General features: G+C 68.7%; 59 protein-coding genes (1 of these 59 running past the window's edge). 31 read left to right on the forward strand and 28 right to left on the reverse strand.

All coding sequences use genetic code 11. The features are described 5' to 3' along the window. The first annotated feature begins 13 nt into the window (after nt 1–13). On the forward strand, nt 14–1,480 hold the full coding sequence (locus AB0I35_RS14065; protein WP_357396259.1) for an ornithine decarboxylase: 1,467 nt from the start codon (nt 14–16) through the stop codon (nt 1,478–1,480). A gap of 25 nt (nt 1,481–1,505) precedes the next feature. After that, nucleotides 1,506–2,123, forward strand: coding sequence for an NAD(P)H-dependent oxidoreductase (locus tag AB0I35_RS14070; RefSeq protein WP_067489804.1), 618 nt, complete (start codon nt 1,506–1,508; stop codon nt 2,121–2,123). A gap of 23 nt (nt 2,124–2,146) precedes the next feature. Here the strand turns inward: AB0I35_RS14070 and AB0I35_RS14075 are convergent, their stop codons facing one another. Then, entirely contained in the window at nt 2,147–2,986 is an 840-nt protein-coding gene (locus tag AB0I35_RS14075) for an SDR family oxidoreductase (protein ID WP_357396260.1), read from the reverse strand. A 69-nt stretch (nt 2,987–3,055) separates the two neighbouring features. Beyond that, complete coding sequence (locus tag AB0I35_RS14080; protein ID WP_067489798.1) at nt 3,056–3,358, reverse strand: hypothetical protein; 303 nt, start codon at nt 3,356–3,358, stop codon at nt 3,056–3,058. 155 nt (nt 3,359–3,513) lie between these two features. Here AB0I35_RS14080 and AB0I35_RS14085 point away from each other — a divergent pair, with 155 nt between their 5' ends. Beyond that, nucleotides 3,514–5,664, forward strand: coding sequence for a catalase (locus AB0I35_RS14085; RefSeq protein WP_357396261.1), 2,151 nt, complete (start codon nt 3,514–3,516; stop codon nt 5,662–5,664). A gap of 42 nt (nt 5,665–5,706) precedes the next feature. Here the strand turns inward: AB0I35_RS14085 and AB0I35_RS14090 are convergent, their stop codons facing one another. Next, nucleotides 5,707–6,054: a hypothetical protein gene (locus AB0I35_RS14090; RefSeq protein WP_357396262.1), complete on the reverse strand. Its 348-nt coding sequence runs from the start codon at nt 6,052–6,054 to the stop codon at nt 5,707–5,709. 119 nt (nt 6,055–6,173) lie between these two features. On the opposite strand from AB0I35_RS14090, the gene AB0I35_RS14095 reads away from it, so the two are divergent. Continuing rightward, on the forward strand, nt 6,174–6,791 hold the full coding sequence (locus tag AB0I35_RS14095; RefSeq protein ID WP_357396529.1) for a LysE family translocator: 618 nt from the start codon (nt 6,174–6,176) through the stop codon (nt 6,789–6,791). 9 nt (nt 6,792–6,800) lie between these two features. Here AB0I35_RS14095 and AB0I35_RS14100 read toward each other — a convergent pair whose 3' ends face one another. Genes AB0I35_RS14100 through AB0I35_RS14115 form a run of 4 tightly spaced genes read right to left on the reverse strand, consistent with a single transcriptional unit; the run spans nt 6,801 to nt 11,246 of the window. After that, the gene (locus AB0I35_RS14100) at nt 6,801–7,334 is read right to left on the reverse strand and encodes a DUF4334 domain-containing protein (protein WP_357396263.1); all 534 of its coding nucleotides are present in this window, start codon (nt 7,332–7,334) and stop codon (nt 6,801–6,803) included. A gap of 11 nt (nt 7,335–7,345) precedes the next feature. Further along, nucleotides 7,346–9,010: a GMC family oxidoreductase gene (locus AB0I35_RS14105; RefSeq protein ID WP_357396264.1), complete on the reverse strand. Its 1,665-nt coding sequence runs from the start codon at nt 9,008–9,010 to the stop codon at nt 7,346–7,348. Further along, nucleotides 9,007–10,455, reverse strand: coding sequence for an NAD(P)/FAD-dependent oxidoreductase (locus AB0I35_RS14110; protein WP_357396265.1), 1,449 nt, complete (start codon nt 10,453–10,455; stop codon nt 9,007–9,009). The genes AB0I35_RS14105 and AB0I35_RS14110 overlap by 4 nt, the downstream gene beginning before the upstream one ends. Further along, on the reverse strand, nt 10,452–11,246 hold the full coding sequence (locus tag AB0I35_RS14115; RefSeq protein WP_357396267.1) for an alpha/beta fold hydrolase: 795 nt from the start codon (nt 11,244–11,246) through the stop codon (nt 10,452–10,454). Before AB0I35_RS14115 ends, AB0I35_RS14110 begins: the two co-directional genes overlap by 4 nt. 152 nt (nt 11,247–11,398) lie before the next feature. On the opposite strand from AB0I35_RS14115, the gene AB0I35_RS14120 reads away from it, so the two are divergent. After that, nucleotides 11,399–12,064 (forward strand): TetR/AcrR family transcriptional regulator, encoded by a 666-nt coding sequence (locus AB0I35_RS14120; protein WP_067489773.1) that lies wholly within the window; start codon nt 11,399–11,401, stop codon nt 12,062–12,064. On the opposite strand, the gene AB0I35_RS14125 is transcribed toward AB0I35_RS14120, so the two are convergent. Genes AB0I35_RS14125 through AB0I35_RS14135 form a run of 3 tightly spaced genes read right to left on the reverse strand, consistent with a single transcriptional unit; the run spans nt 12,053 to nt 14,293 of the window. Beyond that, on the reverse strand, nt 12,053–12,706 hold the full coding sequence (locus AB0I35_RS14125; RefSeq protein ID WP_357396268.1) for a TetR/AcrR family transcriptional regulator: 654 nt from the start codon (nt 12,704–12,706) through the stop codon (nt 12,053–12,055). The genes AB0I35_RS14120 and AB0I35_RS14125 overlap by 12 nt on opposite strands. A gap of 31 nt (nt 12,707–12,737) precedes the next feature. Continuing rightward, entirely contained in the window at nt 12,738–13,826 is a 1,089-nt protein-coding gene (locus AB0I35_RS14130) for an NAD(P)-dependent alcohol dehydrogenase (protein WP_357396270.1), read from the reverse strand. Further along, on the reverse strand, nt 13,826–14,293 hold the full coding sequence (locus AB0I35_RS14135) for a DUF4334 domain-containing protein (RefSeq protein ID WP_357396271.1): 468 nt from the start codon (nt 14,291–14,293) through the stop codon (nt 13,826–13,828). Before AB0I35_RS14135 ends, AB0I35_RS14130 begins: the two co-directional genes overlap by 1 nt. 93 nt (nt 14,294–14,386) lie before the next feature. On the opposite strand from AB0I35_RS14135, the gene AB0I35_RS14140 reads away from it, so the two are divergent. Continuing rightward, nucleotides 14,387–14,938: a TetR family transcriptional regulator gene (locus AB0I35_RS14140; protein ID WP_357396272.1), complete on the forward strand. Its 552-nt coding sequence runs from the start codon at nt 14,387–14,389 to the stop codon at nt 14,936–14,938. 2 nt (nt 14,939–14,940) lie between these two features. Here the strand turns inward: AB0I35_RS14140 and AB0I35_RS14145 are convergent, their stop codons facing one another. After that, nucleotides 14,941–15,585 (reverse strand): TetR family transcriptional regulator, encoded by a 645-nt coding sequence (locus AB0I35_RS14145; RefSeq protein ID WP_357396273.1) that lies wholly within the window; start codon nt 15,583–15,585, stop codon nt 14,941–14,943. Between the two features lie 118 nt (nt 15,586–15,703). On the opposite strand from AB0I35_RS14145, the gene AB0I35_RS14150 reads away from it, so the two are divergent. After that, the gene (locus tag AB0I35_RS14150; protein WP_357396274.1) at nt 15,704–16,678 is read left to right on the forward strand and encodes an oxygenase MpaB family protein; all 975 of its coding nucleotides are present in this window, start codon (nt 15,704–15,706) and stop codon (nt 16,676–16,678) included. On the opposite strand, the gene car is transcribed toward AB0I35_RS14150, so the two are convergent. Further along, nucleotides 16,645–20,073, reverse strand: coding sequence for a carboxylic acid reductase (car, locus tag AB0I35_RS14155; RefSeq protein ID WP_357396275.1), 3,429 nt, complete (start codon nt 20,071–20,073; stop codon nt 16,645–16,647). The genes AB0I35_RS14150 and car overlap by 34 nt on opposite strands. Then, entirely contained in the window at nt 20,070–21,599 is a 1,530-nt protein-coding gene (locus AB0I35_RS14160; protein ID WP_357396277.1) for a carboxylesterase/lipase family protein, read from the reverse strand. The genes car and AB0I35_RS14160 overlap by 4 nt, the downstream gene beginning before the upstream one ends. An 86-nt stretch (nt 21,600–21,685) precedes the next feature. Between AB0I35_RS14160 and AB0I35_RS14165 the strand changes: the two genes are divergently transcribed. The 5 genes from AB0I35_RS14165 (at nt 21,686) to AB0I35_RS14185 (ending at nt 25,433) form a co-directional block, all read left to right on the forward strand. Further along, nucleotides 21,686–22,435, forward strand: coding sequence for a uracil-DNA glycosylase (locus AB0I35_RS14165; RefSeq protein WP_357396278.1), 750 nt, complete (start codon nt 21,686–21,688; stop codon nt 22,433–22,435). A gap of 117 nt (nt 22,436–22,552) precedes the next feature. Then, nucleotides 22,553–23,593, forward strand: a complete 1,041-nt coding sequence (locus AB0I35_RS14170; protein ID WP_357396280.1) for a Vms1/Ankzf1 family peptidyl-tRNA hydrolase — start codon at nt 22,553–22,555, stop codon at nt 23,591–23,593. A gap of 18 nt (nt 23,594–23,611) precedes the next feature. Next, on the forward strand, nt 23,612–23,773 hold the full coding sequence (locus AB0I35_RS14175) for a hypothetical protein (RefSeq protein ID WP_357396539.1): 162 nt from the start codon (nt 23,612–23,614) through the stop codon (nt 23,771–23,773). After that, nucleotides 23,770–24,264 carry a hypothetical protein gene (locus AB0I35_RS14180; protein WP_357396281.1) on the forward strand — a complete coding sequence of 165 codons (495 nt, stop codon included), beginning with the start codon at nt 23,770–23,772 and terminating at the stop codon, nt 24,262–24,264. Before AB0I35_RS14175 ends, AB0I35_RS14180 begins: the two co-directional genes overlap by 4 nt. After that, complete coding sequence (locus AB0I35_RS14185; protein ID WP_357396283.1) at nt 24,264–25,433, forward strand: zinc-dependent alcohol dehydrogenase; 1,170 nt, start codon at nt 24,264–24,266, stop codon at nt 25,431–25,433. Before AB0I35_RS14180 ends, AB0I35_RS14185 begins: the two co-directional genes overlap by 1 nt. Before the next feature lie 3 nt (nt 25,434–25,436). Here AB0I35_RS14185 and AB0I35_RS14190 read toward each other — a convergent pair whose 3' ends face one another. Continuing rightward, nucleotides 25,437–26,519: an NAD-dependent epimerase/dehydratase family protein gene (locus tag AB0I35_RS14190; RefSeq protein ID WP_357396285.1), complete on the reverse strand. Its 1,083-nt coding sequence runs from the start codon at nt 26,517–26,519 to the stop codon at nt 25,437–25,439. Nucleotides 26,520–26,656: 137 nt separating this feature from the next. On the opposite strand from AB0I35_RS14190, the gene rfaE2 reads away from it, so the two are divergent. After that, nucleotides 26,657–28,153, forward strand: a complete 1,497-nt coding sequence (gene rfaE2 / locus AB0I35_RS14195) for a D-glycero-beta-D-manno-heptose 1-phosphate adenylyltransferase (RefSeq protein ID WP_357396286.1) — start codon at nt 26,657–26,659, stop codon at nt 28,151–28,153. Between the two features lie 51 nt (nt 28,154–28,204). Here the strand turns inward: rfaE2 and AB0I35_RS14200 are convergent, their stop codons facing one another. After that, a complete protein-coding gene (locus tag AB0I35_RS14200; protein ID WP_357396287.1) occupies nt 28,205–29,365 on the reverse strand; it encodes a glycosyltransferase family 9 protein in 1,161 nt (386 codons plus the stop codon). A 205-nt stretch (nt 29,366–29,570) separates the two neighbouring features. Here AB0I35_RS14200 and AB0I35_RS14205 point away from each other — a divergent pair, with 205 nt between their 5' ends. The 13 genes from AB0I35_RS14205 to AB0I35_RS14265 all read left to right on the forward strand — a co-directional run bounded on the left by AB0I35_RS14205 (nt 29,571) and on the right by AB0I35_RS14265 (nt 40,474). Next, nucleotides 29,571–30,779 carry a glycosyltransferase gene (locus AB0I35_RS14205; protein WP_357396289.1) on the forward strand — a complete coding sequence of 403 codons (1,209 nt, stop codon included), beginning with the start codon at nt 29,571–29,573 and terminating at the stop codon, nt 30,777–30,779. A gap of 25 nt (nt 30,780–30,804) precedes the next feature. After that, nucleotides 30,805–31,506, forward strand: a complete 702-nt coding sequence (locus tag AB0I35_RS14210) for an SDR family oxidoreductase (RefSeq protein WP_357396290.1) — start codon at nt 30,805–30,807, stop codon at nt 31,504–31,506. Further along, nucleotides 31,497–32,480, forward strand: a complete 984-nt coding sequence (locus AB0I35_RS14215; RefSeq protein WP_357396292.1) for a glycosyltransferase — start codon at nt 31,497–31,499, stop codon at nt 32,478–32,480. Before AB0I35_RS14210 ends, AB0I35_RS14215 begins: the two co-directional genes overlap by 10 nt. Beyond that, a complete protein-coding gene (locus AB0I35_RS14220; RefSeq protein ID WP_357396293.1) occupies nt 32,477–33,493 on the forward strand; it encodes a glycosyltransferase family 9 protein in 1,017 nt (338 codons plus the stop codon). Before AB0I35_RS14215 ends, AB0I35_RS14220 begins: the two co-directional genes overlap by 4 nt. A gap of 77 nt (nt 33,494–33,570) precedes the next feature. Continuing rightward, nucleotides 33,571–34,104, forward strand: a complete 534-nt coding sequence (locus AB0I35_RS14225) for an HAD family hydrolase (RefSeq protein ID WP_357396294.1) — start codon at nt 33,571–33,573, stop codon at nt 34,102–34,104. Continuing rightward, nucleotides 34,101–34,712, forward strand: a complete 612-nt coding sequence (locus AB0I35_RS14230; protein WP_357396295.1) for an SIS domain-containing protein — start codon at nt 34,101–34,103, stop codon at nt 34,710–34,712. The genes AB0I35_RS14225 and AB0I35_RS14230 overlap by 4 nt, the downstream gene beginning before the upstream one ends. Beyond that, a complete protein-coding gene (locus tag AB0I35_RS14235) occupies nt 34,709–35,674 on the forward strand; it encodes a PfkB family carbohydrate kinase (RefSeq protein WP_357396297.1) in 966 nt (321 codons plus the stop codon). The genes AB0I35_RS14230 and AB0I35_RS14235 overlap by 4 nt, the downstream gene beginning before the upstream one ends. 112 nt (nt 35,675–35,786) lie before the next feature. After that, entirely contained in the window at nt 35,787–36,248 is a 462-nt protein-coding gene (locus AB0I35_RS14240; protein WP_357396298.1) for a DUF4383 domain-containing protein, read from the forward strand. Next, nucleotides 36,245–36,958, forward strand: coding sequence for a phosphodiesterase (locus AB0I35_RS14245; protein WP_357396300.1), 714 nt, complete (start codon nt 36,245–36,247; stop codon nt 36,956–36,958). The genes AB0I35_RS14240 and AB0I35_RS14245 overlap by 4 nt, the downstream gene beginning before the upstream one ends. A gap of 38 nt (nt 36,959–36,996) precedes the next feature. Then, nucleotides 36,997–38,328, forward strand: coding sequence for an aldehyde dehydrogenase family protein (locus AB0I35_RS14250; protein ID WP_357396302.1), 1,332 nt, complete (start codon nt 36,997–36,999; stop codon nt 38,326–38,328). Continuing rightward, nucleotides 38,310–38,864, forward strand: a complete 555-nt coding sequence (locus AB0I35_RS14255; RefSeq protein WP_357396303.1) for a type 1 glutamine amidotransferase domain-containing protein — start codon at nt 38,310–38,312, stop codon at nt 38,862–38,864. The genes AB0I35_RS14250 and AB0I35_RS14255 overlap by 19 nt, the downstream gene beginning before the upstream one ends. A gap of 45 nt (nt 38,865–38,909) precedes the next feature. Beyond that, entirely contained in the window at nt 38,910–39,698 is a 789-nt protein-coding gene (locus AB0I35_RS14260; protein ID WP_357396304.1) for a GAF and ANTAR domain-containing protein, read from the forward strand. After that, nucleotides 39,695–40,474: a GAF and ANTAR domain-containing protein gene (locus AB0I35_RS14265; protein WP_357396305.1), complete on the forward strand. Its 780-nt coding sequence runs from the start codon at nt 39,695–39,697 to the stop codon at nt 40,472–40,474. The genes AB0I35_RS14260 and AB0I35_RS14265 overlap by 4 nt, the downstream gene beginning before the upstream one ends. Nucleotides 40,475–40,487: 13 nt before the next feature. On the opposite strand, the gene AB0I35_RS14270 is transcribed toward AB0I35_RS14265, so the two are convergent. Next, entirely contained in the window at nt 40,488–41,168 is a 681-nt protein-coding gene (locus AB0I35_RS14270) for a PAS and ANTAR domain-containing protein (RefSeq protein ID WP_357396307.1), read from the reverse strand. A gap of 203 nt (nt 41,169–41,371) precedes the next feature. Between AB0I35_RS14270 and AB0I35_RS14275 the strand changes: the two genes are divergently transcribed. Together AB0I35_RS14275 and AB0I35_RS14280 are read left to right on the forward strand one after the other, a co-directional pair. Next, the gene (locus AB0I35_RS14275) at nt 41,372–41,857 is read left to right on the forward strand and encodes an anti-sigma factor antagonist (protein WP_357396308.1); all 486 of its coding nucleotides are present in this window, start codon (nt 41,372–41,374) and stop codon (nt 41,855–41,857) included. Between the two features lie 34 nt (nt 41,858–41,891). Then, nucleotides 41,892–42,074: a hypothetical protein gene (locus AB0I35_RS14280; protein ID WP_357396309.1), complete on the forward strand. Its 183-nt coding sequence runs from the start codon at nt 41,892–41,894 to the stop codon at nt 42,072–42,074. A 50-nt stretch (nt 42,075–42,124) separates the two neighbouring features. Here the strand turns inward: AB0I35_RS14280 and AB0I35_RS14285 are convergent, their stop codons facing one another. Together AB0I35_RS14285 and AB0I35_RS14290 are read right to left on the reverse strand one after the other, a co-directional pair. Further along, nucleotides 42,125–42,475, reverse strand: coding sequence for a hypothetical protein (locus tag AB0I35_RS14285; protein WP_357396311.1), 351 nt, complete (start codon nt 42,473–42,475; stop codon nt 42,125–42,127). Nucleotide 42,476: 1 nt separating this feature from the next. Next, entirely contained in the window at nt 42,477–42,899 is a 423-nt protein-coding gene (locus AB0I35_RS14290) for a ChaB family protein (RefSeq protein ID WP_357396312.1), read from the reverse strand. A gap of 116 nt (nt 42,900–43,015) precedes the next feature. Between AB0I35_RS14290 and AB0I35_RS14295 the strand changes: the two genes are divergently transcribed. Next, nucleotides 43,016–43,216: a hypothetical protein gene (locus AB0I35_RS14295; protein ID WP_133734118.1), complete on the forward strand. Its 201-nt coding sequence runs from the start codon at nt 43,016–43,018 to the stop codon at nt 43,214–43,216. A gap of 9 nt (nt 43,217–43,225) precedes the next feature. Here AB0I35_RS14295 and AB0I35_RS14300 read toward each other — a convergent pair whose 3' ends face one another. The 5 genes from AB0I35_RS14300 to AB0I35_RS14320 form a co-directional block, all read right to left on the reverse strand. Beyond that, complete coding sequence (locus AB0I35_RS14300; protein ID WP_357396314.1) at nt 43,226–44,191, reverse strand: glycine betaine ABC transporter substrate-binding protein; 966 nt, start codon at nt 44,189–44,191, stop codon at nt 43,226–43,228. Then, the gene (locus tag AB0I35_RS14305; RefSeq protein ID WP_357396316.1) at nt 44,188–44,925 is read right to left on the reverse strand and encodes an ABC transporter permease; all 738 of its coding nucleotides are present in this window, start codon (nt 44,923–44,925) and stop codon (nt 44,188–44,190) included. Before AB0I35_RS14305 ends, AB0I35_RS14300 begins: the two co-directional genes overlap by 4 nt. Beyond that, a complete protein-coding gene (locus AB0I35_RS14310; protein WP_357396317.1) occupies nt 44,922–46,181 on the reverse strand; it encodes an ATP-binding cassette domain-containing protein in 1,260 nt (419 codons plus the stop codon). The genes AB0I35_RS14305 and AB0I35_RS14310 overlap by 4 nt, the downstream gene beginning before the upstream one ends. Further along, the gene (locus AB0I35_RS14315) at nt 46,178–46,822 is read right to left on the reverse strand and encodes an ABC transporter permease (protein WP_067489676.1); all 645 of its coding nucleotides are present in this window, start codon (nt 46,820–46,822) and stop codon (nt 46,178–46,180) included. The genes AB0I35_RS14310 and AB0I35_RS14315 overlap by 4 nt, the downstream gene beginning before the upstream one ends. 99 nt (nt 46,823–46,921) lie before the next feature. After that, nucleotides 46,922–47,836, reverse strand: a complete 915-nt coding sequence (locus AB0I35_RS14320) for a TauD/TfdA family dioxygenase (RefSeq protein ID WP_357396318.1) — start codon at nt 47,834–47,836, stop codon at nt 46,922–46,924. A gap of 354 nt (nt 47,837–48,190) precedes the next feature. Here AB0I35_RS14320 and pepN point away from each other — a divergent pair, with 354 nt between their 5' ends. Beyond that, complete coding sequence (gene pepN, locus AB0I35_RS14325; protein ID WP_357396320.1) at nt 48,191–50,665, forward strand: aminopeptidase N; 2,475 nt, start codon at nt 48,191–48,193, stop codon at nt 50,663–50,665. A gap of 55 nt (nt 50,666–50,720) precedes the next feature. Here the strand turns inward: pepN and AB0I35_RS14330 are convergent, their stop codons facing one another. Further along, nucleotides 50,721–51,536, reverse strand: a complete 816-nt coding sequence (locus tag AB0I35_RS14330) for an NAD(P)H-binding protein (RefSeq protein WP_357396321.1) — start codon at nt 51,534–51,536, stop codon at nt 50,721–50,723. Between the two features lie 259 nt (nt 51,537–51,795). On the opposite strand from AB0I35_RS14330, the gene AB0I35_RS14335 reads away from it, so the two are divergent. After that, a complete protein-coding gene (locus tag AB0I35_RS14335) occupies nt 51,796–52,341 on the forward strand; it encodes a hypothetical protein (RefSeq protein WP_357396322.1) in 546 nt (181 codons plus the stop codon). Nucleotides 52,342–52,380: 39 nt separating this feature from the next. Here AB0I35_RS14335 and AB0I35_RS14340 read toward each other — a convergent pair whose 3' ends face one another. The 4 genes in view from AB0I35_RS14340 to AB0I35_RS14355 are tightly spaced (at most 16 nt apart) and all read right to left on the reverse strand, a layout consistent with a single transcriptional unit that may run on beyond the window. Beyond that, nucleotides 52,381–54,162, reverse strand: a complete 1,782-nt coding sequence (locus tag AB0I35_RS14340) for a thiamine pyrophosphate-requiring protein (protein ID WP_357396323.1) — start codon at nt 54,160–54,162, stop codon at nt 52,381–52,383. Between the two features lie 16 nt (nt 54,163–54,178). Beyond that, nucleotides 54,179–54,436: a DUF4235 domain-containing protein gene (locus AB0I35_RS14345; RefSeq protein WP_067489661.1), complete on the reverse strand. Its 258-nt coding sequence runs from the start codon at nt 54,434–54,436 to the stop codon at nt 54,179–54,181. Beyond that, nucleotides 54,433–54,804, reverse strand: a complete 372-nt coding sequence (locus tag AB0I35_RS14350; protein ID WP_225279803.1) for a DUF3618 domain-containing protein — start codon at nt 54,802–54,804, stop codon at nt 54,433–54,435. Before AB0I35_RS14350 ends, AB0I35_RS14345 begins: the two co-directional genes overlap by 4 nt. Beyond that, on the reverse strand, nt 54,801–54,935 hold the end of the coding sequence (locus AB0I35_RS14355) for a phage holin family protein (protein ID WP_357396325.1). 282 nt of this gene lie beyond the right edge of the window; the window shows 135 of its 417 coding nt (coding positions 283–417); its start codon lies off the right edge, out of view — the gene reads right to left on this strand; the stop codon is at nt 54,801–54,803. Before AB0I35_RS14355 ends, AB0I35_RS14350 begins: the two co-directional genes overlap by 4 nt.

The raw sequence follows: 54,935 nt of genomic DNA on the forward strand, positions 1-54,935 counted from the left end.
CTATTACCTGGGCATGGACCACAGCACAGCCCCGCTCGTCGCCGCGGTCGCCGACTACCGCAACAAGCACCGGTACGGGTTCACCCCGCCCGGGCACCGGCAGGGTCGCGGGGTGGACGACCGGGTTCTCGCGGCGCTCGGTGCCGATGCCTTCGCCGCCGATCTGCTGGCCAACGGCGGACTCGACGACCGGCTGGCACGCAACGGCTACCTCACCGAGGCCGAGGACCTGATGGCCGACGCAGTCGGCGCCGAAACGGCGTTCTTCTCCACCTGCGGCAGCTCGTTGTCGGTGAAGGCCGCCATGATGGCGGTGGCAGGCGGAAAGGACGGCGGCCTGCTGGTGGCGCGCGACAGCCACAAGTCGATCGTCGCCGGCCTGATCTTCTCCGGCGTCCAGCCGCATTGGATCAGCCCGCGCTGGGACGCCGAACGCCACTTCTCCCATCCGCCGTCACCGGAGCAGGTGGAACAGGCGTGGCAGGAGCATCCGGACGCGGCGGGCGCGGTGATCGTGTGCCCGAGCCCGTATGGCACCTGTGCGGATCTGCGTGGCATCACCGAGGTGTGCCATGCGCGCGGCAAACCGGTCATCGTCGACGAGGCGTGGGGTGCGCACCTGCCGTTCCATCCCGAATTGCCCACGTGGGCCATGGATGTGGGGGCCGATGTGTGCGTGGTGAGCGTGCACAAGATGGGCATGGGTTTCGAGCAGGGTTCGGTGTTCCACCTGCAGGGCGATCTCGTGGATCCGGGCCGGTTGCGCCGTTGCGCGGATCTGCTGATGACCACGAGCCCGAACGTGTTGATCTACGCCGCGCTCGACGGATGGCGAAGGCAGATGGTCGAATTCGGGCACGACCTGCTGGGGCAAACGCTCGACCTGGCCAAACGTACCCGCGTCGAGATCGACCGGATCGGCGGCCTGACGGTGATGCACGACGAGCTGCTCGGCGTGGAGGCCTCTCATGATCTCGATCTGCTGCAGGTGCTCGTCGATGTCTCCGAGACCGGCGCCACCGGCTACGAGGCGGCGGACTGGTTGCGCGAGCATCACCGTCTCGATGTGGGCCTCAGCGATCACCGCCGGATTCTGGCGACGATGTCGATGGCCGACGACGACACCTCCGCGGAGGCACTCATCGACGCGCTCGCGCTGTGGCGGCGGGCCGGTCTCGACAAGCCCACCCCGCACCACATCACGTTGCCCTCACCGGAGGATCTGCAGCTCGACACGGTGATGCTGCCACGTGACGCCTTCTTCGCCCCCACCGAGATGGTGCCCATCGACAAGGCGCCGGGCCGGATCGCCGCCGAACAGCTCACGCCGTACCCGCCCGGCATTCCCGCGATCGTGCCGGGTGAACGAATCGGTGACACGGTCGTGGAGTACCTGCGTTCCGGTGTCGAGGCGGGGATGAATGTGCCCGATGCAAGCGATCCGCAGTTGCACAACATCCGGGTCGTCCGCCAGTCCTGATCGTCGAGCGAGAGGAAGTGTTGTCGTGGCCGCCGAACAGTTGCGCGCAGTGGCGCTGGTCTGCACGTTGAAGCCGTCGCCCGCCGAATCCAGCAGTCAGCTCATGGCCGATCAGGTGCTGGCCGAGCTGGCCGCCAACGATGTGGCCGGGTCGACGGTGCGTATCGCCGATTTCGAGGTGCGGCCGGGGGTGAGTGCCGACGAGGGGGAGGGCGACGAGTGGCCGCAGATCCGGCGCCGCATCATCGACGCCGATATCGTCCTGCTCGCGACGCCCACCTGGTTGGGTCATCTGTCTTCGGTGGCCCAGCGCGCGCTGGAACGGCTGGATGCCGAACTGTCCGATACCGACGACGCGGGCAGGCCCGTCATGCTGGGCAAGGTCGGGATCGCGGCCGTTGTCGGGAACGAGGACGGCGCGCACAAGATCGTGGCCGACACCTTCCAGGCTCTCGACGACATCGGCTTCACCATTCCGGCCCAGGGCTGCACCTACTGGAACGGGGAAGCGATGGGCGGCACCGACTTCAAGGATCTGCCCGACACTCCGGAGGCGGTGCGCAAGACCACCGCGGCGATGGCGCGTAATGCCGCGCATCTGGCCCGGTTGTTGCGGGCGAACCAGTACCCGGCCTACCAGTGAGCGACCGGTAGGCCGGGCCGGGGTCAAAGGATCGGGCGTCCGCCGGTGACGGCGAGGCGGGCCCCGGAGATGTAGCTGCCGTCGTCGGCGGCGAGCAGCACATAGGCGGGTGCCAGTTCGGCGGGCTGACCGGCCCGCCCGAGTGGGGTGTCGTCACCGAACTTGCTCACCTTCTCCGCCGGGAAGGTCGACGGGATCAGCGGTGTCCAGATCGGGCCGGGAGCCACGCTGTTGACCCGGATTCCTTTCTCCCCCAGCATCTGCGCCAGGCTGGCCGAGAAGTTGGCGATGGCAGCCTTGGTGGCGGCATACGGTGCCAGCGTCGGGGATGGCATGTCGGAGTTCACCGACGAGCTGCCGATGATCGACGAGCCGGGACGCATATGGGGCAGCGCCGCCTTCACCAGGTGGAAGTAGGCACCGACATTGAGGGCGAACGTGTAGGCGAATTCCTCGTCGCTGATCTCGGTGATGTCGTCGTGCGACATCTGGAAGGCGGCATTGCTCACCAGCACGTCGATTCGACCGAACTCCTCGACGGCCTTGTCGATCACGGCACGACAGTGCGCGGCGTCGGAAAGGTCACCGGCCATCAGCACAGCCCGGCGGCCGGCCTGGGTGACCAGGTCGGCTACTTCTTTCGCGTCGTCGTGTTCGTCGAGATAGGAAATGAGGACATCGGCACCTTCACGGGCGTACGCGATGGCGACCGCACGTCCGATTCCGCTGTCGGCACCGGTGACGACAGCGGCTTTGCCCGTCAATTTGCCCGATCCCCGGTAACTGTTCTCGCCACAATCGGGCACGGGGTCCATTTTCGATTGGATGCCGGGAACCTGCTGCTGCTGTTCGGGAAATCCCATGATCGAAGTCCTCCTCGCCGGGAACGGGGTCTCCGATCGGACTACCTCCCATCAGCACCGGCAAACAGGTCAGTGCCCGCACGGGTCACGTAATCGCAACCCTTCACGGGCTTTGATCCGGCGGTGTTCGGCGAGCACGATACCCACGCCGCCGAGCAGACACACCACGCACAGAATTCCGGCGATCACCGCCCAACCTTCGAAGCCGTATCCGGCCGCGGTGAGGGTGAGTGCCAGCAACACGACACCGACGCCGATCAAGATCAGCCCGGGCCAGTTCCAAGCGTCTTCGATGGATTCGCCGACATGCGAGCGGGTAGTGCGTTCGGTGTCGGGAAATTTGTGATGATGAGGGAGAGCGGCATCGTTCATGGCCGGGCCGTCCTTTCGATGGGATCCGCTGGTCTGCGCGTACCCCTGATCCGACAGCCCAATCGTGTGGTTTGCCGACTCCTCGAGGCGGTATCCGCCAGTAGGTGTTCTCCCGATGCGAGCACGTCGATCCAGGACAGAAGGGTTGCGCATAGATGACAGAGCAGCAGCACATTCCCCCGGAGTTCACGCGCCCGCCGGTGCCGCCGGACGAAGACGGCGGGCAGTGCGAGCCGCCCGGTCCGAACCCGGACCAACAGGGCCCAGAGCTGCGCAGTCCCACCGGCGCACCCGTTCCGGGCGAGGCCAATATCCGGGCCCAGCAGGGTGACGCGCTCACCACCCCACAGGGCCTACGCCAAGCCGATACCGATCACCAACTCAAGGCCGGACCCCGTGGGCCGGTGCTGCTGCAGGACTTCCACCTGCGCGAGAAGATCACCCACTTCGACCACGAACGCATTCCGGAGCGGGCCGTGCACGCGCGTGGCGTCGGTGCGCACGGTGTGTTCGTGTCCAACGGTGCCGCCGCCTCGTTGACCCGCGCGAAATTCCTCGCCACCGACGCTCGCACGCCGGTGTTCGTGCGATTCTCCACGGTGCTCGGTTCCCGTGGTTCGGCCGACACCGTGCGCGATACTCGCGGTTTCGCGACGAAGTTCTACACCGAGGAAGGCGTGTACGACCTCGTCGGCAACAACATTCCGGTGTTCTTCATCCAGGAGGCGATCAAGTTTCCCGATGTGGTGCACGCGGCCAAACCGCACCCGGACCGCGAGATCCCGCAGGCGCAGTCCGCGCACGACACATTCTGGGATTTCGTCTCCCTGCATACCGAGGCCACCGCGCACACCTTCTGGAATATGTCCGACCGCGGGTTGCCCCGGTCGCTGCGGATGATGGAGGGATTCGGCGTCCACACCTTCCGGTTGGTCGCCGCCGACGGCGCCACGAGCCTGGTGAAGTTCCATTGGAAACCGCGCCTGGGTGTGCATTCGATGCTGTGGGAGGAAACGCAGCTCACCGCCGGATTCGACCCCGATTTCCATCGCCGCGATCTGGCGGACGCGATCGAGGCGGGCTATTTCCCGGAATGGGATCTGGGTGTTCAGGTCTTCCCCGATACCCCCGAGCAGGTGTTCGAAGACATCGATCTGCTCGATCCGACCAAGATCGTGCCGGAGGAATTGGTGCCGGTGCAGGTGATCGGCACCTTGCGGCTGACAGCGAATCCGGTGAATTTCTTCGCCGAGACCGAACAGGTGGCGTTCTGCCCGAGTCATCTGGTGCCCGGTATCGAGGTCACCGACGACCCGCTGTTGCAGGGCCGGTTGTTCTCCTACCTCGACACCCAGCTCAGCCGGCTCGGCGGACCGAATTTCGCGCAGCTGCCGATCAATACGCCGCACACCGCTGTCAACGACATGTTCCGCGACGGCATGCACCAGACCGCGGTGCACACCGGCATCGCACCTTACAAACCGAACTCGCTCGACGGCGGGTGCCCGTACGCGGCCAGTTTCGCCGGTGAGGCCTATGTCGAATCGCCGACCCCGATTCCGCCGCCGCAGGCGAAGCTGCGCACGTCGGCGAATACCGACAAGGCGCAGGTGTCGTTCGCCGATCACTTCTCGCAGCCGCGCATGTTCTACCACAGTCTCACCCACGGTGAGCAGCACCGCCTGGCCGATGCCTTCTCGTTCGAACTGGGCAAGTGCACGTCGGTGACGATTCGCGAACGTGCGGTGCAGATGCTGGTCAATGTCGACGAACAGCTGGCCGGGTATGTGGCGAATCAGCTCGGTGTCGATGTGCCCGCGCCGACGGCGAACACCGTCGAGCTGGCGCCGAGTCCGGCGTTGTCGCAGAAGCGCGGTGCGTTCCCGGTCGACGGACGGACTGTGGCGGTGCTGGTGGACGAGACCAGTTCCGGCGGGGCGGTGCAGCAGGTGTGCGCCGATCTGGAACAGGCCAAGGTGCGGCCGTTGCTGGTCGCCGCGCACGGTGGCGAGGTGGAGGGCCGCAAGGTCGACCGCACGTTCGCCACGATGCGCTCGATCGAGTTCGACGGGTTGATCGCGTTGGGCGCGCCGATCGATCCGAGGGTGGATGTGCTGGTCAACGAGATGTGGCGGCACGGGAAGGCGATCGCGGCGGTCGGTGCGGCGGCGAGTCTGCTGCAGCGCAACGGTGTCGATGCCGACGCGCCGGGGGTCACCGTGGCCGAGGCGCCGCAGACCGTGACGCAGGTGGTCACCGACCTGGCTGAGCACCGCGCGTGGGATCGGATCGAACCGCGCGGATGAGCGTGGCGCGCCCGGTCCGCACTGCGGCCGGGCGCGCCGGTGTCAGTCTCCGGGCACCTCGGTCCGCCGCTCGGGCGGGACCAGATAGGCGCGCAGGTCGTCGATCTTGGATTCGATGCGTTCGGCGTTCTCGGCATCGACCCGGAATATCCAGTGCTTGGCCCCCAGCAGCAGCACGGCCTGGAAGACCAGCTGGAACCATTCGCTCTGCCAGTTCTCGAAGGTGCTGGCCAGGAACTCCGGCCAATACCCCGACCACTGGAATGGTTGGCCCTGCTGTTGCTGAGTGTTGCGATACTCGATGAGCTGGAACACGAACTGCGCGCCCCACGAGCCGATGAACAGCAACATCAGCAGGTAGACAGCTCCCCAGCGACGAAAATGTGCCATGGACGGCAGATACCCGGCAAACCGGTGGCGACACACCCGGGCCGTCGGCCCCCGGGGCCGTGGCTACCGATGCACGGCGATCCGTGCCGTCGCGGACAGCGCGCTGTTAGGTTCGGATGATGGTGCCGATCCCCCATGTGATCGCCTTCGCCGGTGCGGCGTTGCTCATCATCGTGATCCCCGGCCCGAATGTGCTGTTCGCGATCGGGCGCGCGCTGACGCTGGGGCGCAGGCAGGCACTGCTGTCGGTCCTCGGCTCGGTCGCCGGTTCCGTCATCCCCCTGGCCGTGGTCGCTCTCGGACTCGGCGCTGTGCTGATGACCTCGACGATCCTGTTCACGGCGGTCAAGGTGATCGGCGCGTTTTATCTGATCTATCTGGGCGTCACGGCGATTCGTGACCGCAAGAAGCTGGTGCTCACCGCGAGCGCCGACGGCGGTGGCCGGTCGATGCGGCAAGGTTTCATCGTCGGCGCGACCAACCCGAAGACCGCGGTGTTCTTCGGCGCGGTGCTGCCGCAGTTCACCGCCGCCGACGCCGGACCGCTGCCGGTACAGATGCTGATTCTCGGCGCGATCTTCCTCCTCATCCAAATGACCTGCGACGGTGTGTGGGCCGTCGTCGCGGCGACCGCGCGGGGGTGGTTCGCGCGGTCACCGCGCCGGCTCGAGGCGGTGGGCGGTGTCGGTGGGGCGATGGTCGTCGGTGTCGGGGCCGGTGTGGCGTTCGCGCGCTGACCTGCGCGGTCAGTCGCGGGTGAGGATGAAGAAGTACGGGTCCGGGAGGCGGCGGTAGTCCATGATGCCCAGGACCGTGGTGGGGTCGACGCGGCGGAAGGTGTCGATGATGGGCAGATGGTCGTAGATCATCGCGGTGGTGACGGTGCCCCGATGGTCGATTCCTCGCAGGCGGGCGCGGTGCCGGGCGGTGCGTAGCGTCGGTGCCAGCAGGTCGAGGCGTTTGCGGGTCTGCTCGACGAGGGCGGTGGGGATCTTGTCGACCAGTCCCAGGGGGATGCGTTTCGGGTCGACCGGAAAGATGTCGCCCTTGGGGGTCGCGAACAGCAGCGGGTGAACGTTGTCGGGGCCGTCGAATTGTTTGCCGTACCAACCGGAGGCCGCGAGCAGGCCGTCGAGCCGGTGGCCGGTGGCCAGCTCGCGGCCGTGCCAGCGGCCGGTGAGGTCGGTGGGCGCGACGGGTGGGAGGCTGTCGAACAGGGCGAGCGCGTCGTCGCGGCGGCAGGCGGGTTCGAGGGCGGCCAGACGGTCGGCGGCGGACATGCGGGTTCCTCTCAGACGGGCAGGCGCAGGGCACCGGGAGCGTCCGCGGGGACGACCGGACGGCGTGGCGCGACGGGGGTGATGCGCCGGTAGGCGGCCCCGAGCTCGGGGCGTGGGTCGGGCTCACCTTTGTTGGGCCAGAACGCCATGGCGCGTTCGGCCTGGGCGGTGATGGTCAATGACGGGTTCACGCCGAGGTTGGCGGTGATGGCGCTGCCGTCGGCGATGTGCAGCCCCGGATACCCGTACACGCGCTGGTAGGGGTCGATGACACCGGTGTCGCGGGAATCGCCGATGGTGCAGCCGCCGATGTAGTGGGCGGTGGCGGGGATATTGAAGATGTCGGTGGCGATATTGCCCGTGATGGCGTCGGATTTGCCGGCGTAGCGGCGGGCGATGTCGTGGGCGAGCGGGATCCACTCCGGGTTGGGTTCTCCCGCACCTTGTTTGGTGACCAGCCGTCGCCCCTTCAGGTACGAGGTGAGCGAATTGTCCAGGGACTGCATCACCAGCAGGATCACCGATCGCTCCGACGCACCGCGCGCGTTCTGCGAGCGCAAGAACTGCACCGGGTGCAGCAGCATGGTCAGCAGCAGTCGCAGGAACCGGAATGCCCCACCGTCGACCATCGGCACCGTCTGCACGAACAGCGCGTTCTGCCCCTTGCCGTAGGTGCAGACCTCCACGTGGGTCTGTGGTTCGGGGTGGATCGAGGACGTGATGGCCACGCCCTGGGCGAAGTCGCGCCGGGTCTTGCTGGTGACGCCGATGATCGCCTCGGAATTGCTGCGCGTCAGTTCGCCGACGCGCGAAGACAATTCGGGCAGGGTGCCGTCGCGGCGCAGGGTGTGCAGCAGCTTCTGGGTGCCGAGCGCGGCGGCCGCGAACACCACCTGTTCGGCGGTGAAGGTGCGGCGGTCCTTGCGCAGCAGCCCGTTGGAGCGCACGGTCTCCACCCGGTATCCACCGTTGCCGTCGGGGGCCACCGAGGTGACCGTCGTCAGCGGATGCACTTGCGCGCCCCGGCTTTCGGCCAGGTGCAGGTAGTTCAGGGTGGTGGTGTTCTTGGCGTTGTGTTTGCAGCCGGTGAAGCATTCCGAGCAGTGGATGCAGCCCGCGCGACGCGGTCCGGCGCCACCGAAGTACGGGTCCTCGACCTCCACCCCCTCGGCGCCTTCATTGAAGAACACGCCCACGTGGGTGCGGTGGAAGGTGTCGGCCACGCCTAGATCGGTGGCGACCTGCAGCAGCACGTCGTCCTTGGGCCCCAGTTTCGGGTTCTCGACCACGCCGAGCATCCGTTTGGCCTGGTCGTAGTAGGGGGCGAGTTCGGATTTCCAGTCGGTGATGTGTGACCAGGCGCGGTCGCGGTAGAACTCGGGCAGCGGCTCGTAGAGGGTGTTGCCGTAGATGAGCGAACCACCGCCCACACCGGAACCACTGAAGACCAGGCACTTGCCGAGCGCACTGATGCGCTGCGGCCCGGTCAGCCCGAGACGCGGCGCCCAGATCGCTTTGGGCACATTCCAGTTCGTCTTCGGGTAGTCCTCGGCGTTCCAGCGGCGACCGGATTCGAGCACACCCACCCGGTAGCCCTTCTCGGTCAGGCGCAGGGCGGTCACACTGCCGCCGAATCCGGAGCCGACGACGATCACGTCGTAGTCGTAGCTGGTCATGGAACCATCACCTCGTAGTCGGCGGGATCGAACCGCGCCTGTGTGCGGTATTGGACTCCCAGCAGGGGCCAGTTGGTGGTGATGCGGCCGTCGGCCTGGCGGTACCAGGACGAACACCGGCTCCACACACTGTCTGCCAGGAGTTCCTGAATGCGGGCGTCGTAGGCCTTCTCCACCTCGGGGCGCACGGCGAGGGGGCGACCGGTCGCCGCGAGATGGGCGACGTAGCGGCCCAGGTATTTCGCCTGCGCTTCGAGGAAGTAGATGATCGAGCCGCCACCGGTGTTGGTGTTGGGCCCGTACATGATGAACAGATTCGGGAACCGGGGCACGGTGACGCCGTAGTAGGCGCGCGCTCCCGCCTGCCATTCCTGGTCGAGCGTGCGGCCGCCCGCTCCGGTGATCGTCATGGGCGCCAGGAACTCGGTGGTCTTGAAACCGGTCCCCCAGATGATGACGTCCACCGCGTGCTCACCTCCGTCGACGGTGCGTACACCGGTGGGCGTGATCTCGCTGATCGCCTCGGTGCACAGTTCCACGTTCGGCTGGGTGAGCGCGGGAAGGTAGTTGTCCGAGAACAGGATTCGCTTGCAACCGACGTCGTAGCCGGGCCACACCTTCTCGAACAAGCCCGGCATCGCGCGGGTCTGGCGGCGCATGTGCCACCTCGACCAGGCCCGGACGGCGCGGGCCAGGGGCCGGGCGTAGACCCAGGCCAGGCTGAGTCCCTCGACGACGCCGTACCAGGTGCCGCGTTCGGCCAGCTCGGTGGCGGGCACCTTCTCGAACATCCGGTGGTGCAGGCGCCCGAATTCGCGGTCCGGTCGCGGGATGATGTAGGGCGCGGTCCGCTGGAAGACGGTCAGGCTGCCGACGCGCGGCTGGATCTCGGGGACGAATTGGATCGCACTGGCACCGGTACCGATCACCGCGACGCGTTTGCCGGTGAGGTCGACGTCGTGGTTCCACTGCGCGGAATGGAAGCTGCTGCCCGCGAAGGTCTCACATCCCGGGATGTCGGGCAGGGCCGGGCGCGAGAGCTGCCCGACGGCGGAGACCACGACGTCGACGACCACGGTCTCACCGCCGGCGAGTGACACCGTCCACTTGCCGGTCGCGTCGTCGTAGGCGGCGCCGAGCACCTCGGTGCCCAGGCGCAGGTGGCGGCGCACATCGTAGGTGTCCACGATCCCGCGGATGTAGTCGAGGATCGCGGGTTGCCGCGAGAACCGGTGCGGCCAGCGCGGATTGGGTGCGAAGGAGAACGAGTAGAACGGCGACGGCACGTCACAGGCGGCACCGGGATAGGTGTTGTCGCGCCAGACCCCACCCACCTCGTCGGCCTTCTCGAAGACGACGATGTCGTCGAAACCCCGCTTCTTCAGTTCGATGACGGCGGCCAGGCCGCCGAAACCGCTGCCGATGACCGCGATGGACGGTGTCATGCGTTCCTCTCGAGGATCAGCCGCGCGCAGTCGCGCGGCGCGTCGCTGAACGGCAGGTGCCCGCAGCCTGGCAGGTCGACGTGCCGGGCGAACGGCAGCGCGGCGCGGGCACGGGCGCTCTGGGTGCGGTGCACGAGGACGACATCGCGGGTACCCCAGGCGATCGTCACCGGGATGTCGGTGAGCGCGCCGAAGTCCTGGTCCGGTGTCAGCACGTAGTTGTCGAAGTCGTCGCGGGCGGCGGTGAACGCGCTCGCCCCGGCGATTCCGGCGAGGTCGAGCCGCGCGGCGGCCGGGGTGACCAGGGCCGGACGGCCGAACATGGCCGAGAGCAGCAGCCTCCGTCCCGCCCGGTGATCCACCGATCGAGCCAGGACCGGGCCCGCTGCCCGCGCGGCGCCACGCATGCCGGTGAGTAGCGTCTTGGTCCATCGCAGTCCGGCTCGGTCGTAGAAACCGATCGGGGAGAACGCGGTGACCGCCGAGGCGATACCGGTGCGTCCCAGTTCCAGCGCGATCCCGCCACCCATCGAACTGCCCACCAGGTGCGGACGCTCGATCTCGTTGTCGGACAACCATTGCGCGAGCCAGGTCGCGTACCCGCGTGGTCCCGGTACCACGCCGGGAACGAGCGGGGACTCGCCGAAGCCGGGCAGGTCGAGCGCGATCACCTCGTGGTCGGCGGCCAGCGTGTCGATGATCGGGGCGAACACCTGCCATCGGCTGCCGAGACCGTGGACCAGCACGATCGGTGCGCCGGTTCCCCGGCGGTGGTGGGAAATCTGCGTCATCGCAGCCCTTCGTGCAGGAAACAGTTACTGCGTACGGTTTCTTGATTTCACCAGCCCGGGACTCCCCCGTCAATAGCGAGTTACATCCGGGTGTGTCGGAGACCGCGCTCACAATATCGCGCAACTATTCGGCAGGGCGTACGATTTCTTGCGTGACCGAGCAACGCCCCCGCCGCACCCAGGCCCAGCGCCGCGCCTCGACCCGGGCCCGCATTCTGGCCTGCACCGCCGAGTGCCTGCTCGAAAGCGGCTACGCGGCAACGACGGTGAGCGCCGTGCAGGAACGCGCCGGATTGGCGCGCGGCACCGTGCAGCACCACTTCCCCACTCGCGCCGAACTGCTCGTAGCCGCCACCACCCAGGTGGTCGACCAGCGGCTCGAGCAGTTCCGTCGCGAGGCCGAGCTGCTCCCGCCGGGCCGCGACCGGCTGCAGTCGGTGGTCGATCTGGCCTGGCGCGACCTGAACAGCCCGGCCTTCTTCACCGCCCTGGACCTGTGGGTGGCCGCGCGCACCGACGCCGAGCTGCGCGACCGGCTCGTACACGAGGAACAGCGGGTGTTCACCGAGATGCGCAGGCTCTACCTGGAGGTGCTCGGCGAGCCCTATGCCGCCGACCCGCGCGCGGAGCTGCTGGTGGAGTTCACCATCGACCTGCTCACCGGCCTGTCGATGACGGCCATGCTCACCGGCACCCTCGGCGAACGCGAGGCCGTGGTCCGTCGCTGGAAACGCGCGCTCGCGGTGCTGGTCGGGCAGTTGCCCAGCGACGAACTGCTCGACGGCAGCCCGTTGCCGCTCACCGCGTCAGCGGGCTGAGCCCAAGGCGCCGCGGTTGACGACGCCCACCGACGACAGCCCGTGCCAGCACAGCGTCACGGTCATCTCGACGGCCTCGTGTTTGGGGATCGGGCGGCCCGCGTCGAGCCAGTGCCGTGCGGTGGAGTGGCTGGCGCCCACGAGGCTGAACGCGCAGGCGAAGGCGCGCACGTCGTCCATGCCCGCGGCGCGCAGCTCGGCGCTGACCAGGACCGCGCAGGTGTTCATGGCATCGCGCACCCGCCACTGCACGCACGGTTCGCTCGGCACCGGTGATTCGAAGACCAGCGTGTGCCCGCCCGCGTCCTCGTCGACGAAATCGAAGTAGGCGCCGACCGCGCGCCGCACCTTCTGTTCGCCCTTGGTGCCTGCCAGCGCGTTGCGCACACCCTCGACCATGCGGTCGAGGTAGCGCTGCAGGACCGCCAGGTAGAGGTCGAGTTTGCTCGCGTAATGGGTGTAGAGGACCGGTTTGCTCATGCCCGCGCGGCTGCCGATGTCCTCCATGCTCGTGCCGTGGTAACCGTAGGCGACGAACACGTCACGGGCGGCGTCGAGCACCACCTGGCGCCGTTGGGCACGGGCGGCGTCCACACTCGCTGCGGGTTCGGTCGCGAGGTCTTCGCTGTGGAGAATCGTCATGCGTTGTCCTCGGTCTCGCGGGTCGGGCCGTTCACCATGTCAGCACCGGCTTGATGACCTTACCGGTGCGCTGATCGTGCAGAGCGGCGGCAATGTCGGAAGCGGGATAGCGGCTGACGAGTCGATCGACCGGGAAGCGGCCCTGCGCGTGCAGGTCCAGCAGGTGGGGAATGAAGGTGGCGGCGACGCTGTCGCCTTCGAGGCAGCCGCGAATCGTCTTGCCCTGCAAGACGATCTCGCCGACATCGATGGGCGGGGCACCACGGCCGAGACCGACGGCGACCACCGTGGCGCCGATGCCGAGGGCGGCGACCGCGTCGCCGAGCACGGCCGGTATTCCCGTGGTGTCCACGGCGTGGGTCGCGCCGCCGCCGGTGAGCTCACGCACCCGTGCCGCGGTCGCTTCCCCGGCCGGGTCGACGGCGGCACGGGCACCGAGCGCGAGCGCGAGTTCCCTACGCGACGAGGATGTTTCGACGACGACTACCTCCACGTCGGGCACCGTGCGTGCGGCGAGCAGGGCGGCCATGCCGACCGCACCCGCGCCGTACACGACGAGGCGGGCGCCGGAATCGGGGCGAAGCACGTTGAGGACCGCGCCCGCTCCGGTCTGGAACCCACACCCGAACGGTGCGGCCAGGGCCGGGTCGACGGCGGGGTCGACGACCACGGTGTTGTCCTCGCTGCTCAGCGCGTAGCCGGCCAGACTGGATTGCCCGAAGAATCCGGACAGCACCGGTGACCCGTCGACCAGTACCCGGGGCGCGACGTGGGCGCGGCGGCCGAAGTTGTTCAGCGTGGTCGCGTGCAGGCAGTAGGCGGGTCGGCCCGCGCGACAGTTGGCGCAGTCGCCGCAGTGGCGGAAGGTGAGCACGACGTGGTCTCCCGGCCGCACGGCGCGCACTCCCGGCCCGACGGCCTCGACCACCCCGGCACCTTCGTGCCCGAGCAGGATCGGCCGGTCCGCCGCACCGGCGCGCCGGGTGGCCAGGTCGGTGTGGCAGATGCCGGTGGCGGCCATCCGGACCAGGATCTCCCCGGCGCGCGGCTCGTCGATCTCGATCGCCTCGACGGAGAAGTCCGCCGACGGGTCGCGCGACAGCACGGCCGTGGTGCGCATCAGTTGTCCCGTTCCAACAGGAAGTAGAAGTACTGCCCGGCCGCGAGAACCAGTCCGGGACGGCCGTTCATGATGCCCATCAGGGTGTTGTCGTCGAGCCATTTGAAGTGGTCGAACACCGGGCGGCCGTCGTAGACCATCGTGGCGGTGACCTCACCGCGGAACTCGATGTTCCACAGCGTCGCCTCGCCCTGCCCCATCTCGACATTGGAGAACAGGGTGCCGTCCTCGGCGCGGCAGATCAGCGGTTTGGCGTCGTCGAGAGCCAGGAAATTCTTGCCGTACCAGCGACTGGCGGGCAGAGCTTTGCACAGCCGGTGACCGGTCTGGAAGGCGTCGCCGCGCCACTGCCCGAGGATGTCCTCGGCGCGCGCCGGGCGCAGCCGCGTCCAGATCTCGTCGAGTTCGGCGGTCGGCACACCCTCGTTCTGTGCCCGGAGTTGTTGCCAGCGTGGCTGTTCGGCCATGGGTGTCCTCGTCTCGCCGTTACCCGAACCAGGTGGTTCGGGATTGACCATAGTTCCGAACCAGATGGTTCGGCAAGGGGTAACATCCAGCGCATGCGAGCGGCAGGTGAGGCAACACGGGAGCGAATTCTCGCCGCGGCCAAGGCGGAATTCGCCGAGTTCGGGATCGCGGGCGCGCGGATCAACCGGATCGCCGAGGCCGCGCACGCCAGCAAGGACCGCCTCTACGCCTATTTCCCGGGCAAAAAGGAGCTCTACGCCGCCGTCACCGAACGCTGGGCCAGCGAAGCCTCCGCCCGCACGGCCATGCGTGCCGAGGATCTGCCCGGGTACGTCGGACGCCTCTTCGATCATTTCCTGGCCAATCCCGAAGATGCCCGCTTGCAGGCCTGGGCCGATCTGGAACCGGCCGAGGAAGAGGTGGCGCGCGCGTTGCGCGAGATGGTGGCGAGCAAGCTGGCCGAGTTGCGGCGCGGGCAGCGCGAGGGGCTGGTGACCCCCGATATCCCGGCGGCGTTGCTGCTGCGCATGCTCACCGATCTGGCCCGCACCACCGCTGTCCATGCCGCTCAGGCCGGTGGGGAGCATGTGGCGACCCAGCGTGCGGCGACCGTGCTCGCGGCCGCGCGCATGGTCGCCCCCTGAGACTAGGCGCCGGTGACGGATTCGGCCTGCAGCAATTGGCGGGCGATCAGGTCGGTGAGATGGGCTCGGGTGGTGTCGAATTCGCCGCGCAACCAGGCCGCGACGAGTTCGAGGGTGCCGCTGACCACCACGTAGGCGGCCATGTCGGTGTCGAGCGGGGCCACGGGTGTCGGGTGCAGTTCGCGGCTGACGGTGGCCATGGCCCGGGCGATGGCGTGCTGGGTGGTGAGGCGGGCGCGCTGCAGGGCCTCGGTGCTGTGGGCGTTGAGCAGCAGGGCGTGGCGGCGCGGGTCGTCGAGCAGGAAGCCGAGCGCGGCGTCGGCGGCGGCGTGGACCTGGCTGTGGGTATCGGGTTCGGCGGCGTGGGTGGCGGCGACCACGGTAGCGATGCCCGCGCCGGTGTGTTCTTCGACGAGGGTGGTGAGCAGGGCGTCGCGGTCGGTGAACTGTTCGTAGAAGTAGCGGTCGTTGAGTTTGGCCCTGGCGCAGACCGCGCGCTTGGTGACCGCGGCGGACCCCTCTTCGGCCAGCAGGTCGAGGGCGGCGTCCAGCAGGGCCGCGCGACGACGGGCGCGCCGTTCGCCTGAGGGCACTCCCCCGTATGCGCGCGGCGTCGTCGCGGTGTCCTCGCCCGGGCTCTTGACCATCCCCCCATTCTGGTGCACGCTGACACCACACGAGTTTCTGGTGTCGTGCGGCACCAGAATTGCGAAGGGGTGCCGACCGGACGACGCGGTCCCGGCGCTGGAACAAAGGAGTTCACCCATGACCTGTCCCGTGTCTCATCAGCCCACATCCACCTCGGAATACGCTCTGCCCCACGATGTTTCGGCTGCGGTCGAGCGCTTCGAACGGGTCGGCGGATCCGTGCTGTTCGGGCTGTTCGGCGTCGGCCTGTTCGACCAGCCGATGCTGCCACCGGTCTCGGCGGCGCTCGAAGCGACGGGGCGGTCCCGGTATCAGCCGTGGGCACGGGCGGTGCGCACCGCCGCCGCCGACCAGCTCATCTATCACGGCACCGACGCCGACGCGGCCGCCGAGACCGAGCGGCTGATGCTGCTGCACCGCGATGTCAAGGGCGTCGGCCCCGACGGGCAACGGTATTCGGCGCTCGAACCCCAGGCGTGGAACTGGATCCTGTACTCGACCTTCTTCGTCCAGCGCGGCGCATACATCGCCTTGACCGGCGTCGAGCCCACCGCCGCGCAGAATCAGGCCATCTGGGATCACTACCGTCGCAAAACCGCGGGCCTGCACCTGCGTGGCCGCAACACCCCGATCGCGGACTACACCGAACTGGTCGCGCACTACGAACGCATGGCCGCCGAACAATTGCGCGTCACCCCGGCACTCGAGGCGGCCACCAGCTCGGTCCGGCAGGCACCGCGCCCGGATTTCCTGCCGTGGCTCGCGGCACCGCTGTGGCGGGCCGGTTCGCCGGTGCTCAGCCATGTGGTGATGGTGCTCGGATGCGGGATCATGCATCCGAGCGTGCGTGCCCGGATGCCGATCACCTGGACGCGCCGCCACGACACCGAGTTCCGGGTACTCACCGCGCTGCTGCGCACCGCGTTCGACCGGTTGCCCGCCACCGTCACCGATTCGCCGATGGCTCGTAACCGGCGCCGCTATGAACGGCTCGCCGCCAGGTACCGCGGAGTCGGGCTCACCTCGTTCGCCCCCGACCCGGCGCTTGCGCCCGCCGTCTACGCCGAACCCGTGTCGAGCAGCCCGAGCTGAATCAGGTCGCTGACGTACTTGCCGATCAGGTCGCGCCCCAGATGCGGAATGTCCGGGGCGCCGACGATTTCGGCGGCGCGCACGGCGGCACGGAATCCCTCGGCCGGTAACGCCGAGCCCGCGCGTGCGCGCGCCGGGTACCGGTGCGCGTGCAACAGCGGCAGCAGCGAGTGCTTGCGTCGCGATTCGGGCAGGGCGCGCAGGGCTTTTCCGAAGCGGTCGAACCATTCGTCGTAGTCCTCGACACGGACGACGTGGCGACCGGCTTCGATCAGCCAGTCGACGAAGTCGTCGAGGCAGATCCCGTCGTCGTGGGGGTTGACCACATCGTAGGTGCGGTATCCGCCGGTCGGGGCCAGTGCGGTGACGGCGGCGGCGACGAAGTCGACGGGCAGCCCGTCGTAGTGCGCGCGACGGCGCAGACCGTCGGAGTCGGTGCGGTAGAACGACTTCGGCGCCAGACCCGTGACGAGCACACTGAGCAGCAACCGGGTGAACACGTCGGGCACGTTGAGCTGACCACGGTAGCGGCTGTGGGCGAGGATCATGTCCGACCGAAAGACCGCGACCGCAAGCCCGAAGCGGTCGGCAGCCTCCCGCAGCAGCACCTCACCAGCCCATTTGCTGTTGCCGTAGCCGTTGGCGTAGCCGGTGCCCAGGCGGCGCACGGGGCTCATGGTCCGCACGTCGCCGTCCTCGGTGAAGTCGGCGATCCGGTCGGCGACGGCCACCGTCGACAGGTAGCTGACCGGCTTGCGGGTGGTGGTCGCGGCCAACCGGATGATCTCGGCGGTGCCGACCACGTTGGGTCCGAACAGCTGGTGGTAGGGCAGCATGTGATTGACCAGGGCCGCCGAGTGCACGATCAGGTCCACGTCGCGGGCCAGTCGCTGCCACACCTCGTGGGACAGGCCGAGTTCCGGAGCGCCGATGTCGCCGGGCACGACCTCGAGGGCTGGAGCGGCGAGGGCCGCGAAGTGTTCGGCGAGGGCGGGGTCGCTGTCGTAGGCCGCGGCGAGGCGGGCTCGGGCAGCGTCGGGGTCGGCGCCACGCACCACACAGATCACGGTGCCACCGAGCGGGACGACGCGTTCGAGCAGCTCCAGCAGCAGGAATCGGCCGAGATACCCGTTGGCGCCGGTGAGCAGCACAGTGCGCGCGGGCGTCGCGGCTCTCGGCAGGCCGGGGGCGGCGGTGACGGTGGCGGTGGCGAGGAACTTGTCCAGGGTCAGGTCCGCTGCCCGGATCTCGGTGGCGCCGGGACCGTGGACCGTGTCGGCATCGAGTGTCGCGACGCCCGCGGTGATGTAGGTGACGAGGGCGGCCAGGGTGGCATCGGGGCCGAGTAGGACGTTGACCGGAACCTCGACGTCGAGCAGTTCGCGCAGCAGCGTCGAATACGACAGTGCGGCAAGCGAATCACCGCCCAGGTCGGAGAATCGGGTGTCGGCGCGCAGGGCGGCGGGATCGCAGCCGAGTATCGCCCCCGCGGCCCGGGTGACGACCTCGGACACCGCGAGGCCGGGAGCATCGGCACGTAACCGGCGCAGTTCGTGGTCCTGGCGTCCGGCCAGCTCGTCGTAGAGCCGTTCCAGGCGCTGCCCGTAGCGCTCTTTCAGCTTGGGGCGCAACAACTTTCCCACTCCGGAGAGCAGGCCGTTGTCGACGGTGAACGGTTCGGGTTCGACGAGGAAGGCGCGCGGGATCTCGTACGGTTCCAGTTGTGCCCGCACCGCGGCCCGGTGCAGTGCGGCGCTGATCGCGGCGTGGGCCTGTTCGACGGGCAGCGGGCGGGTGGGGACGACGACGGCGAGCAGGAACGCGCGATCGCTGCTGCCGTAGACATAGATCTGATGGATCGGATCCTCGCCGGCGAACACCGCTTCCAGGCGCGAGACCGTCACGAACTCACCCTGGGACAGCTTGATGACGTTGTTGCGCCGGTCGACATAGGTCAGCCGGTCCGGTGCGAGTTCGGCGACGATGTCGCCGGTGCGGCAGAAACCGTCGGCGTCGAACACCTCGGCGGTGGCCTCGGGGCGCCGGTAGTAACCGGCGATCATGGTGGTGGTCTTGAGCAGCAGTTCACCACGCGGGTAAGGCTTGTCGGTGCCGAAGTAGCCGAGTTCGGGGACGTCGAGGAGCTTGTAGTCCAGCACCGGCGGGCGCATGACCCGGGTGTCGAAGATGACGCCACCACCGGTCTCGGTCGACCCGTAGCCGTCGTGCAGCCGCAACTCGAGCACCGATTCGACGAACGCGCGCAGTTCCGGTGCGATGGGGGCGCTGCCACACGACACCGTCAGCAGGCGACCGCCCAGGAGTTGTTCGCGCAGTGACGTTTTCACCTGGTCGTCGCTGAGTTCGGGGTGGCGTTCGCGGGCGCGACGGTAGTGCTGCTGGATCATCTCGCACACGCGCGGGACGAGGAAGATCTCGGTGGGCCGCACCAGGGCGATGTCGTCGAAGAGTGTCGAAGTATCCGGTGCGGCGGTGAAGTAGGCGGTGCCACCCCGGGCGAGGGCGGCGTCGAGGGTGAGTCTGGCCGCGATGTGGCTCATCGGCAGGAAGTTCAGGTTGATGACCGCGTACGGGCGCACCGGCTGCCAGCCGGCGGCGACGAGGCGGCGGGTGTACATCGCGCCCTTGGGTGTTCCCGTGCTGCCGGAGGTGTAGATCAGCAGGGCCAGCGCGTCGTCGTCGGGTTCCACGCGAGGGGCAGGCTCGGCGGTCAGTCCTTGTTCGACAGTGTCGGCGAGAGTGCGTATTCCGGGGAAATCGTGGCGCGCTCGGTCGAGTAGCTCGCGATGCCGGTGGTCGTCGGCGAAGAAGTCGAACACCACCAGTGTCGGCGGGGCGACACCCGGGGAGACCACCTCCACAGCTGTGCCGAGATACGCGACGTCGACCGCGAGGACCTTCGGTGTGGTCTCGTCGAGAATCGAACGCAGCTGGGTCGAGCTCGCCCCCGACTGCAGCGGCACGGCCACCGCTCCGAGATGGATCACGGCCAGGTCGAGCACCGTGTAGTCGACCCCGGTGAATCCGAGCATCGCCACGAAGTCCCCGGCGCGCACCCCGTCGGCGTACCACGCCGCCGCCACCGCGCGCGCCCGGTCCCACAGTGTGCGGTAGGTGATCGTCTCGAAGTCGGGGACGATCCGCCGCACCGCTCCTCCCCCGTGGGCGTCGGGCACGAGCTCGGTGCGCCGGAACCCGAGCGCGGGCCGGTCGGCGTACCCGGTCATCGCCGCCTCGACGATCTCACCGAGCGGCCGTCCGGGTGTGGTGACGATGGCGTGCACCTCGTCCGCGGGGCGCGCGGCCCTGACCTGTGGGTCCTCGGTGAGCAGTGTGGTGAGTCGCCGCGCACCGGTGTCCTGGTCGAGGGTCATCCGGCGTTCTCCGTCCTGGTCTGCCCGCCGGGGCTGGTGATGCGTACGCCTTGCCACGCACGGCGGATGGCCGGGTCGGGATCGATCAGGACGCGGGTGGGGTGGTCGAAGATCTGGGTGGCGCGGTGGTCGGCGGTGTAGGCGGGCCAGGCGGGCAGGGGGCTGCCGGTGCGGGCGAAACTGAGCCAGTTGTCCTGCATGGCGCGCTGGACGGCCAGGAACGCCCGGTACCCGCCGGCCGCGGTCATCATGCGCCCGACCGGGGTGTTCACCCAGCCGAAGACGGGGATCAGGTCCAGGGCGTGGGTGGCGCCGAAACCGCCCAATCGCAGTGCGCGCGGGGCGAAGTCGAACCGGTAGGCGTAGGTGGGCGCGTGGGGGCTGTGTCCTTCGAGGACCTCGAGGGTGGGGCGCAGGAACATGAAGTCGCCGCCGATGCGGACGGCGGTCGCCGGGCTCGGGTAGCCGGGATAGCAGGCGGCGACACGTTCGAGGGCACCGGCTTCGCAGCGGGCGAAGGTGGTGGCCAGTTGGTCTTCGGTGTGCGGCACCGATTTCACGAAACGCTGGAACAGGGTCGCCTCGTCGCGATTGGTGCCGATGATCAGCGGCACCCGATGCGCACGGCCCGCGACGATCGCGTCCAGGGGCGCCTCGGGCAGGAACTCGCCATCAGCGACGGGGGCGTAGGCGAAGCTGCCGGGTTCCTCGCGCATGGCCCGGCCCAGGGCGCGGTCGGTGGCCCGGCACAGCGCGCTGGCCGAGGTGGTGGTGAGGGCGGTGACGGCGTAGGCCGGGTCGGCGCCCAGTCGCTCGAGGCAGCGGCGGGCGAAACGGTGCGCGTCCTGGCGGGTCATCGTCCAGTCGGCGGGGGCGCTCTGGGCGATGGCGCGGTGGAACAGGCCGCGCGCGGCGGGGGTGGCCATCAGGCTCACCACGGCGTGCGCGCCCGCCGATTCGCCGAAGATCGTCACATTGCCGGGGTCGCCACCGAAGGCGGCGATATTGCGCTGCACCCATTCCAGCGCGGCCACCTGGTCGCGGAGCCCGAGATTCACGTCGAAAGGGCGTTCCGGCGTGGAGAATTCGCTGAAGTCGACATAGCCGAGACCGCCGAGCCGGTAGTTCACCGACACCACGATCACGTCGCCGCGGACCGCGAGGCGAGCGCCGGAGTACATGCTCGAGGTGCCGATGACATATCCGCCGCCGTGGATGAACACCATCACCGGGCGCGGTGTGCCCGATGATGCCGCCGGGGCGGTGACGTTCAGGGTGAGGCAGTCCTCGCCCACCGGTTGCCAGGTGCGCGGGCCGATGCGGGCACCGCTGGGGTGCTGGGTCGCCGCGAAACGGAAACGGTCGGCCGCGCGCACGCCGGTCCAGGGACGCACCGGCTGGGGTGCGCGCAGGCGCAGGTCGCCGACAGGAGGGGCCGCGTACGGTAGGGCGCGCCAGCGCACGACACTGCGGCCCGCTCGACCGCGCACGACTCCGTCGGCGGTCACGATCTCGATGGGCATCATCCCTTCACAGTACGTGGTACCGCCGGTACCGCGCGGGTGGTTCGGTACGACGGGTTTCCGGATTTCCCACGACCTAGGATGGGATGATGGCCGCCGAACCGAGCGACCCGGAGCAGGCGCCACTCGCGGCGGGCGATGCGGGCACCCTCGCCGAACTCGACGCGCTGGTGTCCTCGTGCCGGGCTTGTCCCCGTCTGGTCGCCTGGCGCGAGCAGGTGGCGCGGGAGAAACGGGCCGCGTTCCGCGACGAGGACTATTGGGGCAGGCCGGTGCCCGGTTTCGGGCCCGCCGATGCCCGGATCCTGGTGGTCGGGTTGGCACCGGCCGCGCACGGCGGCAACCGGACCGGGCGCATGTTCACCGGCGACGAGAGCGGCAATGTCCTGTTCGCGGCCATGCACGCGGTCGGCCTGTCGACCGGTTCGCACCCGGTCCGCGCCGACGACGGCATCGAACTCCTCGACCTGCGCGTCACCGCTCCCGTGCACTGCGCGCCGCCGCAGAACAAGCCGACCCGCGACGAAACGCTGCGCTGCGCACCGTATCTGAGCCGGGAGATGGAATTGCTCGCCACCACCTTGACGGTGATCGTCGTTCTCGGCGCCTTCGGGTGGCAGGCGTTGTTCACCGTCCTCGCCGAAGGCGGCTGGACCATCCCCCGCCCGCGCCCCCGTTTCGGCCACGGCGCCCAGGTGGTCCTCACCCACCCGGACGGGCGAACGGTGACGGTACTCGGCTGCTACCACGTGAGCCAGCGCAACACCTTCACCGGCATGCTGACCCCCGCCATGGTGCGGGACGTGCTGCGGCAGGCCAAGGCGATCGCCTGCTCCTGACCGGCCACGGCACGAAATCCGGTCGGGGTGGTTCGGGTGGGGAAGGCCGGGTATGCGCGCGGTGTGAACAGCATTCGAGAGATCGCGGAAAGGCGCGGGCCCTTCGCTGTCGTGTACATGGATGCCTCACACGACACCGAGGACGCCGCGCATCAACTGGAGCTGCGACGACGGTCCATCAGCGGTCGCCTGCGGGAAGCGGGAGCGAGCGCGGAGATGATCGGGCTGTTCGATCGGGCCGTCGCCGAGGGTCCGCCCGGTCGTGGGCGGGCCGGACGGGTGTTGATCATCGACGATCACACCGTCCATGCCGACGAACTGCTGCCCGAACCACCGGCTCGAGAGGTGGTGCGGGTATCGCCGCTGCCCTATCTGCTGCCGTTGCTGCGCCACCACGAGGAACTGATCCCGCATGTGGTCGCCGTGGTCGACAAGGTCGGCTGCGACCTGACCGTCGTGGACCAGAACGGTTCGGTCACCGAACGCAGCGTCGACCAGGACCCGTATCCGGTGCACAAAACCGGTGGCGGGGCATGGGCGCACCGTTCCATGCAGCAACGCGTCGAGGAGACGACCCGGCGGACCATCGACGACCTCGCCGAGCAGGTGCGCAACGAGGCCGAGCAGGTGCATGCCGAGGTGATCGTGGTCGCCGGTGAGGTGAGCGCCCGCAACGCCCTGCACCACGCACTGCCCGAACACGGGCCGACGGTGGTCGAGGTCGAGACGGGAGCACGCGCCGCGGGCGGCGACCCGGGTGAGCTCGACGCCGCCGTCCACCGGGTGGTCGCCGAACAGGCCCGCCACGACATCGAAGAGGTCCTCGACACCGTCGCCGCCGAGATCGCCCGCCCCGAAGGCCTGGCGGTCTCCGGTCTCGACGCGACCGCCGAGGCATTGCGGATGGCGCGCGTCGACCGGTTGCTCATCGACCCGGACCGGCTCGGTGACCGCACCGTGCTGGTCGGCGCCGATCGGGCACAGGTGAGCGTCGACCTGCACGCCCCGGCCGGCTGGACCGGCAGCACCGCCCCACGACAGTCCTGCCGCGCCGACGAGGCACTGCCCGTCGCGGCGATCCTGACCGGTGCCGAGGTCATCGTCACCGGCGGTGTGCCGTCCGAGGACGGTGTCGCCGCACTGGTCCGGCACCGCTGACAACCACAAGGAGGCACGATGGTCATCGAACGAGGCAACACCAAGCACGGTCCGGCCCACGACGAGGAACTCGCGCACGAGCTGGACGGCACGATCAAGGGCAACCGGTCGAGCCGGGCCGAGGAGTGGCGAGACCCCGAGCCACCCGCCGACGACGACCCCGACACCCGAACCCGGTGACCTGGATCGAGGACCGGGTCGGGCAGCTGCTGCGCAAGGTCGCGCCCACGGCAGGGGTCGGCGTGCACGCGGTGACGATCGCGCGCCCCCGCGCGGACGTCGAACAGTTCTGGCTCGATCCGGCGAACCTGTCCGCCGCGCTGGACGGCATCGCCCACGTGGAATCGACCGGCCCGGACCGGTTGACGTGGTCGTTCGTCGAACACACCGCCGCCGCCGCGCAGTGGGTGAGCCGCACCGTGCGCGCCCCCGGCGAGGTCCGATTCGTCGGCGGCCGCGACCCGGCGGGCCGGTCCCAGATCCGGTTGACCTTCGCCGACGCCCCCGGTGATCTGGGTACGGAGGTGACGATCCGGGTCACCAGTCCGCTGCCCGAACAGCTCACCGGGCATGCCGCGTTCACCGCCCTCTACCGGGCGCGCGCGATCCTGCAGACCGGGGAGGCCCCGACACTGACCCACAATCCGAGCGGACGCGAGCAGGAGGACTGATGCGAGCACTGTGCTGGAACGGCGTGAACGATCTGGCCGTGGAGACGGTGCCCGATCCGCGCCTGGTCAACCCGCACGATGTGATCGTGGCGGTCCGGTTGAGCACCACCTGCGGTTCGGATCTGCATTTCATCGACGGCTACCTGCCCGGTATGCGCGAAGGTGACGTGATCGGGCACGAATTCATGGGTGAGGTGCTCGAGGTCGGCCGCGCGGTGGAGCGGATCGCCGTCGGTGACCGGGTGGTCGTGCCGTCGTTCATCGGGTGCGGCGCGTGCTGGTACTGCGGGGCAGGGCGGTATTCCGCCTGTGACACCACCAACCCGAATGCCGCGGTGCAACAACCGATCCTGGGTTTCCCATCCGGCGGGATCTACGGCTACACCCATCCCTTCGGCGGCTATCAGGGCTCACACGCCGAATACATCCGGGTGCCATTCGGCGATGTGAACTGTTTCCCGATTCCCGAGTCGATCACCGACGAGCAGGCCCTGTTCTGTTCCGACGCCCTGCCGACCGGGCTGATGGGCGCCGACTTCTGCGACATCTCCCCCGGCGACACCGTCGCGGTCTGGGGCAGCGGCGGCGTCGGGTTGATGGCCGCCCACACCAGCCGCCTGCTCGGCGCGGGCCGGGTGATCGTGATCGACCGCGTCCCCGAACGCCTCGAGCTGGCGCGCCGGCACGCGGGCGCCGACACCATCGACTACACCAGTGTCGACAGCGTGCCCGCGACCCTGCGCGAGATGACGGGCGGACGCGGACCCGACGCCTGCATCGACGCGGTCGGGATGGAAGCGCACGGCACCGGCATACAGCACCTCTACGACCGGGCCAAACAGTTGCTGCGGCTGGAAACCGATCGGGCCACCGCGTTGCGCGAGGCGATGATGTCGTGCCGCAAGACCGGGGTGGTGTCGGTGCTCGGCGTGTACGGCGTGACCGACAAATTCCCGATGGGTGTGCTCACCAACAAGGGGCTGACCCTGCGCACCGCCCAGCAGTCCGGTCAGCGCGATGTCTCCCGCATGTTCGAGTTCATCGCCGGCGGTCAGCTCGACCCCTCGTATCTGATCACCCATGATCTGCCGCTGTCGGACGCGGTCGCCGGCTACGACATATTCAAGAACGACAAGAGCGAATGCGTGCGCGCGGTCTTCCGGCCGTGACGTTCACCGGTGGGCGTGCCGGGTGAGCTGGTCGACCGGGTCGTGTCCGCCGACACCGGAGGCGAATTCGCGGTAGCGCAACGTGCCACCGGCGTCGGCGGCCAGCGGTGGGGTGTCACCGCCCGCGCCGTCGCCGAATCCGTGCAGCACCTCGGTGAGCGCGTCGGCGGCGCTGATCCTCGGCGTCCAGCCGAGTTCGGTACGGGCGCGGGTGGTGTCGAGCAGCGGTAGATGCATCATCGCGTCGAACAGTTCGGGAGTGGCCGGAACCAGCCGCAACCACCAGCCCACCGTGAGCGCGGCTTTCACCGCGCGCGGTGGGACGGGAAACGTCCTGGTGCGCAGGATGCGGGTGATGGCGTCGCGGTCGACGACATCATCGGCGGCCAGGTTGAACGCACCACGCACCTGTTTCGTCACCGCCAGCGCGTAGGCGCGTCCCACGTCGCTGCTGTGCAACGCCTGGAACCGCATGCCCCACGGGTACGGCAGCACGGGCAGCACCCCCGGCCGGATCAACCGGTTGGGCAGCAGCGGTCCGGCGAACAGGCGGCGTTGTTCGCTGGCCGAGTCGTACTGGAAGGTGAACGCCGGCCGCATCCGCACCACCCGGACGTCGCGGTTGTCGCGTTCGAAGATGTCGAGCAGCCGCTCGACATAGGATTTTTCGGCCATGTAGGCGGCGGCGGGCCAGCCTTCGGTCGGCCAGCTCTCGGTGACGGGTTCGTCGTCCTCGCGCGGCGCGTACGCTCCGACCGAGGACGCGTAGATCAGCGCGGGCACCTGCGCCTCGGCGACAGCGGCCAGCACCCGTTCGGTGCCGTCGACATTGGTGTGCCAGGTGTCGAGCGGCCGGTGCGTGGGCTGGAACACCCAGGCCAGGTGCACCACCGCATCGGCGCCACGAAACAACGAGACCAGATCGGCGTCGCGCACGTCGGCGCCGACCCAGTCAACCCCGGCGAGCCCACGGTCTGGTTTGCGCCGCGCCACTCCCAGCACCGACGTCACCGCCGGTGTGGTGGTCAGTGCGTCGACCACTGCCGTGCCGACATTGCCTGTCGCTCCCATCACGACCACACGCATCGCACACCTCCTCGGCTCGGTTCGCATCCTCGCCATACCCGCGTCGGTGCGGCCGACACCGATCCGCCCGGATCTGTTTGACCCGCCGCGCACGTGGAATCGCTTCGACGACGACCACCGCCCGAGGGAGGACGCTCATGCCGTTCGATCAGACCGATCCAGGCTTCCGCGGACCAGGCCCCGAATCCGTCGATCACGTCGTCGCGCGCCGCCCGCGTGTCGTCGTCCTGGGTGATGCCGTCCTCGACGTGTGGAAATGGGGACGCTGCCACCGGCTGTGCCGGGAGGGCCCGGTGCCGGTGGTCGATGTCGCCGAGACCGCGAAAGTTCCTGGGGCGGCCGCGAATACAGCGGTCAACCTCGCCGCACTCGGTGCGCAGGTGCAGATGGTCGCCACGGTGGGCGACGACGACGCCGGCCACGACCTGCGCGACTCGTTGCGCCGCGCGGGAGTGGTAACCGACACCGTGGTCGCCGATCCGACCCGGCACACCGAGGTGAAGGTACGGGTGATGGCCGACGAGCAGATCCTGCTGCGCTACGACGAGGACTGTGCCCCGGTCTCCACCGACACCACCGCCCTGCTCGCCGCGCTCGACACCGCCCTCACCGATGCCGACGCGCTGCTGATCTGTGATTACGGCATCACCCTCGACGACACGATCCGCGACGCCCTGTGCGCGCGCCGCGACAGCCTGCCGCTGCTGGTGCTCGACGCGCACGCACCGGCCCGCTGGCAGCCGCTGCGGCCCGACCTGGTGACACCCAACGCCGAGGAGGCCGCGGACCTGCTCGACGCCCCGCTCGACACAAGGGCGCACAGCGATCACGCGCAACTGTTCATCGACCACCGCGACGAACTGATGGTCCGGACCGGAGCGGCCGCGGTGGTGGTGACCCTCGACAAGGACGGCACCGTCCTGCTCGTGGACGGCAAGCCCGCGCACCGGACCTGGGCGGTGGCGGTGCCGGAGAACCGGTCGGCCGGTGCCGGTGACACCTTCGTCGCCGCCCTCACCGCCGCCGTGCTCGACGCGATGCCGCTGACCGGGGCGGTCGAATTCGCCCAAGCCGCCGCGGATGTGGTGTTGCGCAGCCCCGGTACCTCGGTGTGCCGGTGCCCCGATCTGCGTGCCCGCCTCGGCGGCGAGGGCTCCGGAGTCCTCTCGCGCGACCGGTTCGTCGCGACCGTGCGCCGCGAACGCGCCGAGGGCGCGCGGGTGGTGTTCACCAACGGCTGCTTCGACGTGCTGCACGCCGGTCACATCGCCTGCCTCAACGAGGCCAAGAGCCTGGGCGACATCCTGGTGGTCGCCGTGAACTCCGACAGCAGTGTGCGCCGCCTCAAAGGCCCTGAGCGGCCCGTGAACACCGCCGGCGACCGATGCGCGGTGCTGGCCGCCCTGAGCTGTGTGGACCATGTGACCGTCTTCGACGAGGACACCCCCGCCGAGCTGCTGCGCGCCACCCAGCCCCAGCTCTATGTCAAAGGCGGCGACTACAGCCCCGACATGCTGCCCGAGACCGCTGTCGTCACCGCATACGGCGGCCAGGTCCGGGTCCTGAACTACCTCGCCGACCACTCCACGACAACGATGATCGACCGCATCCGCGGCCGCGTGGGAGAACGATGAGCGATGCCGACGCCCGTACCGATCCACACCCGGCGCGCGATGCACCCGGAGTCATCGACGACGGTCCCCGACCGTGGCGTCGAGGCCTACGACGTCGTGCCACCGCCGTTGTGGCCGCAGTGCGGTGACAACATCGGCGGGGGCGAGGAATTCGTCGATCTCACGGCACACCTCCTCGACGGTGACCGAGGCGACGATCGAGTTGTCGTGTTCGCAGCGTGGGGCGCCCTCGTCGGTGAGGGTGGCACCGCAGAGCCGGCAGCGCGTGGTCCACGCGGTCAGCACCCGGTCGTTGGCGCGGTTGAGTGGTCCGGCGTTGACGAGGTTGCCGATCCAGAAGATCCCGATTGTCGGGACGCCGATGGCTTTGGCCAGATGCCGTGGCCCGCTGTCGTTGCCGACGAAAACCGTTGTCCGCGTGAGCAAACCGCACAGCTCGGTCATGTCGGCATCGACGAGGCAGTGCACGTGGCGGGTGTCGCAACCGCCCACCCGGTCGAGGATCTCGCGCAACAGCGGACGGTCGTCGTGGGTGCCGATCACATGAACGGTGGCCCCACCGCGCACACAATGCTCGATGACCTCCGCGAATTTGCGTACAGGCCACCGCCTTCGGGGATCGGTCGCCGAGGGGTGAACGGTGACAACGGACCCCGTAGCCTGCCCGACGAGCCGTTCGGCGGCGGCCTCGTCGTCGGGGGTGACGGTGATCCGCGGTTCGAGAGTGACCGGTGCGGCCCCGGCCAACCCGACCACCTCGAGCGCACGGATCATCTCGTGCTGGTAGTACCGGAACGGAGTGGTCCTGGTCAGTTCGATGGCACCGTCGGCGCGGGAACCGACCGTCCACCGAGCTCCCGTGCGGCGCAGGAACCGGTTCGACCAGGCACCGCCGCCATGCAACTGAACCCCCAGATCGACACGTTCCCTTGCCATTTCGTAGAGCAGCGCGCCCTCGGCAGGTGAGTCCTGCGGTGGGAGCACCCGCACGTCGTGCACCGGTCCCGGCCGTGATCGCAGCAGCGCGGCATGCAGGGCCGAACCGAGCAGGGTGATCCGCGCCGACGGGTAGGTCGCGGCGAGCGCCTCGATCGCCGGCAGGGCGAGCAGCAAATCGCCCAGGCCGCCGCCGCGCAACACCACGATGCGTTCGACATCGGGAAACGGACGCGCGATCGGCCCGAACATGCTGTCGCCGGACACGGTCGTCATCTCGGCACTCCTTACCCGATGTTCCTCGGTGGCGGTGATCGGCAACGGCCGCAGTACCCCGCCGCCCGTCGCCGAAACAGTTACGGCGAAACCGGCACGCCGCTGTTTGACCTGGTTCCCGTCGGGCATAGCGCCCAGCGAGAACCGGTCACCCCGCAAGCGGTGCGTTCCCCGGCCGCCGCTCGCCCGACGAACGGAGTCCGCGTTGAAGATCGCCATGGTTTCCGAACACGCGAGTCCGCTGGCGCCGCTCGGTGGCACCGATGCCGGGGGTCAGAACGTTCACGTCGCCGCCCTCTCGGCCACCCTCGCCCAGCGCGGGCACGAGGTGATCGTCTACACCAGACACGACGGAACCCACTGCGAACGCACGGTCGACACCGACGACGGCTACCGCGTCGTGCACGTCCCCGCCGGCCCACCGCGCCCCATCCCCAAGGACGAAATCCTGCCTCACCTGGGCGAATTCGCCGCATTCCTGCGTGATGACTGGGCCCGCGAGCATCCGGACGTGGTGCACGCCCACTTCTGGATGTCGGGCATGGCCGCCGAACTCGCCGCCCACGGCACCGGAATCCCCGTTCTGGTCACCTTCCACGCGCTCGGCACCGTCAAACAGCGGTACCAGGGCCGCGCCGACACCAGCCCACCCGCGCGTATCCGCATCGAACGACTCGTCGCGTCCCGGTCGGCGCGGGTCGTCGCCACCTGCTCCGACGAGGTCGGCGAACTCACCAAGATGGGTGTGCCACCGCATCACGTGTCGGTGGTTCCGTGCGGTGTGGACCTCGACCTGTTCGCCCCCGACGGCCCGGTCGCCGAACGCACCGCACCGCACCGCATCCTGTCGGTCGGGCGGATGGTGCCACGCAAAGGCTACGACCTGGCCATCGCCGCACTGCGCGAGTTACCCGACACCGAACTGGTCATCGCGGGCGGCGCCGACGACAAGGGCAAAACGCACGCCGAGGCGCGACGGCTGCGCGGCTGCGCGCAACGCATCGGCGTCGGCGACCGGGTGCACCTGCTCGGGTCGGTCGCGCACACCGCCATGCCGGAATTGATCCGCTCCGCCGATGTCGTGGCCTGCACACCGTGGTACGAGCCGTTCGGCATCGTGCCACTCGAGGCGATGGGCTGCGCGCGACCCGTGGTCGCCACCGCTGTCGGCGGCATGCTCGACACCGTCGTCGACGGAGCCACCGGCGCACTGGTGCCACCGAACTCCCCCGAGGCGCTGGCCGCCGCCATTCGCCCGCTGCTCGACAACCCGCACCTGGCTGCCTCGCGAGGCGCGGCCGGGCGTCGTCGAGCCGAGAACTCCTACTCCTGGGAGCGGGTCGGCACCCGAACCCTCACCGCCTACCGCAAGGTATCCGCGCGCCGCCTCGACCGGGCCGCGATGTCGGCATGACCCCGCTGAAAGGAGTTCCATCCCCGTGAACCCGTCAACCCGCCCGCTCGGCACCGTCCTCGTCACCGGCGGATCCTCAGGTCTCGGCGCCGCGACCGTCGCCGCGATCCGCGCCGCGGGCGGCACGCCCGTGGTGCTCGACCGCAACGCCCCCACCGACGGAATCGACTGGGAACAAACAGATCTCGCCGACACCGCCGCCGCGACGGCCGCTGTCGAACGTGTACTCGACCGCACCGGCGGCCACCTCGACGCGGTGTTCACCGCAGCGGGCACCGACGCCTGCGGCCCGCTCGACAGCGTGTCGGCCGAGAAGTGGGAAAACGTGGTCAAGGTGAATCTGTTCGGCACCGCCGCCGTCGTCCGTGCGGCACTGCCCGCCCTGCGCGCGAGCAAGGGCACCGTCGTCACCTGCGCCTCCACCCTCGGCATGCGCGCGCTGCCCGACGCCACCGCCTACTGCGCGTCGAAATTCGGCGTCGTCGGCTTCACCCGCGCCCTGGCCGCCGAGACAGCGGGCGAGGTCGGCGTGACCCTGCTGGTGCCCGGCGGCATGGACACCGCGTTCTTCGACGACCGGACCCCGCAGTACCAGCCACCGGCCGACGCGAAACTCAACCGGCCGGAAGACGTCGCCGCCGCGGTCGTTTTCGCGCTCTCCCAACCACCGGGCTGTCAGGTGCGCGAACTGATGGTGTGCCCGTCGACGGAGCCGTCGTGGCCGTGACGACGATCCTCGCCTGGCATGTGCACGGGTCCTGGATGAGTTCGTTCGTCCAGGGACCCCACCGCTACCTGATCCCGCACGACCCACGCTGGGGCGGGTGGGCGCTCGGCCGGTGCGGGCGACCGTGGCCGACCGGCGCCGAGGAGATCGCCCCCGAGGCGCTCGCCGACGAACACGTGGATGTCGTTGTGGCCCAACGCCCCCGCGAACTGGAACTGGCCCAACGCTGGCTCGGTCGCACCCCCGGTGTCGATGTCCCCCTGATCTACGTCGAACACAACACCCCGTCCGGACACGCCGCGACCACCCGGCACCCCATGGCCGACCGCGACGACCTCACCCTGGTCCACGTCACCGAGTTCAACCGGTTGATGTGGGACAACGGGCATACCAGGGTGCGCGTCGTCCCCCACGGGGTCCTCGATCCCGGCCCCCTCTACACCGGCGAACTCGAGCGGGCGGCCACCATCGTCAACGAACCGGTGCGCCGCTGGCGGGTCACCGGCACCGATCTGCTCGCCGAACTCTCCGATACCACCCCGATCGATGTGTTCGGAATGGAAACCGACCACGTCCATACCGCCGTCGACCGGCCGAAGGATCGGGTGTGTGGGCACGGCGACCTGCGCCAGGACCACCTGCACGCCGAAGTCGCGCGCCGCCGCGTATTCGTCCACACCCCACGCTGGACCTCGCTCGGCCTGTCGGTGCTCGAGGCCATGCATCTGGGCATGCCGGTCGTCGCCGTCGCCACCACCGAGGCGGCGGCCGCGGTCCCGCCCGAGGCCGGAGTGGTGTCCACCGATGTGTCGGTCCTGGCCCGAGCACTGCACCGTTTCGTGGCCGAACCTGATCTGGCCCAGCTCGCCGGCAAAACCGCACGGCAGTGGGCGCAGACCAATTTCGGCATCGACCAGTTCGTCGAACGCTGGAACGAACTGCTCACCGACACCGTGGAGGGTGGGCGGCGATGAGGCATGTGCTGGTGGCCCGACTCGACAGCGCGGGCGATGTGCTGCTCACCGGGCCCGCCGTCCGGGCGGTCGCGGCGGGCGCCGACAAGGTCACCTTCCTGGCCGGGCCGCGCGGTGCGGCAGCGGCCCGCCTGCTGCCGGGGGTGGACGAAGTCGTCGAATTCCACGCCGGGTGGGTCGATTTCGACGCGCCCCCGGTCACCGGCGACGTCATCGACGCGCTGCTCGACACTCTGCACGCCGTCGCACCGACCGAAGCCGTCATCTTCACCTCCTTCCACCAGTCGCCCCTGCCGTTGGCCCTGGTGCTGCGCATGGCCGGGGTCGGTCGTATCGCGGGCATCAGCACCGACTACCCCGGCTCACTGCTCGATCTGCGCGACACCCGCGACGAGGACCGGCCCGAACAGATCCGAAATCTGGCCCTGGCCGAAGCCGCCGGGTTCCCCGGTGACTCCGATCAGCTCCGGATCCGCGAGGACCTGCTGCCCGATGTCGGTGCCCGCACCGGCGGACCCGGCTACATCGTCGTCCATCCCGGCGCCGCCGTACCGGCCCGCCGCCCGGCACCGGAACGGATGAGAACCCATGTGGCAGCCCTGGTCCGGGCCGGGTACCGGGTACTGGTCACCGGTGGTGCCGACGAGCACACCGCTTTCGTCGCCGACGGGCTGGCCACCGACCTCGGCGGCCGTACCGACCTCGCGACGCTGGCAGCGATACTGCGCGACGCCGATGTCGTCGTCGCCCCCAACACCGGGCCCGCGCACCTGGCCGTCGCGGTCGGCACACCCGTGGTCTCGCTGTTCGCACCGGTCGTCCCGGCCGCGCGGTGGGCGCCCTACGGTGTGCCGGTCGTGGTGCTCGGCCGGTCCGCGGCGTGCGAGGGCACCCGAGCCCGCACCTGCCCGGTACCGGGGCACCCGTGCCTCGACACCATCACCTCCGCGGAGATCGTCGACGCGGTGGACACACTGTGCGCCCGACCGGCCGACACGAGGCGGCCCGCATGAACACCCGGTCACTGCCCGCCACCCGAACGAACGGGTCCGCTCGAAACGGCCGATCGCCTTCCGCCGCTCCTGCGGCGGTGCTCTTCGATCGCGATGCGACCCTGATCGAGGACGTCCCCTACCTCGGCGATCCGGCCCTCGTGCGTCCCGTACCCGGAGCCGCCGACGCACTGGCCCGGCTGCGTGCCGAAGGGATCCCGATCGGGGTGGTGAGCAACCAGTCCGGCATCGCCCGCGGTCTCATCACCCACGCCCAGGTCCGTGCGGTCAACGCCGCCGTCGAACAGCTACTCGGACCGTTCGGCACCTGGCAGATCTGCCCGCACGGTCCCGACGACGGCTGCGAATGCCGCAAACCCGCCCCGGGCATGGTCTTTCGCGCCACCGAAGAACTCGGCGTCGCGCCCACCGAGTGTGTCCTGATCGGTGATATCGGCGCCGATATCGAGGCCGCTCAGGCCGCCGGATGCGCCGCGATCCTGGTGCCGACCCCCATCACCCGGCGAGCGGAGATCGAGCACGCGCGCGCCACCGCCCTCCTCGCCCAGGACCTGCCGACCGCCGTCGCCCTCGCCATGACGGGCGCCGCACGAAAGGAATTCGCGCCATGAACAATCCACCCGGCACCCGCCACCTGGTCGCCGAGACCGGTGCGAACCTGGAACACCACTTCGGCGCGCTCGGCGCCGCACTGGAACGCAACCGGGGCGCCTCGATCCGCCGCATCTGGTCCTGGGGCGAACAACTGGCCGACATCTACCAGCACGACGGGCGGCTGTTCACCTGCGGAAACGGTGGCAGCGCCGCCGAAGCCCAGCACCTCAGCGCCGAACTCACCGGCCGGTTCCGCACCGAACGCCGGCCGTTGGCCGCGATCGCCCTGCACTGCGACACCTCCGCGACCACCGCCATCGTCAACGACTACGGCATCGAGGAGATGTTCGCCCGCCAGCTGCGCGCCCACGGCCGCCCCGGCGACGCCCTCGTCGTGCTCTCCACCAGCGGCAGCAGCCCCAACGTCGTCGCCACCGCCAAAGCCGCCCACGAAATGGGCATCACCACCTGGGCGCTGACCGGCCCACCACCGAACACCCTCGCCTCGGTCTGCGACGACGCGATCGCGGTCGAAGCCGACAGCGTCGCCACCGTCCAGGAAATGCATCTCGTGCTCGTCCACGCCCTGTGCACCGCCCTCGATGCCGCATTGGAGGCACTGTGACCGCCCACCCAGGACCGATCGTCGTGCTCGGTGACGTCTTCCTCGACATCGACGTCGACGGTCACTGCGAACGCTACAGCCAGGACGACGCCCCGATCGTCGACGTCACCACCACCCACTACCGCCCCGGCGGGGCAGGGCTGGCCGCCCGCCTCGCCGCGGGCGACGCCGACGAGGTGGTCCTCGTCGGCGGGTTCGCCAACGACCACGCCGGGCACCAGCTGCGCGCCCTGCTCGAACCATACGTGCAGGTCATCGGTGTGCCGCTGCACGGGTCGACGGTGTGCAAGCAGCGGGTGCGCGCCGACGGACGCTGCACCGACGGCGAGGAGCCCGTGGTGATCGCCCGCTGCGATTCGGGCACCGGCAAGGTGGCACCGGGGCCGATCCCCACCGATATCGACAGCGTCCTGGCCCGCGCCTCGGGTGTGCTGGTGTCCGACTACGGCCGCGGCATGACCTCCCACCCACAGATCCGTGGGCTGCTGCGCACCCTCGCCCCACGAATCCCGGTGGTGTGGGACCCGCACCCGCTGGGTTCGCTGCCGATTCCCGACACCGCCATCGTCACCCCGAACCGCAGCGAGGCACTGCGGTTGCTCGATTCGGCCTCCTCGATCCGCGACACGAACACCCTGGCCCGCCTGTGGTCGGCGCACGCGGTCGCGGTCACCCTCGGGCCCGAGGGCGCCTATCTGTGCGGTGCGGAATTTCCGGCCGGGATGCGTATCCAGGTGCCGCCGGGGCGCCGTGCGCCCGAGGGCGTCGATATCTGCGGGGCCGGTGACCGGTTCGCCGCCGCGGTCACCGTGGTGCTGGCCGAAGGCGAGTCGACCGAGCCCGCGGTCCGCCACGCCGTGAGCGCGGCCGCCGAATTCGTGTGCAACGGTGCGGCGTCCTCGCTCGCCGAACCCGAACCGGCCGTGGCCGACGCGATGGCCGAGGTGGTCGGGTGGCCGTGATCCTGCCACCGCGCGCGACTGAACGCGGGTTTACCACCCAGCTCAGCGGGCATGCGCCCGTCATCCAGGCAAGCGGGCCGGGCACACCCGGCCCATCCGAAAGGAGCACGCCGTGTCCACACGTGTAGGCAGAACGGGTTCGGCCCGGTCACCGATCCAACTGGCCTCGCTGGCCGTCGGCGCGGTATTCCTGCTGGTCGGTATCCTCGGATTCATCCCCGGCATCACCACCGACTACGACCACCTGCAGTGGGCGGGCCACGAATCGCACGCGAAGCTGTTCGGCGTGTTCGCCGTGTCGGTGCTGCACAACATCGTGCACCTCGTCTTCGGTGTCCTCGGCCTGCTCGCCGCCGCGAGCGCCGCGACCGCACGGACGTTCCTGATCGGTGGCGGTGTCGTCTATCTGGTCCTGTGGCTCTACGGATTGCTGATCGACGAGCACAGCGACGCCAACTTCGTCCCGCTCAACGACGCCGACAACTGGCTGCACCTCGGCCTCGGGCTCGGCATGATCGCCCTGGGCGCCCTGCTGCCCCGCACCGTCGCGACCACCGTGGACCGCCGCCGATGATCGACAAAGCGACCCTCACCGACATCCCGAACACCGTGGTACGCACCGCTTTCCAGGCCGGTGCCAAGGTCAGGCACGCGCGGGTGTTCCATCCGCGCGGCCTGCGCCTGGCCGGACGCTTCCACGCCGCCGCCGACTTCGTGCCCTGGTTCGGGCCGGGCGAACGCGCCGTCATCGGCAGACTGTCCAAAGGTATCGGCACCCCCACCGGCATCCCCGACGTACTCGGCTTGGCCTTCCGTGTCCTCGACCGAGACGATCACCCCTGGGACTTCGCCCTCGCCACCACCGGACGCGGCACCCTCGGCCGATTCGTCATCACCGCCGCACGCGGCTGGGACCGCGCCTGCTTCGGTTCGCTGATGCCCTACCGCTTCGGCGACGACTCACCGGTCTGGCTGTTCGCCGAACCCCTAGACGAACTGCCCGGCACCGCTTCCCTGCAAGCACTGCGCGACCACCTCGACAGCGATCACCTCCTGCGGTTCTCCCTCACCGCCGAATCCCTCGGCGGCGAACCGATCCCCGTCGGCGAACTCGACCTGCGCCGCGCCGAACCCGGCGAATACCGCACCGATTTCTTCGACCCGATCCTCAACCGTCCGGCCGGTGTCGCCCTGGTCCCGCACGCGCTCGACCGATTCCGCGAAAGCGCCTACACCGGAAGCCGGCGCGGCCGAACAGACGAAACCAACCATCCCCCAACATGATTCCTGTTTCCTCGCCGCCTACCGGGTATGCCGACCACATGACCACAACCACCGCACCCCCCACCACCTCCCCAGAGGACATCGCCGACGCGGTGCGCTCCACGCGCGCCGCCCAACGCGGCTGGGCAAGCGTCCCACCCGCCGACCGCGCCGAGACGCTCCGCGCCGCGGCGGCGGCCGTGCGCGCCCATGCCGACGACCTCGCCACCACCCTCGAATCCGAAACCGGGCGCCCCGCCACCTCCGGACGCGAGGGAGTCCTCGCGGGTGCGTCCACCCTCGACCAGTACGCCGAACTGGGCCCCCTGCATCGCGGCAAAGCACTGCAGGGTTCCCCCGAGGCCACCGACTTCATGATCCCGGAACCACGCGGTGTGGTCATCGCTCTCACCCCGTGGAACGACCCGGTCGCCATCGCCTGCGGGCTGCTCGGCGCCGCCGTCGTCACCGGAAACACGGTGCTGCACAAGCCGAGTGAACGTTGTCCCCGCACCGGCGAACTCCTCGGGCAGATCATGTCGCCCCACTTCCCCGACGCGGTCCTCGCCACCGTCACCGGCGGTGCCGACATCGGTGCCCTGCTCGCGTCCTCCCCCGAGGTCGACGTGATCGCCCATGTCGGCAGCAGCGAAACCGGGCAGCGCATCGCCGCCGCGGCCGCCCGCACCGGTGCCAAGGTGCTGCTCGAGAACGGCGGCAACGACCCACTGCTCATCGACGCCGACGTCGACCCCGAATGGGCCGCCGAACAGGCCGCGCTCGGCGCGTTCGCCAACGCGGGCCAGATCTGCACCTCGGTCGAACGCATCTACGTCCACACCGCCGTCGCCCCCCGCTTCCTCGAGGCACTGTGCGCCCGCGCCGCCACATGGAACGAACACCCGCAACCACTCGTCGACGCCCGCCAACGCGCCCACGTCCACGATCACGTCGCCGACGCCGTCGACCACGGCGCCCGCGTCCTCGCCGGCGGCTACATCCCCGACGGGCCCGGCGCGACCTACCCGGCCACCGTCCTCACCGACTGCCTGCCCCAGATGCGGGTACTGCGCGAGGAAACCTTCGGCCCGGTCGCCCCGGTCCGGGTGGTCCCCGACTTCGACACCGGGCTCGACGAAGCCGCCACCGGTGAATACGGTCTCGCCGCCACGGTCCTCACCGGTTCCATGGACCACGCCCAAAGAGCCTGGCGCACTTTGCCCGTCGCGACCGTGAAGATCAACGCCGTCTTCGGTGGCGCGCCCGGCGGAGCCGCCCAACCCCGCGGCCGTTCCGGCAACGGCTTCGGCTACGGCCCCGAACTGCTCGACGAAATGACCACCGTGAAAGTCGTCCACGTGAGGAGTGCCCCATGCCCCAGCAGCCACTGACCGGCAAGCGCGTCGCCATCCTGGCAACCGACGGCGTCGAACAGGTCGAACTCGTGCAACCCCGCGCCGCCGTCGAAGAAGCGGGCGCGACCACCACCCTGCTCTCCCTGGAATCGGGCAGCATCCAGGCCATGAACCACGACGTCGAGAAGGCCGACACCTTCACCGTGGACCAGGTCGTCAGCCAGGCCAGCCCCGACGACTACGACGCCCTCATCCTGCCCGGCGGCACCACCAACCCCGACAAACTCCGCCAGGACTCCTCGGCCGTCGGCTTCGTGAAACAGTTCGCCGCGACCGGCAAACCGATCGGCGTCATCTGCCACGGCCCGTGGACCCTCGTCGAGGCCGACGCGGTACGCGGCCGCACCCTCACCGGCTACCCCAGTGTGCGCACCGACATCCGCAACGCGGGCGGCACCGTCGTCGACGAGGAGGTCGTCACCGACAACGGGCTCGTCTCGAGTCGCAACCCCGACGACCTGCCGGCCTTCTGCGCCAAGATCGTGGAGGAGTTCGCCGAAGGCCGACACTGACCGACACCCAGGGTGGACCCGGGCCGAGGTCTTTCACGCGGTAGCGTGGACATCAGGAGATCGGAGGGCTCGGTGGAGGGCGCGTTCCGGGACCGGCCCGGGGACCCGTACAACCCCGACCGGCACGACGTCGGCAGCGATGGTTCGTTGTTCGGCGGCGTCGGCGCGCTCTGCGCCGCCGCGGTCCGGCTGACCGGCGCCGACGGCGCCGCCCTCGCCCTCCTCGGCCGCACCTCCCAGGCCCGCGAACTCGTCTACGCCACCGACGCCACCGCCCAGCAACTCGACGAACTCCAGTTCGTCATCGGCGAAGGCCCCTGCATCGACACCTACCGGCGCGGTGAACGTCAACTGTGGCCCGACCTCACTGCCACTCCCGCGACCACCCGCTGGCCCGTCTTCACCGCCGAACTCCTGACACTCGGCGTACGGGCTCTGTTCGCCTTCCCCGTACCGAGTGGCGATGCCACTGTCGGTGTGCTGGAACTGTATCGGATGAGCAGTGGCCGCCTCAGCGCCGTCGAACAGGATTCGGGTCTCGCGTGCGCCGCCGCCGTCGGCCACATGATCGGCGCCGATCTGGACCGGCTCGCCGACACCGAAGCTCTGGCCGCCACCGATCCCGCGGGCGAGGAGTTCTCCCGCGCCGTGATCTTCAACGCGGCAGGCATGGTTGCGGTGCAGTTGGCCGTCTCCGCCGACGAAGCCCTGGCGCGCCTGCGTGCGTACTGTTATGCCAACGGCCGCTCGATCAGCGCGGTCGCCGCCGATATCGTGGCTCGCAGGTTGTCGCTGCACGACCAGCGCGACTCCAGTGAAGGGCAGGGACGATGAACAGCGCGCAGACCCGCCTCGCCATCGCGGATCTGACCGCGACACTGGCCACCGACTTCGACGTGCCCGCCCTGCTGAACGCCGTCGCCGAACACGCCCGCCAGTGCTTCGATGCTGTCTCGGCCGCCGTGATCCTGCTCGACCAGCGGTCGGTCGGCGCCGGCATCCAGATCGTCGCCGAAGCGACCAGCGAAGACGCGGTCACCGACCCGCGCCTGCACATCAGCGGCCCGGGTCTGGCCAGCGCACGCGACGGTGCCGTCGCCATGATCACCGACATCGATCGGCGCGACGAAGGCTCCCGCTGGCCCGACTACCACGACCGCGCCCGCCTGGCCGGTATGCGGTCGGTGCGCGCGTTCCCGGTCAAAGCCATGACAGTGCCCCTCGGCTCGGTCGTCGTCCACGCGAACGAACCCTGGGGATCCGAGCGTCCCAACGATTTCGGGCAGATCCTGGCCGACCTCACCGCGGTCGCCCTGTCCATGGGAACCGAACACGGTCGCGCGAACACCACCGCCGACACGGTGGCCGCCGTTCTCGACGGCACCACCGCCATCGCCACCGCCGTCGGCATCCTCGCCGAACACTACGACCTCGACCTCGAGGCCGCCCGCGACCGGCTACGCAAACTCGCCCGCGCGCATCGGACCACCCCCACCGCACAAGCAGCGGCCGTCGTCGAGGCTCAGAACGCCAACCCCGCCGATCCGGGCGTCGCATCCGCCCTGCATCTCCCCGACGAACCCGCGCCACCGCCACACATCGACCGATAAGTCCGGTCTCGGTCTAGTGCTTCACAGTGTCCGGCATGTGCGCGGTGAGCAGCACATGGTCCAGCCTGCTGCGCAACTTCACCTCGTCACCGGCCACTTTCGGCAGCTCGGCGACCACCCGCTCGGCAATCGTGCGCAACTTGACATTGGTTTCCTGCGACCGCCACCGCAACACCCGGAACGCCTGTTCGGCGGTGATCGCGTACACCAGCATCAACGCGCCCTTGGCCTGCTCGATCACCGTCCGCGCCTCGAGCACACCCGGCAACGTCGTGTCGAGCGCCTCCCGCCGGAACACCTCGGCGGTCTCGGTGACATCGACGTAATAGCCCGAGGTACCGATCACCGCACCGCGCTCGTCGCGCCACGGTTCCGACACCACGAGCACATCCCTGACCTGACCATGGGTGTCGACGATGCGGTGATGACTCGAGTACGCACCACCGTCCTCGACCGAGGTGATCATCGCCTCGAGCCGGTCACGGTCACGCGGATGCTTGTGGGACAGGAGCAAGTCCGTCGTAGGCATGGTCCCCGGCGGGTAACCGTGCATCGCGGCGACCTCGTCGGACCACTCCCACCGATGCGTGCCGAACCGGTACCGGAACCACCCCACCCGCAGCGGGTCGCCGACGCCGACGACCCGTTCCACGAGGAGACGCTCGTCGGCCGACACGTCTTCCCGATCGGTCATAGCCCTCAGTATTCACCGCTCGCCCGGACGCGTCGTCGCCTCACAGGTCACGGCTACGTCCCGAATTTCGGCATCGAGTCGGTCACAGTCCATGACAGCGGCGTACCCACGTGCTCAAATGGGTAGTACCAGCCGATCTTGAGGATCCAGGACCGGTCGGCGCAGCGCGCGAGGCCTGCCGGTGCCGAGGAAATCGAGTACTCGTGAACACCCATTTCAGCCACGTAGGACGATACGAACTACCCGCCTTCGACGGCGAACCACCGGATGTGTCGGCGCGCGTGAGTGCCGACATCGAGACCCGATCGAATGCGATCGTCCTGTACGTGCGCGGCGACATCGACGCCTACACCATCACACGCTGGCGCCGCGTCCTCGACGACGCCTTCCAGCGAGCATCGGATGGCAGGCAGTTGGTCGTCGACCTCGACGAGGTCACCTTCATGTCGTGCCGATCGATCATCGATCTGGCCTGTCGCGCCCAGCAACACGACACCATCCGGGTGAGCGTGGTCAAGGCCGCGCCTTCGGTCCTCGACCGCATCATCACCGCCGCCGGACTCGCCCAGTGGCTGACCCTGCACACAGACCTGGCCGACGTCATCTCGACGTCGACCGATCCGCCCCGACCGAACCTGCGCGTGTGGACACACCGCGAAACCGACCGGGGCACCCCAACACATCAGTGAAGAAGCAGTTCAGTTCTCTCGAGGAAGTTGTGCAATGCGCTATTCCGATCATCCTGTCTTCGACACCACCGAACCGGCGACCGAGCCGGACGCCACCGTTGTCAGCTGGCCCGAACCGAGCCCACTGCAGTCGTGGTGGAACGACATCATGCAGGGCGTGAAGCCGCCGCGCACCCGAACCGGCGGCCAGAAATCCTCACATCTGCCGCAGAACTAGCCCGATCGGTGCCGCAGGGCCGTCCGCCCTGCGGTGCCGTCCGGGCTGGTTCACCCGGTCACCGTGGTACCAGCGGAAATCATCAGATAAGCGGTCATCAGGATGAACAAGAACCAACCTGCCCCCTGCCACACCCGCCACGACCGACCGTCGCGATAACGCTGATAGGTGTGCACGAAAGCACCGATCCCGCCGGCCAGCAGCACCAGCGACGGACCGATCATCACGGCGGCCTGCGCCGGGGTATCGCACAGACGAGTCTGCGCGCCCGCACAGTTCGTACGTGTCGCGGCCCAGAAGTTCACCGCGGCGAAGACGATCGCCGCGACACCGATCACGCACACGCCGTAGAGCACGGCGCGGCCGTATGCCTGGTCGTCACCACCGCCGCGGGCGGTCATCTCATGACCGAGCCCGTGCGGTCGCACGCCGGTTGGCCTTCGCGATCGCCTCGACCAGTTCCTCCTTGGTCATCCGCCACCTGCCGGTGATCGACAACCGCCCCGCGACATCGATGAGGTGACTCTTGGTCGCATTCGCGTTCACCCCTTCGGCGCTCTCGCCGCGCGGCGTCGGACCGCCGGAAGCAGCCCGCGAATCCGACGGCCCCCGGGTGCCTTTCGGCTCCCAGTGGTCCCCCACCTTCTCGAAACTGTGCTTCAGAGCGCTGTAGGCGACCCGGTTGGCGCGTTCCTCGGTGCCGTACTCGTCCAGCGCCGCGTCGTGCGCCTTGGCGAACGTCCGCTGCGCCTTGGCGCTGGAACGCTGCAACGTACTCGGCAGCTCCGATGTCCGCGCCCGGCCCGAGCTCGTGGTCTTCGGCATCTCGACAGCCTTTCTCTCGCGTCACAGTGGCGCTACCCAGGCCGGAGCAGCCGAAACCCGCACATCGAACCGAAAATAACGGTTTAGTAACCGCGATTCCTGGCAACTATGAAGATATGACCCACTCACGTAATCGGACACCGAATACGACGAGTACGGATCTGACCAGCACCGCCATCATGTTGGCCACCTGCGTGTTCTTCTTGTTCGGTCTCACGACCCTTACCGGATCCCTAGCCGTCGCCGCCCTCGGCGCACTCGGCCTGGCCGCCGCCATGGCCACCGCGACCAAGATGGTCGGCCTCAACCACCTCTGACCCGCGCGCCTACTCGATCAGATTCGCACTCTTCAACCACTCGTAGGCGACATCGGCCGGGTCCTCCCCGTCGATGTCCACGCGACCGTTGAGCTCACGCATGAGATCGTCGGTGAGTCGCTCGGAGATGGCGCCGAGCAGCGAACGCAGCTGCGGATGCGCCTCGATCACCGCACCACGCACCACAGCGGTCCCGCTGTAGGGCAGAAAGAACTTCTTGTCGTCTTCCAGCACAACCAGATTCAGGTTCTTCACCCGGCCGTCAGTGGTGTAGACCATGCCGAACCGGCACGGCTCACCCTTGGCGGTCGCGGTGTAGACGACCCCCGCGTCCATCCTGGTGACATTGCCCGCGGGCACCCCGTCGGGATCGTTGTAGGGAATGCCGTACTTCGCCAGCATCGGGATGAAACCGTCCGAACGACTGAAGAATTCGTCGTCGACACAGAATGTCCGCTCCGCCACCGGCAGCTGCGCGACCTCCGACAACGACCGCACCCTCAGCCGTTCGGCCGTCGGCGTCGAGGCCGCGAAAGCATACGTGTCGTTGAAATTCGCGGGCGCCAACCACTCCAGATCGTGGTCAAGCTTCTCCACATCGTGCACCCGCTGCCACAATTCCTGTGGGTCGACGATCGTCTCGGTCTCGTTGTGGTAGTTCACCCACCCCGTACCCGTGTACTCCCACAGCACGTCCGCGTCACCGTTGAGCTGCGCCTGCCGCGACGACGCCGACCCCGGCGCACCCGTCAGATCCGTGATCGACGCGCCCGCCGCGGCCAGATACGTGGCGGTGATCTTGCCGAGCAGCACGCCCTCGGTGAAACTCTTCGATGTCACCGTCAGCTTAGCGCCCTCGAGCGGCCGATCGCCGCCGGGCAGACTCGCGTCGTGGAACGTCCCCGACGAACTCACCAGCCCACACCCGGCGACCAGCGAAACACTCGCCACCAGCGCGCACACCAGCCGTCTCATGAGATACCTCGCGGGGTCGCGGCCAGCTCCACGAGCCGGCCGAGCCAGTCGATGATCAAGGCGAGCAACCCGACGAGCACCGCACCGGAGATGAGCAACTTCGGCAGGAACAAGGTGACACCGGTCGTGATGAGCGTCCCGAGACTGGTCGCACCGATGAACGTGCTCAAGGTCGCGGTACCGACCAGGATCACCAGCGCCGTGCGCACGCCGTTGAGGATCACCGGCACCGCGAGTGGCAACTCCACCTGCACCAACGTCCGCAGCCCGGAGAACCCGATCCCCCGCGACGCCTCGATCGTGCGCTGATCAACCTGCCGCAGCCCGACGATCGTGTTCTGCAGAATCGGCAGGATCGCGTAGACCACCAAACCGACCACCGCCGTGCGGAACCCGGTCCCCAACCAAAACGTGAAGAGCACGAGCAGACCCACCGCCGGGGCGGCCTGCCCGATATTGGCGATGTTCACCGCCAGCGGCTCGAGCCTGCGCAACGCAGGCCGGGTCAGCGCGATGCCGAGCGGAATCGCGACCACGACCACGATCAGCGTCGCCACCACGGTGAGCCGCACGTGCTCGACGATCGTCGTCTGCAGATTCGCCCAGCCCAGCGACGCCTGCTCGGTCGCGGTGAACGTCGACGCCCGATACCACAGCAGGTACCCGATACCGATCACCGCGATGATCAACGGTTCGAACCACACGTCGATCGGCAACGCGCGCAGCCGCTTCACGCCGGATCACCCGGCCCCGGCTCGGCGGCGACCACCGGCGTCGGCGTCGGATCCGAACCATCGACATAGGTCTCGTAGGACGTCTCGCCCTCGGCATTGTGCGCCTCGGCCAGCTTGGTCTGGATCACGTCGGTCACCGCACCGATACTGAGCGAACCGACCACCCTGCCCCGCCCGTCGGTGACCAGCGTGGCGCCCTGGCTCGCCGCGAGCATCGCATCGAGGGCGTCGTTGAGCGTGGACGACTGCGCGACCACCGGCAGCCGCCGATCCAGATAGTCCGACACCTCCGGCTTGCTCGACACCTCACGCAGTGACGGCCACGAACGGGGTCGCCCCGCCGAATCGACCACGACCACCCAGGTGTGGCCGGCACGGGTCGCCCGGCCGATCACCTCTTTGGCGGGCTCGCCGATCCGCGCGGTCGTCACCGGATCGACCTCGACATCACCCACCCGGGACACCGTCAGATACGCCAGTTTGGCCCCCGATCCCACGAATTCCTCCACGAACGGTGTCGCCGGATCGGTAAGGATCTCCTCGGGCCGCGCGTACTGCTCCACATGCCCACCCTCGGACAGGATCAGCACCCGGTCGCCGAGCTTGGTCGCCTCCTCGAAATCGTGGGTGACGACGACGATGGTCTTACCCAGCTCGTGCTGAATCGCGATCAGGCTGTCCTGCAGGCGAACTCGCGTGATCGGATCGACGGCGCCGAAGGGTTCGTCCATCAGCAACACCGGCGGATCCGCGGCTAGCGCCCGCGCCACACCCACGCGCTGCTGCTGGCCGCCGGACATATCCTTGGGCAGCCGGTCGGCAAAGGTCGCCGAGTCCAGACCCACCAGATCCAGCAGATACTCGGTGCGCTCGGCGATGCGCTTCTTGTCCCAGCCCAGCACCCGGGGAATCGCCCCGATGTTCTTGGCCACCGACCAGTGCGGGAACAACCCACCGGACTGGATGACGTAACCGATGGACTGACGCAGCTTGTCGGGATCCTCCCTGGTCACATCGCGTCCACCGATGAAGATCCGACCCTCCGTCGGCTCGATCAACCGGTTGATCATCTTCAGGGTCGTCGTCTTCCCGCACCCCGACGGCCCGACGAACGCGACGATCTCACCCGCCTCGATCTCGAGGTCCAGCCGCTCGACGGCCGGCTTGTCCTGCCCCTTGTACCGCTTCACGACCGAGTCGAGGACGATGGACGCGCCGGTCACGTCGCGTTCGGACGGGGTGGTCACCGTGTTCATGAGAGCCCCTTGGCAATGGTGAGTCGTCCGAGCAGGACGAGCAGCGCGTCGAACACCAACGCGACGACGACGATGAGAATGGTTCCGGTGAGCGCCATTTCGAGCGCGTTCGCACCGCCGAGCCGTGACAGCCCGTTGAAGATGAGCGATCCGAGTCCCGGACCGAGCACATAGGCGACGATGGCGGCGACGCCCACGATCATCTGGGTCGACACCCTGATGCCGGTGAGGATCACCGGCCAGGCGATCGGCAGCTCGACGGTGAGCAGAATCCGCCACCGCGACAACCCGATCCCCCGCGCCGACTCCACCACCGAGGCAGGTACCGAGCGCAGGCCGACGATCGCATTACCGATCACCGGCAGCGCCGCGAAGAAGGCCAACATCAGAAACGACGGAACGACCCCGAGCCCGAACGGCACGAGCAGCAGGGCCAACAGCGCCAGCGACGGAATCGTCAACGCCACCCGGCTCGACGTGAGCGTCAATGCCGACGCCAGCGGCAGCCGGTACACCGCCACCGCGATCAGCACCGCGACAACGGTTCCCACCAGCACGGTCTGGAAAGCCAGCGACGCGTGCTGATAGGTGAGAAAGGTCAGCACCTCGCCCCGACCCTGGATATAGCTCCACAAATTCACGGCATTCCCATCGTCGGGCTGGACCGATTCGCGCGCGATCGCCGGATAAACCTGCGGTCGCAGACTAACCGATACCGCCCGCTCGACGGCGGATTCGCGTCAGGCCGCACGGTGGGGCGCAGTGACATAGTCGCGCGCGTCGCCCGCGATCACCGTGCTCGGCCGCCCGTCGACACCGACCGGGACCGGTCCGCCGAGGGTGATCCGGGTGAGCCTGCGATGCGCGCCGTCGTAATCGTCGACGGCGTAGTGCTGGGTGGCCCGGTTGTCCCAGATCGCGACATCGCCGAGCGACCAGTTCCAGCGGGTCGTGTGCTCGAGGCGCGTCACCCGATCCTGGAAAAGCCGGAACAACGCCCGCGATTCGCTACTGGAGACGCCGACGATCTCCTTCACGAAGCAACCGAGCAGCAGGGCACGCTCACCGGTTTCCGGGTGGACCTCCACCACCGGATGCTCGGTCTCGAAATACGTCGACTCGAATTCGCGCCGATACGCGCGTTCGAAATCATCGGATCGGTCCACGACGTCGGCCGCGTAGTCGTAACGATTGGTGTGCCTGGCGCGCAGATTCTCCGCGAGCAATTTCAGCGAGGCAGGCAGCGAGTTGTACGCCGCGACGGTGGACGCCCAGGTGGTCGTGCCGCCGTACTCGGGTAGCGTCACCGCCCGCAGGATCGAGGCCTTCGGCACCCGGTCGACGAACGTGACATCGGTGTGCCACACATTCGACCTGGTCTGATGCGAGTCGATCGCCAGACTCTTGGCCCCCGCCGAAGTCAGCGTGGGGTGCGGGGTGGTCGGTGCACCGAGGAGCTCGGCGAATTCGTACTGCCCGTCCTCGCTCAGATGCTCCTGGCCGCGGAAGAAGATCACCTTGTGTTCGGCGAGTGCGGCGCGAACGGTATCGACCGAACGCGCGTCGAGGTCACCACCGAGGCGGATGCCGTCGACGCGGGCACCGATGTGGGCACCGAGCTTCACCACACGCACTGCGTCGGCTGGAACGGACATTCGAGGGCCTTTCGATCGAACCTGCGCGAACAGGACCTACGAAACCAGTCGGCGGATACAGCGAACAGCATTCTGTTCACGCTGAGCCGAAAGCGCTTCCGCCCCCTTCGTCTGAAGAAGGCCGGCGTAGCCGGTCATTTTGTTATGGCGTGGAAGGTTATACATAGATAGATGCGCATATCGCGCTATCTGCATGTTGTTTACGAACTCAAGTCTGTCCGAGGCATGCACTGCCCCGGCAAGTCCATCGACCGTCGGGTCTTCATCGATCGAATTACCCTGCCCCCCAGTGGATTCGATTGCCCTCCCGATATCCACTCCCCTCCCCCACCTCATGACTGGCAGGATCGGGACGTGACTACCGCCAACCTGACCCGCTCCGAGACCGCCGCGCGATCCGCCACGGTCATCGTGCGCGACTACCGTGTCGAACTCGACCTGTCCGGCGCACCCGACCACACTCGCCCGGGGTTCACCACCACGACGACGGTCACCTTCGACGCCACGGTGACCGAGACGTGGCTCGACTTCCTCGGTCTCGCAGTCGAATCGGTGACCGTGAACGGACGGGAAGTGGCGGTCGACTACGACGGCGCACGGATCACCGTGACCGGCCTGTCGGCATCGAACGTCGTCGTTGTGCGGGCGATCGGTGAGTACAGCCGCTCGGGTGAGGGACTGCACCGGTTCCTCGATCCGGCCGACGGCAGCACCTACCTCTACAGCCAGTACGAGCCGGCGGACGCGCGCCGGGTATTCGCGTGCTTCGAGCAGCCCGATATGAAGGCGCCGTTCACCTTTGCCGTCACGGCGCCCGACGGTTGGGAGGTGGTGTCGAATCGGCCCGCCGATACCGTGACTGTCGACGGCTCGGATCAGACGGTGCAGTTCTCACCGACACTGCCGATTTCCACCTACATCACCGTGGTCGCGGCCGGCCCGTATCGCCGCGTCGAATCCTCGTGGAGCCGAGGGGAACTGACGATTCCGCTCGGCGTCCTGTGCCGCGCCTCGCTGGCCGACCACCTGGACGCGGACACGATTCTCGAGGTGACCCGCCAGGGGCTCGACTTCTTCGCCGACCATTTCGCCTACCCGTTCCCCTGGGGCAAGTACGACCAGGTGTTCGTGCCCGAGTACAACCTCGGCGCCATGGAGAACCCGGGCCTGGTCACCTTCACCGAGGCCTACGTGTTTCGTGGTGCGGCGACGGCCGCGCAGTACGAGGGCCGTGCGAACACGATCCTGCACGAGATGGCGCACATGTGGTTCGGCGATCTCGTCACCATGGTGTGGTGGGACGACCTGTGGCTCAAGGAGTCCTTCGCCGACTACATGGGCGCGCTGGCCAGCGCGGAGGCCACCGAGTGGACCGACGCCTGGGTGGCGTTCGCCAACCGCCGTAAGGCGTGGGCGTACCTGCAGGATCAGTTACCGACGACGCATCCGATCGTCGCTGACATCACCGATCTCGAGGCGGCCAAGCTCAATTTCGACGGCATCACCTACGCCAAGGGCGCGAGCGTGCTCAAGCAGCTCGTCGCCTATGTCGGCCGGGAGGCGTTCTTCGCGGGCGCCCGCCGCTACTTCCGGGCCCACGCGTTCGGCAACACGACACTCGATGACCTGCTGACGGAGTTGTCCGCCGAGTCCGGTCGCGACCTCGACGAGTGGGCGCGGGCCTGGCTGCAGACCACCGGCGTCTCCACCGTGACCCTCGACGACGACCACATCGTGCAGACCGATCCGCGCCCGCACCGGCTGGCGGTCGGACTCTACGACTTCGACGCCGACGGCGACCTCGTCCGCCGTGACCGCGTGGAGGTCGACATCGTCGAGGAGCGCAACCCGATCGCCCTCTCCCCCGCTCCCCTGCGGCTGCTCAACGACAGCGATCTCACCTATGCGAAGGTTCGTCTCGACGCCGATTCCCTGGCGACCGTGGAGCGGTCACTCGACCGCGTGGTCGACCCGCTGGCACGCGGGCTGATCTGGTCGGCGCTGTGGAATGCCACGCGCGACGGCGAACTCGCCGTAGGCCGCTATCTGACGATGGTCCGCGATTTCACTCCCGCCGAGTCCAATACGGCCCTGCTCACGGCAGCGCTCTCGAACGCCTCCTTCGCCATCGGCCACTACCTGCCGACCGCCGAGCGCGACAGGTGGCGGCAGGAATGGCTCGAATCATGCTGGGCGGCACTGCATTGCGCTGCGCCCGGTTCCGGCGAGCAGCTGGCGTTCGCCCGCGCGACCGCGGCCGCCGCCACCGTCGACGCGGGGCGGGCCGCTGATATCCGCGCCATGTTGCTCGGTGGAACTCCCGCTCCGAAGGGTCTGGCCCTGGATCCCGACCTGCGGTGGTCCCTCTGGGCGGCACTGGCCGCGACCGGCGCCGCGACAGCCGATGATCTGGACACCGAACTCGCCCGCGACGACACCGCCTCGGGCCGCACCGCCCACCTGCATGCCCTGGCCGCCCGCCCGGAACGGGAGGTGAAAGCCGACGCGTGGACGCGCGTCTTCGACGACACCGCGCTCACCAACGACCACCTCGACGCCGTGATCGACGGCTTCCGCGCAGGCGACCGCCGCGACCTGATCGGCTCCTACGACGAGGAGTACTTCACCCGACTGCGTCCGACCTGGGAGCAGCGCAGCATCGAGATCGCCCGCCGTATCGTCGTCGGCCTCTTTCCCGCCACCGATTCCCTGGCAGCTGTCGACACCTGGCTCGCGACGAATTCCGACGCACCCGCTGCCCTGCGCCGCCTGGTCGTCGAGCAACGCGATCATCTCGCCCGCGCATCGAGGGTCCGCGCGCTCGGATGAACTCGACCGCCAAGAAGGTTGCAGCGGACCTCCGAGAGTGCGGTCGGCACCCGGACTAGTCGTCGAGGAACTGGTCGGCGTTGGCTTCGGCCCAGTCGCGGAAGGTGGTCGCCGGGCGGCCGGTGATGTCCTGGACGCTGGTGATCGGGAGCGTATCGGTCGGTGGGCTGTAGCCGAGCAGGACGTTGTCGACATACCACTCGGTGTTGTCGCCCATGCTCGGCGCCAGGGCGGCAATGGTTTCGGCCCGATCGGATCGGCGGAAAGTGAGTTCGCGGCCGATGGCGGCGGCGATCTGGGCGAGCTGCTCGGCGCGGGTGAGGACTTCGGGTCCTGCCAGCGGGTAGGCACGCCCGAGGTGGTCGTCGTCGAGCAGAGCGGTAGCGGCTACCGCAGCGATATCGTCCATCGCGACGGGTGCGGTGGCCGTCTCGGGCCGCGGTTCGCGAACCGTACCCGTAGCGCGGATCTGCTGCGACCAGCTGACGCTGTTCTCCATGAAGTCGGCGGGCCACAGGTGCGTCCACGCCAGCCCACTGGCCTCGACGGCGTTGCTCACGGTCCCCCACCAGCTGTCGGGTTCCCCCGACAGGTCGACGACGTGGCGGACGCCTGCCGCTGCCGCGCGCGCGAGCACCTCGCCGACAACGTCGGGTGCCGGCGCGAGATAGATCCGGTCCACGCCGTCGAACACCCCGTCCAAGCTGTCCGGCTTACGCAGATTGCCGCGCACCGGCACCACCCCGGCGGGCAGCGCCGCCCGGTCCGGATTCACCGTCAACGCCCGGATATCGGAGACCCCCCGCGCGATCAGTTGGTCCACGACCTTGCGTCCGACACTGCCCGTTGCTCCTGTCACCAGGATCGTCATGACGTTCCTTCCGCTCGATTCCCTGAATCCTCATCCTGCCCAGAAAATCCGGATCCGGCATATAGGAATTTCGACGGCATAGCGAAACCTACGGTGTGGCAATCTCATTCGGTGAATGCGTCCATTCGGTGATGTTTTTCCGGTATGACCGCTGGTGGGTTCACATCCGGTGGGGACAGTGTGAAGATGATCTCGGGCCGAGATCCGGTCCGGCAGAGGATGTTCCGCCGGAATCCGGCGGGCAGACTGGAGGGGCAAGATGAAGAAATTCTGCGCGGTCGCTGTCCTCGCGGTCGGGGCCGTCGGCCTCACCGCCACCACCAACGCTCACGCCGCACCGACGGCGGCCCCGGTCGTTCAGGGCACCGAAAACGGGGTGGCGTTCACCGCGGGCCCCTCGGCTGACGGGGCAGGGCTCACCACCTCGGTGGTCGACGGCACCTTCACCCTCACGGGCGGCACCGTGACCCTCACCGATCGCGAGGGCCGTGCGGTCGCGTCCATTCCGACCCGAATCGCCTCGACCGCGGGCACCTTCGACCTGGCAGCGGCGATCGCGGCCGACGGCCGCTCGCTCACCCTGACTCCGGTGGGCGCACCGGCCGCCGTCACGGCCCATACGGCCGAGTTCGTCGACGAGGCCGCCGAGACCCAGGCCCGTAAGCAGCACAATGCGGGGATCGGCGCACTCATCGGCGCCGGAATCGGTGCTGTTCTGGGCTTCTTCCTCGGCGGTGTCGGTGCGCTGGTGACCATCCCGATCGGTGCGGGCATCGGCGCGCTGATCGGCTACTCGACGCCGTAGCGAGGCGGTGGTGGCCGGCCGTCGGGCCGGCCACCACGCTCAGCGGCGCAGTTCCTGCGCCTTCGACTTCACTCCCTGCACGAGCAGCCGCCACGCGCCTGGGTCACCTTGCAGCACAGCCCGCCCCAGGTCCTTGACCTGGTCGGCGGTCGCGTGCGGCGGCAGGGGCGGCACCTCGGGATCGCAGCGGATGTCGAGCAGCACCGGGCGATCCGCCGCCAGCGCACGGTCCCAGGCCGGGCCGATGTCCTCGGACCTGTCCACGCTGATGCCGACCATGCCCGCGCAGCGAGCGATATCGGCGTAGGAGACATCCGGAAGTGTTTGCGATTCCTCGAATTTCGGCGCACCACCCATGGCGCGCAGTTCCCAGGTGACCATATTGAGGTCGTTGTTGTGGAACACGCACACGATCAGCCGCTGATCAGGCCACAGGTCCTGGTAGCGCTGGATGGTGAGCAGTTCGTTCAGCCCGTTCATCTGCATGGCACCGTCACCGACGATGGCGATCACCGGCCGGTCCGGGTGCGCGAATTTGGCACCGATCGCGTACGGCACGCCCGCGCCCATGCTCGCCAGCGTGCCCGACAGCGAGCCCCGCATGGTGCCGCGCATGCGAAGGCAACGGGCGTACCAGGTGGTGGAGGAACCCGAGTCGGCGGTGACGATCGCGTCGTCGGGGATGCGCTGCGAGAGTTCCCACACGATGCGCATGGGATTGGCCGGTTCGGCATCGAGCATGGACTGGTTCTCCACGGTCTGCCACCACCGCGCCACATTCGCTTCTATCGTCTCACGCCAGGAGCGGTCGGCCTTGCGATGCAGCAAGGGAATGAGCTGGCGCAGTGTGGCTTTCGCGTCGCCCACCAAGTTCACCTCGGTCGGGTACCGCATGCCGATCAGGGCGCCGTCGAGGTCGATCTGCACCGCGCGGGCCTGATCGTATTCGGGCAGGAACTGGCTGTAGGGGAAGTTGGAGCCGACGATGAGCAGGGTGTCGCAGTCGCGCATCATCTCGTAGCTGGGGCGGGTGCCGAGCAAGCCGATCGAGCCGGTGACGAACGGCAATTCGTCGCTGAGTACGTCTTTGCCGAGCAGTGCTTTGGCGATGCCCGCACCGGTCAGTTCCGCGATCTCGACTACCTCGTCCGCCGCGTCGCGCGCACCCTGCCCGATCAGCATGGCCACCTTGGTGCCCGCATCGAGCACGGCCGCCGCCCGTTCCAGCTCGGATCGCACCGGTACCGAGGTGGTCAGCGGTGCGCTCGGCGGGCTGGACGGCACCTCCTTGAAGGCATGCGCGGGTGGCTCGTAGGGTTCCTCCTGCAGATCGGCCGGAATGATGACCGCTGTCGGCGCGCGCCGGGCGAGGGCAGTGCGAAATGCTCGATCCAAGGCGTTGGGCAGCTGGTCGGCCACATTGACCTCGACCAGATATTCGGACGCCACGTCCTTGAACAGCGCCTGCAGATCCACTTCCTGCTGATAGTTGCCCCCCATGGCGCTGCGCGCGGTCTGCCCGACGATCGCCACCACCGGCACGTGGTCGAGCTTGGCGTCGTAGAGGCCGTTGAGCAGATGGATGGCGCCGGGGCCCGACGTCGCCGCGCACACGCCGACCCGGCCGCTGAACTTGGCATAACCAACAGCCTGGAACGCCGACATCTCCTCGTGCCTGCTCTGCACGAAACGCGGTGTGTTGTCGGCCCGTCCGAAGGCGGCGATCAGACCGTTGATGCCGTCGCCGGGGTATCCGAAGACCTGTTCGACGCCCCATTCCCGCAACCGGCGCAGCAAGTAATCGCCTACCTGTTCCGACATGGTTCTCCTGTTCTCGTCAGTCGGGCCATGTTCCGGTGAGCGACTTGTAGCCCGTGGCGCCCGCCCGGTCGACAGCGGCTTTCACGAGGCCGAAGATGGCGCCCTGGAGAGCGGCGGCCAGCAGCACCTCCCGCCAGGTCGCGTTGCGGGTGGTCGAGGTCGGCGGGTCGCCACCGTCGGCCACCGCGCCCCAGACTCGATTGAACACCGCGCTCGCGGCGATCCCGCCGAGCACGCCGACGACCATGCCGAGTGGTTTGTACAGCGTCTTCATGCGCGCCGCCGCCGGGCGAGGAACCAGACCAGCAGGGCTGCGAACACCGCGGCCGCCGCGACCGGAACCTGGGGTTTGCGGGCGGCCAGGTCCGCCGCCTGCCTGCCTCGGTCGACCACGGGGTCGGGCACCGAGGACTCGACCTTGCCGACCACCTGTCCGGCCTTGTCCCGTGCCTTGTCGGCGGTGTAGAGCGCCTGGTACTTGGCGTCGGTGACGCGGTGCTTGGCCGCTTCGGTGGTCTCGTGGACCTTGTCCTTGGTCCGGGCGGGGACGTCGAATTTGTCGGTCAGCTCGGCGACGGTCTCGCCGAGTTCCCGGCGGGCCTGGTCACGGTCCCGGCGCAGTGCCTCCGGGTCGTCGGTCATCGTCTGCTCCCGTCCTTGATGGTGTCGATGTCGTCCTTGATGCCGTGCGCGGCTTCCCGCGGTACGGGCGGTGCGGCCGAGCTGACGTTCTTCTTCCCGACGAGCGCCAGGATCGCGCCGATCACGAGCAG

The organism is Nocardia sp. NPDC050378, assembly GCF_040655675.1.
Lineage (GTDB): Bacteria > Actinomycetota > Actinomycetes > Mycobacteriales > Mycobacteriaceae > Nocardia > Nocardia coubleae.

Excerpts from the sequence above, each read along its gene's own strand:
- AB0I35_RS14065 (WP_357396259.1), top strand. The coding sequence starts at position 14 with ATGGACCACAGCACAGCCCCGCTCGTCGCCGCGGTCGCCGACTACCGC.
- AB0I35_RS14075 (WP_357396260.1), bottom strand. The coding sequence starts at position 2,986 with ATGGGATTTCCCGAACAGCAGCAGCAGGTTCCCGGCATCCAATCGAAA.
- AB0I35_RS14080 (WP_067489798.1), bottom strand. The coding sequence starts at position 3,358 with ATGAACGATGCCGCTCTCCCTCATCATCACAAATTTCCCGACACCGAA.
- AB0I35_RS14085 (WP_357396261.1), top strand. The coding sequence starts at position 3,514 with ATGACAGAGCAGCAGCACATTCCCCCGGAGTTCACGCGCCCGCCGGTG.
- AB0I35_RS14090 (WP_357396262.1), bottom strand. The coding sequence starts at position 6,054 with ATGGCACATTTTCGTCGCTGGGGAGCTGTCTACCTGCTGATGTTGCTG.
- AB0I35_RS14095 (WP_357396529.1), top strand. The coding sequence starts at position 6,174 with ATGGTGCCGATCCCCCATGTGATCGCCTTCGCCGGTGCGGCGTTGCTC.
- AB0I35_RS14100 (WP_357396263.1), bottom strand. The coding sequence starts at position 7,334 with ATGTCCGCCGCCGACCGTCTGGCCGCCCTCGAACCCGCCTGCCGCCGC.
- AB0I35_RS14105 (WP_357396264.1), bottom strand. The coding sequence starts at position 9,010 with ATGACCAGCTACGACTACGACGTGATCGTCGTCGGCTCCGGATTCGGC.
- AB0I35_RS14110 (WP_357396265.1), bottom strand. The coding sequence starts at position 10,455 with ATGACACCGTCCATCGCGGTCATCGGCAGCGGTTTCGGCGGCCTGGCC.
- AB0I35_RS14115 (WP_357396267.1), bottom strand. The coding sequence starts at position 11,246 with ATGACGCAGATTTCCCACCACCGCCGGGGAACCGGCGCACCGATCGTG.
- AB0I35_RS14125 (WP_357396268.1), bottom strand. The coding sequence starts at position 12,706 with ATGACGATTCTCCACAGCGAAGACCTCGCGACCGAACCCGCAGCGAGT.
- AB0I35_RS14130 (WP_357396270.1), bottom strand. The coding sequence starts at position 13,826 with ATGCGCACCACGGCCGTGCTGTCGCGCGACCCGTCGGCGGACTTCTCC.
- AB0I35_RS14135 (WP_357396271.1), bottom strand. The coding sequence starts at position 14,293 with ATGGCCGAACAGCCACGCTGGCAACAACTCCGGGCACAGAACGAGGGT.
- AB0I35_RS14140 (WP_357396272.1), top strand. The coding sequence starts at position 14,387 with ATGCGAGCGGCAGGTGAGGCAACACGGGAGCGAATTCTCGCCGCGGCC.
- AB0I35_RS14145 (WP_357396273.1), bottom strand. The coding sequence starts at position 15,585 with ATGGTCAAGAGCCCGGGCGAGGACACCGCGACGACGCCGCGCGCATAC.
- AB0I35_RS14150 (WP_357396274.1), top strand. The coding sequence starts at position 15,704 with ATGACCTGTCCCGTGTCTCATCAGCCCACATCCACCTCGGAATACGCT.
- car (WP_357396275.1), bottom strand. The coding sequence starts at position 20,073 with ATGACCCTCGACCAGGACACCGGTGCGCGGCGACTCACCACACTGCTC.
- AB0I35_RS14160 (WP_357396277.1), bottom strand. The coding sequence starts at position 21,599 with ATGATGCCCATCGAGATCGTGACCGCCGACGGAGTCGTGCGCGGTCGA.
- AB0I35_RS14165 (WP_357396278.1), top strand. The coding sequence starts at position 21,686 with ATGGCCGCCGAACCGAGCGACCCGGAGCAGGCGCCACTCGCGGCGGGC.
- AB0I35_RS14170 (WP_357396280.1), top strand. The coding sequence starts at position 22,553 with ATGGATGCCTCACACGACACCGAGGACGCCGCGCATCAACTGGAGCTG.
- AB0I35_RS14175 (WP_357396539.1), top strand. The coding sequence starts at position 23,612 with ATGGTCATCGAACGAGGCAACACCAAGCACGGTCCGGCCCACGACGAG.
- AB0I35_RS14185 (WP_357396283.1), top strand. The coding sequence starts at position 24,264 with ATGCGAGCACTGTGCTGGAACGGCGTGAACGATCTGGCCGTGGAGACG.
- AB0I35_RS14190 (WP_357396285.1), bottom strand. The coding sequence starts at position 26,519 with ATGCGTGTGGTCGTGATGGGAGCGACAGGCAATGTCGGCACGGCAGTG.
- rfaE2 (WP_357396286.1), top strand. The coding sequence starts at position 26,657 with ATGCCGTTCGATCAGACCGATCCAGGCTTCCGCGGACCAGGCCCCGAA.
- AB0I35_RS14200 (WP_357396287.1), bottom strand. The coding sequence starts at position 29,365 with ATGACGACCGTGTCCGGCGACAGCATGTTCGGGCCGATCGCGCGTCCG.
- AB0I35_RS14220 (WP_357396293.1), top strand. The coding sequence starts at position 32,477 with ATGAGGCATGTGCTGGTGGCCCGACTCGACAGCGCGGGCGATGTGCTG.
- AB0I35_RS14230 (WP_357396295.1), top strand. The coding sequence starts at position 34,101 with ATGAACAATCCACCCGGCACCCGCCACCTGGTCGCCGAGACCGGTGCG.
- AB0I35_RS14245 (WP_357396300.1), top strand. The coding sequence starts at position 36,245 with ATGATCGACAAAGCGACCCTCACCGACATCCCGAACACCGTGGTACGC.
- AB0I35_RS14250 (WP_357396302.1), top strand. The coding sequence starts at position 36,997 with ATGACCACAACCACCGCACCCCCCACCACCTCCCCAGAGGACATCGCC.
- AB0I35_RS14255 (WP_357396303.1), top strand. The coding sequence starts at position 38,310 with ATGCCCCAGCAGCCACTGACCGGCAAGCGCGTCGCCATCCTGGCAACC.
- AB0I35_RS14265 (WP_357396305.1), top strand. The coding sequence starts at position 39,695 with ATGAACAGCGCGCAGACCCGCCTCGCCATCGCGGATCTGACCGCGACA.
- AB0I35_RS14270 (WP_357396307.1), bottom strand. The coding sequence starts at position 41,168 with ATGACCGATCGGGAAGACGTGTCGGCCGACGAGCGTCTCCTCGTGGAA.
- AB0I35_RS14280 (WP_357396309.1), top strand. The coding sequence starts at position 41,892 with ATGCGCTATTCCGATCATCCTGTCTTCGACACCACCGAACCGGCGACC.
- AB0I35_RS14285 (WP_357396311.1), bottom strand. The coding sequence starts at position 42,475 with ATGACCGCCCGCGGCGGTGGTGACGACCAGGCATACGGCCGCGCCGTG.
- AB0I35_RS14290 (WP_357396312.1), bottom strand. The coding sequence starts at position 42,899 with ATGCCGAAGACCACGAGCTCGGGCCGGGCGCGGACATCGGAGCTGCCG.
- AB0I35_RS14295 (WP_133734118.1), top strand. The coding sequence starts at position 43,016 with ATGACCCACTCACGTAATCGGACACCGAATACGACGAGTACGGATCTG.
- AB0I35_RS14300 (WP_357396314.1), bottom strand. The coding sequence starts at position 44,191 with ATGAGACGGCTGGTGTGCGCGCTGGTGGCGAGTGTTTCGCTGGTCGCC.
- AB0I35_RS14310 (WP_357396317.1), bottom strand. The coding sequence starts at position 46,181 with ATGAACACGGTGACCACCCCGTCCGAACGCGACGTGACCGGCGCGTCC.
- AB0I35_RS14320 (WP_357396318.1), bottom strand. The coding sequence starts at position 47,836 with ATGTCCGTTCCAGCCGACGCAGTGCGTGTGGTGAAGCTCGGTGCCCAC.
- AB0I35_RS14330 (WP_357396321.1), bottom strand. The coding sequence starts at position 51,536 with ATGACGATCCTGGTGACAGGAGCAACGGGCAGTGTCGGACGCAAGGTC.
- AB0I35_RS14335 (WP_357396322.1), top strand. The coding sequence starts at position 51,796 with ATGAAGAAATTCTGCGCGGTCGCTGTCCTCGCGGTCGGGGCCGTCGGC.
- AB0I35_RS14340 (WP_357396323.1), bottom strand. The coding sequence starts at position 54,162 with ATGTCGGAACAGGTAGGCGATTACTTGCTGCGCCGGTTGCGGGAATGG.
- AB0I35_RS14345 (WP_067489661.1), bottom strand. The coding sequence starts at position 54,436 with ATGAAGACGCTGTACAAACCACTCGGCATGGTCGTCGGCGTGCTCGGC.
- AB0I35_RS14350 (WP_225279803.1), bottom strand. The coding sequence starts at position 54,804 with ATGACCGACGACCCGGAGGCACTGCGCCGGGACCGTGACCAGGCCCGC.